Annotated in this window: 53 protein-coding genes, 3 pseudogenes and 1 CRISPR repeat array (2 of these 57 cut by a window edge); of the genes and pseudogenes, 14 read left to right on the top strand and 42 right to left on the bottom strand. The window is 33.8% G+C overall.

Going from position 1 to position 57,671, the window contains the following annotated elements:
* The 7 genes from DRZ96_RS04720 to DRZ96_RS04685 form a co-directional block, all read right to left on the bottom strand.
* Positions 1 to 153, bottom strand: the beginning of a protein-coding gene (locus DRZ96_RS04720; RefSeq protein WP_112889773.1) for an SDR family NAD(P)-dependent oxidoreductase. Its footprint begins 606 nt before the window's first position; 153 of the gene's 759 nt are visible here — the first part of the coding sequence; its start codon is at positions 151 to 153; its stop codon lies beyond the left edge, outside the window.
* Between the two features lie 451 nt (positions 154 to 604).
* Complete coding sequence (locus DRZ96_RS04710; protein WP_112889771.1) at positions 605 to 916, bottom strand: PadR family transcriptional regulator; 312 nt, start codon at positions 914 to 916, stop codon at positions 605 to 607.
* Between the two features lie 2 nt (positions 917 to 918).
* Entirely contained in the window at positions 919 to 1,392 is a 474-nt protein-coding gene (locus DRZ96_RS04705; RefSeq protein WP_146740966.1) for a hypothetical protein, read from the bottom strand.
* A complete protein-coding gene (locus DRZ96_RS04700) occupies positions 1,389 to 2,159 on the bottom strand; it encodes a DUF2812 domain-containing protein (protein WP_112889769.1) in 771 nt (256 codons plus the stop codon). The genes DRZ96_RS04705 and DRZ96_RS04700 overlap by 4 nt, the downstream gene beginning before the upstream one ends.
* A 291-nt stretch (positions 2,160 to 2,450) precedes the next feature.
* Positions 2,451 to 3,086 (bottom strand): MgtC/SapB family protein, encoded by a 636-nt coding sequence (locus tag DRZ96_RS04695; protein WP_236587161.1) that lies wholly within the window; start codon positions 3,084 to 3,086, stop codon positions 2,451 to 2,453.
* Between the two features lie 294 nt (positions 3,087 to 3,380).
* Complete coding sequence (locus DRZ96_RS04690; protein ID WP_070700207.1) at positions 3,381 to 3,842, bottom strand: hypothetical protein; 462 nt, start codon at positions 3,840 to 3,842, stop codon at positions 3,381 to 3,383.
* Positions 3,843 to 3,866: 24 nt separating this feature from the next.
* Positions 3,867 to 4,088 (bottom strand): DUF3784 domain-containing protein, encoded by a 222-nt coding sequence (locus DRZ96_RS04685; RefSeq protein WP_112889767.1) that lies wholly within the window; start codon positions 4,086 to 4,088, stop codon positions 3,867 to 3,869.
* 147 nt (positions 4,089 to 4,235) lie between these two features.
* Here DRZ96_RS04685 and DRZ96_RS04680 point away from each other — a divergent pair, with 147 nt between their 5' ends.
* Both DRZ96_RS04680 and DRZ96_RS04675 read left to right on the top strand, forming a co-directional pair.
* A complete protein-coding gene (locus tag DRZ96_RS04680) occupies positions 4,236 to 4,493 on the top strand; it encodes an AbrB/MazE/SpoVT family DNA-binding domain-containing protein (RefSeq protein WP_070700205.1) in 258 nt (85 codons plus the stop codon).
* The gene (locus DRZ96_RS04675; RefSeq protein ID WP_112889766.1) at positions 4,493 to 4,777 is read left to right on the top strand and encodes a type II toxin-antitoxin system RelE/ParE family toxin; all 285 of its coding nucleotides are present in this window, start codon (positions 4,493 to 4,495) and stop codon (positions 4,775 to 4,777) included. Before DRZ96_RS04680 ends, DRZ96_RS04675 begins: the two co-directional genes overlap by 1 nt.
* Here DRZ96_RS04675 and DRZ96_RS11680 read toward each other — a convergent pair.
* The 11 genes and pseudogenes from DRZ96_RS11680 to DRZ96_RS04610 all read right to left on the bottom strand — a co-directional run bounded on the left by DRZ96_RS11680 (position 4,693) and on the right by DRZ96_RS04610 (position 15,560).
* Entirely contained in the window at positions 4,693 to 4,944 is a 252-nt protein-coding gene (locus DRZ96_RS11680; protein WP_236587235.1) for an Abi family protein, read from the bottom strand. The two genes, DRZ96_RS04675 and DRZ96_RS11680, sit on opposite strands and share 85 nt — an antisense overlap.
* A 407-nt stretch (positions 4,945 to 5,351) precedes the next feature.
* The gene (locus tag DRZ96_RS04665) at positions 5,352 to 5,606 is read right to left on the bottom strand and encodes a hypothetical protein (RefSeq protein WP_112889765.1); all 255 of its coding nucleotides are present in this window, start codon (positions 5,604 to 5,606) and stop codon (positions 5,352 to 5,354) included.
* A 340-nt stretch (positions 5,607 to 5,946) separates the two neighbouring features.
* Complete coding sequence (locus DRZ96_RS04660) at positions 5,947 to 6,333, bottom strand: ferritin family protein (RefSeq protein ID WP_112889764.1); 387 nt, start codon at positions 6,331 to 6,333, stop codon at positions 5,947 to 5,949.
* A gap of 430 nt (positions 6,334 to 6,763) precedes the next feature.
* A complete protein-coding gene (locus DRZ96_RS04650; RefSeq protein WP_050150156.1) occupies positions 6,764 to 7,243 on the bottom strand; it encodes a Csac_0668 family 2Fe-2S cluster-binding (seleno)protein in 480 nt (159 codons plus the stop codon).
* Between the two features lie 398 nt (positions 7,244 to 7,641).
* Positions 7,642 to 8,590, bottom strand: a pseudogene (locus DRZ96_RS11675) (IS3 family transposase); the annotation flags it as partial.
* Between the two features lie 357 nt (positions 8,591 to 8,947).
* On the bottom strand, positions 8,948 to 9,238 hold the full coding sequence (locus DRZ96_RS04630; RefSeq protein WP_112889217.1) for an RNA methyltransferase: 291 nt from the start codon (positions 9,236 to 9,238) through the stop codon (positions 8,948 to 8,950).
* Positions 9,186 to 11,007: pseudogene (locus DRZ96_RS04625) on the bottom strand (recombinase family protein). Before DRZ96_RS04625 ends, DRZ96_RS04630 begins: the two are co-directional and overlap by 53 nt.
* A gap of 55 nt (positions 11,008 to 11,062) precedes the next feature.
* Positions 11,063 to 11,200 (bottom strand): hypothetical protein, encoded by a 138-nt coding sequence (locus tag DRZ96_RS10520; protein ID WP_009344898.1) that lies wholly within the window; start codon positions 11,198 to 11,200, stop codon positions 11,063 to 11,065.
* A 311-nt stretch (positions 11,201 to 11,511) separates the two neighbouring features.
* Positions 11,512 to 13,248: an ABC transporter ATP-binding protein gene (locus DRZ96_RS04620; protein ID WP_112889762.1), complete on the bottom strand. Its 1,737-nt coding sequence runs from the start codon at positions 13,246 to 13,248 to the stop codon at positions 11,512 to 11,514.
* Complete coding sequence (locus DRZ96_RS04615) at positions 13,241 to 14,959, bottom strand: ABC transporter ATP-binding protein (RefSeq protein ID WP_036755840.1); 1,719 nt, start codon at positions 14,957 to 14,959, stop codon at positions 13,241 to 13,243. The genes DRZ96_RS04620 and DRZ96_RS04615 overlap by 8 nt, the downstream gene beginning before the upstream one ends.
* A 4-nt stretch (positions 14,960 to 14,963) precedes the next feature.
* Positions 14,964 to 15,560 carry a TetR/AcrR family transcriptional regulator gene (locus DRZ96_RS04610; RefSeq protein WP_112889761.1) on the bottom strand — a complete coding sequence of 199 codons (597 nt, stop codon included), beginning with the start codon at positions 15,558 to 15,560 and terminating at the stop codon, positions 14,964 to 14,966.
* A 292-nt stretch (positions 15,561 to 15,852) separates the two neighbouring features.
* Here DRZ96_RS04610 and DRZ96_RS04605 point away from each other — a divergent pair, with 292 nt between their 5' ends.
* Positions 15,853 to 16,209 carry a plasmid mobilization protein gene (locus DRZ96_RS04605; protein ID WP_112889760.1) on the top strand — a complete coding sequence of 119 codons (357 nt, stop codon included), beginning with the start codon at positions 15,853 to 15,855 and terminating at the stop codon, positions 16,207 to 16,209.
* 1 nt (position 16,210) lies between these two features.
* Positions 16,211 to 17,542: pseudogene (locus DRZ96_RS04600) on the top strand (relaxase/mobilization nuclease domain-containing protein).
* 14 nt (positions 17,543 to 17,556) lie between these two features.
* Here the strand turns inward: DRZ96_RS04600 and DRZ96_RS04595 are convergent.
* The 4 genes from DRZ96_RS04595 to rlmD form a co-directional block, all read right to left on the bottom strand.
* Positions 17,557 to 18,381 carry a hypothetical protein gene (locus tag DRZ96_RS04595; RefSeq protein ID WP_112890571.1) on the bottom strand — a complete coding sequence of 275 codons (825 nt, stop codon included), beginning with the start codon at positions 18,379 to 18,381 and terminating at the stop codon, positions 17,557 to 17,559.
* A 427-nt stretch (positions 18,382 to 18,808) separates the two neighbouring features.
* Positions 18,809 to 21,043, bottom strand: coding sequence for a S8 family peptidase (locus DRZ96_RS04590; protein WP_112889759.1), 2,235 nt, complete (start codon positions 21,041 to 21,043; stop codon positions 18,809 to 18,811).
* Positions 21,036 to 22,103: an ATP-binding protein gene (locus DRZ96_RS04585; RefSeq protein WP_112889758.1), complete on the bottom strand. Its 1,068-nt coding sequence runs from the start codon at positions 22,101 to 22,103 to the stop codon at positions 21,036 to 21,038. Before DRZ96_RS04585 ends, DRZ96_RS04590 begins: the two co-directional genes overlap by 8 nt.
* Before the next feature lie 311 nt (positions 22,104 to 22,414).
* A complete protein-coding gene (rlmD, locus tag DRZ96_RS04580; RefSeq protein ID WP_112889757.1) occupies positions 22,415 to 23,743 on the bottom strand; it encodes a 23S rRNA (uracil(1939)-C(5))-methyltransferase RlmD in 1,329 nt (442 codons plus the stop codon).
* A gap of 185 nt (positions 23,744 to 23,928) precedes the next feature.
* Between rlmD and DRZ96_RS04575 the strand changes: the two genes are divergently transcribed.
* From DRZ96_RS04575 to DRZ96_RS04555, 6 genes are read left to right on the top strand one after another with little or no spacing between them, the layout of a single operon-like run.
* Positions 23,929 to 24,966 (top strand): phosphate/phosphite/phosphonate ABC transporter substrate-binding protein, encoded by a 1,038-nt coding sequence (locus DRZ96_RS04575; RefSeq protein WP_112889756.1) that lies wholly within the window; start codon positions 23,929 to 23,931, stop codon positions 24,964 to 24,966.
* A gap of 40 nt (positions 24,967 to 25,006) precedes the next feature.
* Entirely contained in the window at positions 25,007 to 25,771 is a 765-nt protein-coding gene (phnC, locus tag DRZ96_RS04570) for a phosphonate ABC transporter ATP-binding protein (protein WP_112889755.1), read from the top strand.
* Positions 25,768 to 26,403, top strand: a complete 636-nt coding sequence (locus DRZ96_RS04565; RefSeq protein WP_236587160.1) for a PhnE/PtxC family ABC transporter permease — start codon at positions 25,768 to 25,770, stop codon at positions 26,401 to 26,403. The genes phnC and DRZ96_RS04565 overlap by 4 nt, the downstream gene beginning before the upstream one ends.
* A gap of 13 nt (positions 26,404 to 26,416) precedes the next feature.
* On the top strand, positions 26,417 to 26,590 hold the full coding sequence (locus tag DRZ96_RS11670) for a PhnE/PtxC family ABC transporter permease (RefSeq protein ID WP_407673023.1): 174 nt from the start codon (positions 26,417 to 26,419) through the stop codon (positions 26,588 to 26,590).
* 1 nt (position 26,591) lies between these two features.
* On the top strand, positions 26,592 to 27,404 hold the full coding sequence (phnE, locus tag DRZ96_RS04560; protein ID WP_112889754.1) for a phosphonate ABC transporter, permease protein PhnE: 813 nt from the start codon (positions 26,592 to 26,594) through the stop codon (positions 27,402 to 27,404).
* Positions 27,401 to 28,840 (top strand): bifunctional metallophosphatase/5'-nucleotidase, encoded by a 1,440-nt coding sequence (locus DRZ96_RS04555; RefSeq protein WP_112889753.1) that lies wholly within the window; start codon positions 27,401 to 27,403, stop codon positions 28,838 to 28,840. Before phnE ends, DRZ96_RS04555 begins: the two co-directional genes overlap by 4 nt.
* Positions 28,841 to 29,039: 199 nt before the next feature.
* Here DRZ96_RS04555 and DRZ96_RS04550 read toward each other — a convergent pair whose 3' ends face one another.
* Positions 29,040 to 29,702: an S-layer homology domain-containing protein gene (locus tag DRZ96_RS04550; RefSeq protein WP_112889752.1), complete on the bottom strand. Its 663-nt coding sequence runs from the start codon at positions 29,700 to 29,702 to the stop codon at positions 29,040 to 29,042.
* A gap of 840 nt (positions 29,703 to 30,542) precedes the next feature.
* On the opposite strand from DRZ96_RS04550, the gene DRZ96_RS04545 reads away from it, so the two are divergent.
* Positions 30,543 to 31,061, top strand: a complete 519-nt coding sequence (locus DRZ96_RS04545; RefSeq protein ID WP_070702670.1) for a nitroreductase family protein — start codon at positions 30,543 to 30,545, stop codon at positions 31,059 to 31,061.
* A gap of 91 nt (positions 31,062 to 31,152) precedes the next feature.
* On the opposite strand, the gene DRZ96_RS04540 is transcribed toward DRZ96_RS04545, so the two are convergent.
* The 19 genes from DRZ96_RS04540 to DRZ96_RS04450 form a co-directional block, all read right to left on the bottom strand.
* Complete coding sequence (locus DRZ96_RS04540; protein ID WP_112889751.1) at positions 31,153 to 32,016, bottom strand: DUF1002 domain-containing protein; 864 nt, start codon at positions 32,014 to 32,016, stop codon at positions 31,153 to 31,155.
* A 192-nt stretch (positions 32,017 to 32,208) separates the two neighbouring features.
* Positions 32,209 to 32,805, bottom strand: a complete 597-nt coding sequence (gene yihA / locus DRZ96_RS04535; RefSeq protein WP_112889750.1) for a ribosome biogenesis GTP-binding protein YihA/YsxC — start codon at positions 32,803 to 32,805, stop codon at positions 32,209 to 32,211.
* The gene (lon, locus tag DRZ96_RS04530) at positions 32,792 to 35,125 is read right to left on the bottom strand and encodes an endopeptidase La (RefSeq protein WP_112889749.1); all 2,334 of its coding nucleotides are present in this window, start codon (positions 35,123 to 35,125) and stop codon (positions 32,792 to 32,794) included. The genes yihA and lon overlap by 14 nt, the downstream gene beginning before the upstream one ends.
* A 46-nt stretch (positions 35,126 to 35,171) precedes the next feature.
* Entirely contained in the window at positions 35,172 to 36,389 is a 1,218-nt protein-coding gene (gene clpX, locus DRZ96_RS04525; protein ID WP_070702678.1) for an ATP-dependent Clp protease ATP-binding subunit ClpX, read from the bottom strand.
* An 8-nt stretch (positions 36,390 to 36,397) separates the two neighbouring features.
* Entirely contained in the window at positions 36,398 to 36,982 is a 585-nt protein-coding gene (clpP, locus tag DRZ96_RS04520) for an ATP-dependent Clp endopeptidase proteolytic subunit ClpP (RefSeq protein WP_070702681.1), read from the bottom strand.
* Between the two features lie 16 nt (positions 36,983 to 36,998).
* Positions 36,999 to 38,348, bottom strand: a complete 1,350-nt coding sequence (tig, locus tag DRZ96_RS04515) for a trigger factor (RefSeq protein WP_112889748.1) — start codon at positions 38,346 to 38,348, stop codon at positions 36,999 to 37,001.
* A 70-nt stretch (positions 38,349 to 38,418) separates the two neighbouring features.
* A complete protein-coding gene (locus tag DRZ96_RS04510) occupies positions 38,419 to 38,640 on the bottom strand; it encodes a YdbC family protein (protein WP_112889747.1) in 222 nt (73 codons plus the stop codon).
* A gap of 1 nt (position 38,641) precedes the next feature.
* Positions 38,642 to 40,345 (bottom strand): proline--tRNA ligase, encoded by a 1,704-nt coding sequence (locus tag DRZ96_RS04505; protein WP_112889746.1) that lies wholly within the window; start codon positions 40,343 to 40,345, stop codon positions 38,642 to 38,644.
* A gap of 1,054 nt (positions 40,346 to 41,399) precedes the next feature.
* Entirely contained in the window at positions 41,400 to 41,594 is a 195-nt protein-coding gene (locus DRZ96_RS04495; RefSeq protein WP_112889744.1) for a hypothetical protein, read from the bottom strand.
* Between the two features lie 209 nt (positions 41,595 to 41,803).
* Positions 41,804 to 41,971, bottom strand: a complete 168-nt coding sequence (locus tag DRZ96_RS04490; protein WP_112889743.1) for a serine/threonine protein phosphatase — start codon at positions 41,969 to 41,971, stop codon at positions 41,804 to 41,806.
* Between the two features lie 98 nt (positions 41,972 to 42,069).
* Positions 42,070 to 45,377: direct repeats of the CRISPR family, unit length 32 nt; unit sequence ATTTCAATCCACGCACTCACGGGGAGTGCGAC.
* A gap of 122 nt (positions 45,378 to 45,499) precedes the next feature.
* Complete coding sequence (cas2, locus tag DRZ96_RS04485; RefSeq protein WP_112889742.1) at positions 45,500 to 45,793, bottom strand: CRISPR-associated endonuclease Cas2; 294 nt, start codon at positions 45,791 to 45,793, stop codon at positions 45,500 to 45,502.
* A gap of 1 nt (position 45,794) precedes the next feature.
* Positions 45,795 to 46,826: a type I-C CRISPR-associated endonuclease Cas1c gene (gene cas1c / locus DRZ96_RS04480; protein WP_112889741.1), complete on the bottom strand. Its 1,032-nt coding sequence runs from the start codon at positions 46,824 to 46,826 to the stop codon at positions 45,795 to 45,797.
* Positions 46,823 to 47,476, bottom strand: a complete 654-nt coding sequence (gene cas4 / locus DRZ96_RS04475) for a CRISPR-associated protein Cas4 (protein ID WP_112889740.1) — start codon at positions 47,474 to 47,476, stop codon at positions 46,823 to 46,825. The genes cas1c and cas4 overlap by 4 nt, the downstream gene beginning before the upstream one ends.
* Position 47,477: 1 nt before the next feature.
* Complete coding sequence (gene cas7c, locus DRZ96_RS04470) at positions 47,478 to 48,329, bottom strand: type I-C CRISPR-associated protein Cas7/Csd2 (protein WP_112889739.1); 852 nt, start codon at positions 48,327 to 48,329, stop codon at positions 47,478 to 47,480.
* The gene (locus DRZ96_RS11665) at positions 48,322 to 48,576 is read right to left on the bottom strand and encodes a hypothetical protein (RefSeq protein WP_236587158.1); all 255 of its coding nucleotides are present in this window, start codon (positions 48,574 to 48,576) and stop codon (positions 48,322 to 48,324) included. Before DRZ96_RS11665 ends, cas7c begins: the two co-directional genes overlap by 8 nt.
* Before the next feature lie 43 nt (positions 48,577 to 48,619).
* Complete coding sequence (locus DRZ96_RS04465; protein WP_236587157.1) at positions 48,620 to 50,299, bottom strand: type I-C CRISPR-associated protein Cas8c/Csd1; 1,680 nt, start codon at positions 50,297 to 50,299, stop codon at positions 48,620 to 48,622.
* 13 nt (positions 50,300 to 50,312) lie between these two features.
* On the bottom strand, positions 50,313 to 51,017 hold the full coding sequence (cas5c, locus tag DRZ96_RS04460; RefSeq protein ID WP_112889738.1) for a type I-C CRISPR-associated protein Cas5c: 705 nt from the start codon (positions 51,015 to 51,017) through the stop codon (positions 50,313 to 50,315).
* Positions 51,018 to 51,224: 207 nt separating this feature from the next.
* Positions 51,225 to 53,804, bottom strand: a complete 2,580-nt coding sequence (gene cas3, locus DRZ96_RS04455) for a CRISPR-associated helicase Cas3' (protein ID WP_112889737.1) — start codon at positions 53,802 to 53,804, stop codon at positions 51,225 to 51,227.
* A gap of 43 nt (positions 53,805 to 53,847) precedes the next feature.
* A complete protein-coding gene (locus tag DRZ96_RS04450) occupies positions 53,848 to 54,786 on the bottom strand; it encodes a phosphoglycerate dehydrogenase (protein ID WP_112889736.1) in 939 nt (312 codons plus the stop codon).
* 151 nt (positions 54,787 to 54,937) lie between these two features.
* On the opposite strand from DRZ96_RS04450, the gene DRZ96_RS04445 reads away from it, so the two are divergent.
* The 3 genes from DRZ96_RS04445 to DRZ96_RS04435 form a co-directional block, all read left to right on the top strand.
* Entirely contained in the window at positions 54,938 to 56,500 is a 1,563-nt protein-coding gene (locus DRZ96_RS04445; protein WP_112889735.1) for an SH3 domain-containing protein, read from the top strand.
* A gap of 109 nt (positions 56,501 to 56,609) precedes the next feature.
* The gene (locus tag DRZ96_RS04440; RefSeq protein ID WP_112889734.1) at positions 56,610 to 57,176 is read left to right on the top strand and encodes an RNA polymerase sigma factor; all 567 of its coding nucleotides are present in this window, start codon (positions 56,610 to 56,612) and stop codon (positions 57,174 to 57,176) included.
* Positions 57,173 to 57,671: the 5' portion of a hypothetical protein gene (locus DRZ96_RS04435; RefSeq protein WP_112889733.1), read on the top strand. The gene runs 263 nt beyond the window's last position; 499 of the gene's 762 nt are visible here — the first part of the coding sequence; it begins with the start codon at positions 57,173 to 57,175; its stop codon lies beyond the right edge, outside the window. Before DRZ96_RS04440 ends, DRZ96_RS04435 begins: the two co-directional genes overlap by 4 nt.

Here is a 57,671-nt window from a genome sequence, read left to right as displayed (position 1 = left end):
TGAGTTGGCGTCTTCAGCTAGAGCTTCTAGCTTTTCCTTTCTCCTTGCAAAGGCATAAACCTTTCCGCCTTCACCTGCCGCCATAAGGCTTGCAGACCTTCCTACACCAGATGAAGCACCAGTGATAACAAGAACTTTATTTTCAAATCTCATAAGATCCTCCTTTGTTTACTTCATTTTGATTTACTATAATATCATTGTAACAAATTATAGATGGGGTTTTTATATTATTTTACCTTCTAAATTTATTCCCTATCTTAAAAAATTAAAGGGAAATATTAAAAATTCTCTCCCTCTATAATAAGATTCGTCCGATTCCAATCTGTGGTAGATGGTGTAGGAATAAAGGATTGCCTTGTAAGAAACTGTTCCACCGTCCTTGTAGCGATATCTTATTGGAAAGCACAAGATTAAAATGATTAACAAAATAAGAAGCTTTTTCCTCATAAAATTTTATCCTCTCTCAAAAATTTTTATGAAATGTATTCTAAATAGAGTATATTATTAAGACCACTTTAATTCAAACAAAAAACAGCGGAGCTTTTGACCCCACTGTTTTACAACTTAAATTTATATAATTTATTTCACCTAATATTTATCTAAATCACTTTTCAAAATGATTCTCGTAGTTATCTATTAAAAGTCTAAGTCTCTTAACTTCTTCTTCAAGGAGTTCTCGCCCCTCGTCGGTAATTTTATAATACTTCCCCTTCTTATCTACTTCAACTCTTGTAATCAAATCATTTTCTAAAAACTGGGCCAAGAGGGCATAGAGGGTTCCTGGCCCTAAGTTTATTCTTCCTCCTGTGATTTCACTTACCCAAGCTCTTATTTCTGCCCCGTTTCTAACTTGTCCTAATGCCAAGATGGTAAAGTACATGGGCTCTGTTAGGGTTTGGAATTGATCTCTTGCCATGCTTACACCTCCAAGATTTTTGCAATCTCTTCTTGGACCTTTTCATCCTCTAGATTACCACTTACTTCTAAGACCACATTCTTATATAAAATCAAATAGTCTTCTTGATCTGATGTGATATAAGTCCTGTCATAAGGATAAGTTTCAGAAATGTCTTTAACAAATTCAGCTCTATAAGGGCGCTTCATAGAATTTTTTAGAATTCTTTCAAATAAATTACCTGCAAGGTCCTGTGACTTTACTACAGTCTTTTTTATACCAAGATCATTTTTTTCTGATGAATAATAATCGCAGCTTTCTGTCAAAAAGCTTCTATTTTCCTTAGTCTTTATAAAATCTCCCACCACTTGGCTTTCAATCTCATTAGAAGTAGAGAATTTGTCGATTAAAGTAAATATAGATACATTGGTAATTAAAGAAATTAAAATTACCATTGAGATTAGAATAAATTTTTTCTCACCTCTTTTTATGTTCATTGTTTTAATTTTTTGCGATAGAAATAAACAAAAGAAATCATAATAAAAGTTGAGAGAAGACTTATTAGATGAGTTCTGTCACTAGACCCATCATTAGGAAGTAAAAATTCTGATCCAAAGGCAAGAATCATTAAAATAATTGGAGTATAAAATAATAAGACAAAGGCCTTGGAAAAAGTAAGTCTTGAAAATTTTATATCACTTATGCTTTTCACATCCTTGTTCCTCTTTCTAAAAAGTATATGGTCTCCCAAGGCTAGAGTATTGAAAAGAAAAAATAAAATAACAGCCGGCCACATAAATATTAGGTAGTTTGAATAAAATATATCCCTAGAAAAAAATCTAGAAGTTATAGAGAAAACTATAAATACAAAGAATATAAAAGTTATGCTAAAGGAAATTAGTTCTCCTTTGGCACCCTTATTTAAAATTTCAATTTCTTCCTTTTCGTCGTTATAAAGAGAGTCTTGACTTCCTTCATCAAGCTTGTAGATGTTTATGTTGTAGGTCCTGTCTACAAGATGCCAACCAAGGTCTTTTGCCATCTCATCAAAGTCCCTTAGTTCATCCTTAGAGAAGGCAGAAAAAGATCCTTCGTTAGGTGCAATAGAAACTTTGTATCTGGCATCTTCTGGTTCAGCTTTTTTAAACTTGTGGATGAAGGACAAAATTATTTTTTCAATTTGCCAGCCCTCTTTAGCCATGTCCTCATACCACTTTTCAACAAGTCCAAAGTTTGTATAAGTTAAATGTCTTGCCTTTAACATAATCTATCCTCCTTTAGTATCGACTATCGATAATTAGATTGTATATCGAGACTCGATAGATTGCAATAATACTTGAAATTTTTTATTTATAAGAATTTGTATTTCATCTTCTATTTCAAATTTTATCTCTCAAAGGATTTTTATATAAAAAAGATCCTTAAGATTTAACATCCTAAGGACCTTTGATTTTTTCTATTAAATTCTTATAAGTAAGTTTTTGTTTGCTATAAAAATGATCTTCAATGTCTTAAGTTAATATTCATAATTTTTTTGGCTCTTAACAAAGTCTGATCATTCTTCCTTATTTAACTTTACTGATTCCAAATGATAGTCCGATTTTAATTCCTTGAAAAATTTACCAATATTATAATTCCTATGGAAGGATAGGGTTGAATTAATCATTAATTTATCATCTATATCTTCATCAATTATCTCTAATTTTCTTACTTCCACGCCCTCTTTTGAAGCAAAATCTAGAAAGCCTTCTTCATCGAAATTATCAGTATCAAATACCATAATGTAAGACTTGGATATCCTATCATTTATTAAATTACTGATACCCTTTAATGAAATCAAGGTCACTAGACATACTACAGTTGCTATTATTGCTCCTTCATGAAATCCAATTCCTACTGCAAGTCCTATTGCAGCAGATAGCCATAAGGTCGCAGCTGCGGTAAGGCCTGACACACCGTCTTTTGTCTGAAGTATAGTACCTGCGCCCAAAAATCCAATTCCACTTACAACTTGACCTGCAATTCTTGCCGTATCTCGTCCAACGTCATCAGATATTTCACCAATTCCTTCTATTCCAATGAGCATAATTAAGCATGCACCAACGCTTACTATTATATGGGTCCTAAAACCAGCCGCCCTATTTTTAATTTCCCTTTCTATTCCAATAATGGCACCTAAAAAAGCCGCCAAAATTATTCTAATTGTTACTAAAAATATATCTATTCCCTTCCCCTACCTTCGATAAATGTTTAAATGATTTTTTATAATTTATTTTTGAAGATATGATCTTTACCATATTAACACGTTTACTGTCCTGAAATTATGTTAGAAAGTTGAAATTTTATTAAAGAATCTAATTATTATGAATTTTAAATTACTATTCATTTGTTAAATAGTGATACACTTCACCTTGATTAATTTCTCAATAAATATAACAACTAACTCCTTCTATATTAAAAAATATAGAAGTATAAATTAGATTGTCTAATAGTTTCGCTGACTATTTGGATATATCTTTTTAAAAGTTTCCAACACTTCTTTTTTGTCCGTAACAATAAAAATAGATGAAGAATCTTCTGCTACTATTTCAATTTCAGCTAATGGATGTTGGATTATAGAAACACCATCTTCATAGAGTTGATTATTGTCCCTTGCATTAGGAAGCCTATAACTCAATATTTCTTCATCTGAAATATTATCTGGTATTGCAGAGAAAACGGCCCATATCCATTGAAAATTTTCTTCATTTAAAGAATCTATTAACTTATCTGTGGACAATATTATGTAGTCCTTTTCATTAATTAAATTAAACAAATCTCTAGACAAAGGATACGCCTCAATATCTGTTATTAACCATTTGTAATTAACAATATATTTACCTATTGCATCTAAAATCTCTAAAAGATAAGAATATTCTTTTCTATCTCTTGTGGATATATATCTCATAATGCCCTCATATTCAAACTTTAATTATTTTATTATAATCACAATAATCCCAATTAAAATAAAAATAATCCCAATAATAAGCTCTACTAAGCCTACCTTCTTAGCATAGACTTCAGTCTTTCTTCCTGATTTAAATTCCCCTTCAAATCCATTAATCAAATTATATTTTTCTTTAAAATAAATTAAATATCCGAAAGTAATAAAAGCTAATCCTACTAGTATAAGTATTATTTTTAATAAAGTCATAAAACACCTCTCTTAAAACTTCTTAGATGGACAAGTCTTTTGTAATAATTATACTACAATGAATTCCACTACTTCTATTGACTTTTTTCTTAGAAAAAAATATAATTTAGTTAGAAAGTATGATTTTCTAACTAGGGAGGTTTTATTATGTTAGTTGAACTAAAAGCTAAATCACAAGTCACTATCCCAAAAGATATAGTAAGGTCCATGGAATTAAATCAAGGAGACCAATTCGAAGTAACTGAAGATAATGGAAAAATTGTGCTTGTCCCAGTTGCAATCTACCCAGAACATGTAATAAAAAATTTAAAGGCTGAAGTAAAAGAAATTAAAGAATCTATAAAAAATGGTGATCAACCAATCTTTGATTCTATTGACTCCCTATTTGAGGAATTGGACAAGTAATGTCATATAAAATTACATATTCGAAGGCCTTCAAAAAACATTACAAAAAACTATCTGACACTGAAAAGAAACAGACTAAAAAGAAACTCAAGTTTTTTGTAGAAAATCCTACTCATCCATCTTTAAGAACCAGGAAAATACAAGGTGCAGATGGAATATGGGAGTCTTCTGTTAACATGGATATTAGAATTATTTGGTTCTATGAAAATAATGAATTGATATTTCTTTTAGACATTGGACACCACGATATCCTGGACAAGTTTTCAATTCGTGTTTTATTATAGTTATTTAAATCTTTATATCCAAAATTCCCATATTTTAATGAGAAGTAGTTGGTAATTACAGCTCTTAAATAAACTTCTATATACTCCATCAAAGAAAATAAAATATGTCTAAGTTCCATGTCAAATAAATATAGGTCAACTATATTTTCAAAGGTAGTTCCATCTATGTACTTACCATTTCCTTTTAAAGTTACACTATAGGCTTTAATAAGTCGATACTAAGATATTCTGTTAAGCACACTTTTTGCATAATTTTTATCTTCTATTTCTAAACCTAAAGATATTAAGTTTTCTATTTATTTGCTTATACTTATGGGAGTTTGGTGGGGCTTCTTCAAATTATTTCTCCTTATAATCAAAAGACCCGACTTACACCACTTTAAGAGGCATGTCGGGTACTGTTGTTTACAAAGTATAGCATTAATGATAATTTGTCAATTTATTAGTAGATCTCATTTTACATCTTTTCTTCTTTGATATTCTACTTAAGCTCGAATCTCAAATTTACTCTGATTGTTTTCGATTATTTCCTATACTATTTATAAAAATTTTTATCTTTATTTATTAATCAATTTTATACTTTTCCCTCAATTTTTTGATTAAAATCCTCATTAGTCCAGCTATAGTTGAAGAATTTAAATACGCTTGTCCAAAATTTTTTATTAAAGATTTTAAGATTTTTGTAATTTCGTTTTTTCTCAGCTTCAACAAATTTAAGATAGCTGTAGATAAGATCATTAACATTTAGCTTTCCTTTAGCTTGTCTATTTTTTTCTACGCTTACTTCTTTTTTTGCTGATCCGATTAGTTTTTTCCAGAAATCTTTCATTTATTCTCTTTAAGCTTTAGTTTTATTTGCATAATAATTAAATAAGTCTAGTTCTTCTCTGCTTAACCCTTAATTTTCTGCTATAAAATTTTTAGAATCTTTTTTGTAGAAGCTTTGCTACTTTTTTGATTTAATATTTTTCTTCCAGGATCTTTTCTGCATCTTTTCTCGTAGGTTCTAATTTATCCTTTACTTCTTCTTTTTTGACTTTCTTTAATGAATTTTTCCTTAAGACAAAGTAGCTACTATGGAGGTTTTTATAGGTATACTAATTAATGTTTTATTCATAATGATTCCTAAAGTAAAATTTAGCCAAGGTATTTCAAGATCCTAGGCTTTCTTATAACAAGCTTGCGACCATATCGCCGTGCCTTTTTTCATCCTCCCTAACGCTTTCGATTTCTGGAAACTTTTTTGCTACTGGAGCATAATTTTCAGAAGCTTTATACTCACCCTTTACAATTTTTGGATATAATCTTTTTTTACCCATTAGCTTATAAAGGATAGGCATAAAGAAAGCCAAGGTTTTCTTTGGTTTTAAATTTTTCCTTGTAAATTTATGAAAAACAGCAGCATGATGACCCTCCTCTGCTGCAAGCTTTTTAAAAGTAGCCGCATCATTTTTATCCTTAACTACATCAGCAAGGCTTTGGTACATCAAAACTACATCTAATTCTCCTTGTTGAGATTTTAATAATATTTTCATATCTTCTTTACTTATAGTCATATTCTCTCCCCTAGTTTTTTATTTTCATTTTATATTGTTAAAAATTTTGATTTATTTTCGCTCCATTTATTATATGAATTTTTAGATAAAATGACAATAAAAACCCGACTTAAAACACTTTATAACATACGTCGGGTAATTTTACTAGTTACTGTTTTTTATTAAATGGGCAACTGATTATACATGACTTGAGTGGTCAGTGTGGATAAAATTTTAATTCTTAAAAAAGCTCGCATGTGGAAATATATATTCTCAATTATTTCTAAATTCTACTAGCTTTTAAATTAAGAGTATATAAAATTATAATTTCTTACACTTTTTGCATCAACGCTACACTTTCAACCCCTATGGTTATGGGGAACATATCCACGCTCGTAGATGGAAACATATCAAAGATTGGCTCTCGTTTGTAGGAACATATCGACTGTAATTATTTCATTTTCAAGCCTTTATCGATAGCTTCCTGAATAATCTTATGACAACAAACTCCCAACGGATTGTTTTCTTTACAATTAGGATTTTTCATTGCCCCAGTGATGGCATTTACTTCTTTTACGGATTTCGCGCCATGCTTTACAACTGCTTCAATTACCTGATTTTCTGTGACTTCGCTACAATAACAAGCATACTTAGGATCTGCATCTTTCTTAAACCAGATAGGAACTCTAACTTGGTCTTTCAAGAATTTTATTTCATTATCTAAGTTATAGTAAACAACGTCGCAGTCCTCGTTCATGCAAATCTTATATTGATCTCCGTTAACAGCATTACGATAATCATCTACCACTAGATGTTCAACAGTTACTTTACTAACGGAAATCCCTTCATTATTACATACAGGACAATTGTCTTTAATTTGATCCGGCTTTTCTGTTTTGCATCCACAACAACATTCATTATTAATCTTCATATTCTTAGCCTCCATATTTTCATTATAATTTCTTTTTTAAACTAGGTAAAACCAATTTCATATACTTGTCATTTATTAATAGCGTCAAACATTTTAGCTGGTGTTAATTTACTTAGCTCCCTGTTGTCAGCCAACGCATGTGTAGCTTTTTTGTGTATAAACACATCAGCGTCATGTTACCCATTGCTCGGCATTCTTCTAATGAACCCAAATACATGGAATGGCAACCCTTTTTTAGACAATTTATAACCGAACATTATCAAGCTTGAAAGTTTCTTTAGATTATAAAATATATTCTCAGACAATCAAGGGTAAAGGCTTCGCCCAAATTTCGTTGAAATTTGCCCTTGACAGTCTGTTCATATATTTTATTTAATTTATGAAACTTCCAGAGCTTTTTATTCTGCTTTTCTATATTCTACTGGTGTTTTATATCCTAAAGATCCATGAATTCTTAGGTTATTATACCAATATACGTATTCTGCTAATTTTAGATTAAGTTCTTGGAAATTAGTAAAGTTCTCCTGATATATGAATTCTGTCTTCATTACTTTATTGACTGCTTCGCTTACTGCGTTATCATATGGGCTTCCTTTTTTACTTAGCGATCTTTTTATCCCAAATACCTTTAATATTTCTTCTATTTTTATATTTTAAAATTCTCTTCCTCTGTCTGTGTGAAATATTTTTATACGATTTAGTGGCTGCCTTATTGAGTAAAATGCTTCTGCTACTAGATTTGCATCTTTGTTTTTACCTGATGAGTATCCTATTATTTCACGGCTGTTTAAGTCTATTATTAAACATATATAATTCCATGTTTTTCCTACTCTTACATATGTTAGGTCGCTTACTATTGCTTCTAAATAGTCTCTATTGTCAAATTATCTATTTAAAAGGTTAGGGATGTCTTCTTCGTTGCATTTGGATCTTATTACTTTATATTGTGCTACTGTATAGTTTGAGACTAGGCCATTTTTCTTCATTATTCGGCCTATTTTTCTTCTCGATATTTTATATCCAATTTTCCCTAGTTTTTTTTTATTTTGCGTGTTCCATAGTTGTTTCTACTTCTTCTGAATATTTCTTTTATTTCTTCTATTAGTTTTTCATCTTCATCTAATTTCACATCTTTTTCTTTGTTCAAATGATAATAGACTAAACTTCTTGTGACCCCAAGTAGTCTACACATTGCACTAATGCTATATTTATCTCGGTTCGAGATAATGAGGTCTATTTTTTGCCTAACAGTAGTGCAGCTTGCTTTAAAATATCATTCTCCATTTCAACCTGTTTCAATTTTTTACGAAGTCTGATTATCTCTTTTTGTTTCGCATCCACATTATCAAAATGGTTACTCTAAGCAGCACACCAACTATTTATTTTTTGAGTTTTAAACTTTGGTAGAAGTCTTGAACTCTTTATATTTACATAACTATTTGCCTCTATCACTACTATGACACGAAACCCTGCACAATGATCTAAAATTTTCAATTCTAACAAGTCTTTTTCAGTATTTTTAACTTCATAAAAATCTCTTTGGCAATAATGCCTAATTCTTCTTTAGTTGTTAAAATTTTTTATTTTACCATCATCGTTCCCCTGATTTTCAATTAATCTTCTTAGGTTATATAAGAAGTACATATCTTTTTAATCTTAAAGTTTTTAAGTCTTAATTTTAAAATTTTCAATCTTAGATATTATTTAAATCATTCCAAAATGCTCTAAAGCATCTTCGATTGCTTTTTCTTTTTCTTCTGGGCAATTTGGCACTCTTTGATTTTCTTTCTTACTAAAATTATAATTTTCTCTCTCTATTAGACCACGTTTCCTTTTTATTTGGGCAATATATAGGCTTGAAATTTTTAGTCCGTATTTATCTAACACATACTTTTTAATTTCTCCATAAGTTGCGTCTTTTGAAAAGTCAATTTCAGATAATTCATCTTCCCCTATTTCTATATCTAAATGATGTTCTGTATTTAGTTTGGACAACAGAGCTACCGTCTCCGCGTGCGTTGTCTTTTGCTTGGGTACATAATTTTTTATCCTCGTCATTCATGTAGGAACACAATTTATTAATGTCATTGTCTTTGGCATTTTTTCTTTTATCTTTGAAATTATTAGAATCTTGACTATCTTTAACTCCTGTTTTGAAATAGAATGTTAAGTCATAAGGATGAACTTTTCCGTCTTTATCAATTCTTCCCACCACGACTTTATCAACTATGCTTTCAAATACTGTTCTATTAAATTCCTCTATAATTTCTTTGTTTTCTAAGACCTTTTTAAATTGCTTTAATCTTTCTTTAATAGAGTTTTCATCTTTGATAGTTAGCTCTAGTGTTTTCTTTTCATCAAGTAATTCTTCTTTTTGTTTTGTAAGTTTTTTATACTTTTTAGCATAAACTTCTTCGTCTATACTATCTTCTAAATGAAGATCAACTAACTTTCTTTCTTGACTAATGATTCTGTTTAATTGGTTTTCTAACTTTTTCAAATCTTTGACTAAAGTATTATCATTTATTTCTTCTTCTACAATTTTTAAAAAGTCATCTATTACTGTTGAATCTGCATGGCATAATTGCCTATAGCTTTCAACAAATGCTTTTTCTATTGCTGCTTCTTGTATTCCTTTTGAATGAGGACAATATTTTTTACCTTTTTTTGTTGACTTTACACATTGCCAGTTAATTTTTTTGTAAATTGAACTTGTGTGCCAAGTTCTTCTTGACAGTATTTCGCCACAAAATCCACATTCCAGCATACTTGAAAAAGCGTATTGTCTTGATAGTTTTTCTCTTTTTCTATCCTTGTTAGCTATGGTGTTTCTGTTTTGTGCTCTCCTGAGTCTAATCTCTTGTGCCTTTTCAAAATCTTCTCTTGATATAATTGGCTCGTGATGATTTTCAATGTGATATTTATCAGATTCACCAAAGTTTGCTAGTCTTCTTTTTGTTATGGGATCAACTGTGAAGGTCTTTCCCATTAGTATATCACCAATATACTTTTCATTTTTAATTACTCCTAACACTGTAGTGTCAGACCATTTTGTTTTACCTCTAGGAGTGAGATATCCTTGTTCTTCTAATTCCCTGCCAATGACTGAACCACCATTGCCCTCTAAATATCTTTTAAAAATATATCTAACAATTTTAGCTTCTTCTTCATTTATAGATATACTTTTTGTTGTGGGATCATAATCATATCCGAGGCAACCTTGAAAACCAATAAGTTCCCCTTTTTCCATTTTCATTTTCAGTCCTTTTTTTTACATGGGCTGAGGTATTTTCTACTTCTTGTTGAGCTACTGAACTTAATATTGTTAGTAATAGCTCTCCATCCATTGTCAAAGTATCTATATTTTCTTCTTCAAATACTACACCAACATTGTTTTCCTTTAATAGTCTTACATACTTTAAGGTATCTAATGTATTTCTAGCGAATCTTGATATAGATTTAGTAATTATCATGTCTATATCTCCATTTTGACAATCGCTAATTAGTCTCATGAAATCAGCTCTTTTGGTAGCAGTTGTTCCTGTGGTTGCTTCATCTGCGTATATGCCAGCCAAAGTCCAGTTTTTATTATTTTTTATTAGATTTGTATAATAATCAACTTGCGATTTATATGATTCAAGTTGGTCTTTACTATCTGTGCTTACTCGACAATATGCTGCAACACGTTTTAAATCTAAATGTAGTGCATTTCTATTTCTTGCTCCTGTATTTGAAGCTTTTATTACTTTTACTTTAGTATTCATTTTACCTCCTTCCCATTTTGTATCTTTCTACAGTGTTATTATATCACAAGAACAATTACTTTCTATCCATCTTCTTATAATCATTTTCTAACCTGTTCTTAATTTTTGTATATTCCTTATCATTAATTAATTTAAGATCATAAAGTCTACATAACATAGCAACTCTCATACTATAAATCTTTATTGATTGCATTTTAACCTCCTATATAAGTTGATTTTTTTTACCTTGATAAGTGGATTAAATCTGAAATGTGCTAATTCCACATAAGCAACTTCAAGAATATTGGCACTTCAAAGTATTTTTGTTTTTATAGCAAGATGACAAAATACCCCTCACTTTATAAAGTGAAATTTGCCCTCTTTGGTAACCAGAATTTTTATTTTTCTATAATATTTTTGAGTTTCAATGATTAATTTAAGCATAAAAAAATGAGGACTTATGCTACTAGACATAAATCCTCTAATCTAAATTTTCCTGTTCAAAGACTTTAATATTTCTTTCTATCAATTATTTAATTTCCATGATTCCGCCTTAGCTTTTGCATTTATAAGGTCAGAATAAAGTCCATCATTCTTAATCAGTTCTTCGTGATTTCCACGTTCTACTATCTCTCCATCTTTTAAGACTAAAATCTGGTCAGCATTTCTAATTGTCTTTAACCTATGAGCAATCATTATTACTGTCTTATTCTTTGTTAATGATTCTATTGCTTCTTTAAGTTTATCTTCATTTTCTGGGTCTATATTTGCAGTGGCTTCATCAAAGATAATTATATCTGCATCTTTTAGCATGGCTCTGGCTATGGAGATTATTTGTTTTTCTCCACCAGATAGGCTTGCTCCACCTTCCCCAATAATAGTGTCATATCCATCCGGGAGATTTTCTATAAATTCGTGACATCTTGCTTTTTTAGCAGCTTGAACTACTTCTTCATGGCTTGCATTTTGTTTTCCAAATTTTATATTGTTTTCAATAGTGTCTTCGAAGAGATATACATCTTGAAATACCATGGAAATAGAATTCATTAAGTTTTCTATCTTATAGTCCTTAATATTCTTTCCACCTATTAAAATTTCGCCAGAATTTACATCCCAAAATCTTGCAATAAGATTGCAAAATGTAGTCTTGCCAGATCCAGATGGTCCTACAATAGCAGTCATGGTATTTTCTTTTATCTCTGCTGATACATTTTTTAAAATTGGTCTATCATCATAAGAAAAAGAAACATTTTTAAAGACTATATTGTGATTTTTTATTGGCTCTGTAATACTTCCTTCTTTCATATCTTCCATATCATTTACATAAGAATATGAATCTATTGCATTCTCAACCATTCTTAGCATTGCAATAGCAGATCCAGATGTAATAAGTCCGTCAAATATTACAAAACTTGCTATAAGTATCATAATAGTATTGACTATTTGACCATTTTCAACAAAATATAATTTTATTGAAATAAACAACATCAAACAAATTGTTATAGCTATTATGATTTTAGCTAATAAACTATATGGCATTATAGTTTTTTCTAAATCAAAAGAATATTCACTAGCACTATCAAAGCTCTTGTCAAGTTTTTTATTATTACTTCCTCGTAGATTATATGATTTTATAATTTGCATTCCTTGCAATGTTGATAAGACTTCTTTGGTAAGTGATACCTGAATCTCATGAATCTTATCTGCATTTTTACTTGACCTTTTTTGCATACGAGCAATGATCATTAAAAATACAATAGAACCAACTATTGCTACAATACCTACCTTATAAGAAAACAAAAATAAGGATAAGATAAAAACAATAGCATTAAGCATGCCACCGAAAACCATAATACACAAAGTTGGAACCCAAGTCTCTACATTATCTAAGTTAGTAGTCGCAATAGTTGTTAAATTTCCTAAACTTAAACTTGAGAAGAATCCCATGGGAACTTTTTTTATTTTTTCACCTAATTCAATTCTCTTGTGTCCAGCCATAAAATATCCGGCATGTGTTTGTTTGAGCATAGAGGAATTTTTTGAAATAATTACTCCTGCTATACTAATTAATAAAAATAAACTTGATATTCCTATTGTTTTAAAGCTTATATCCTTGTTTACTATCCCAAAAATCGCATAATAAATGGCTGCAAATTGTAGAGCATTAAAAATAGAACCGAAAAAATTAGCAAAGATTGATTTTTTTAGATACACTTGTTCTTCAATAGAAAAATTCCATATTTTTTTAAAAACACTAAGCATTTTCTTCTCCTTTCAAGGCAGTTTCCCAAAGATTGTGATAATCTTTTGATTCCTTCAAAAGCTCTTCATGACTTCCTTTACATGCAAGTTCTCCATTTTTAATTACAAATATATTATCTACATCTGTTATTGTCTTTAAACGATGGGCAATTATAATTAGAGTTTTCCCTTTGACAAGCTCTGATATTGCATCTTGAATCAAAGCCTCATTTTCAGGATCGATATAAGAGGTAGCCTCGTCTAAAATAACTATTGGAGCATTCTTTATCATAGCTCTTGCAATTGATATTCTTTGCCTTTCTCCTCCAGACAAATGTTTACCAGCTTCTCCTACTCTTGTATCATATCCATCTGACAACTTCATTATAAAATCATGGCAGGCTGCTTTCTTGCATACTTCAATTATTTCCTCATCACTAGCATTTTTATTTCCTATTCTGATGTTATCTTTAATTGACATATCAAAAAGAAAATTATCTTGTGCTACATAGGAAATAACAGTAGATAACTTTTCAAGGGACATATCTTTAATATTTACATTTCCTATACTTATAGAACCACTATCTACATCCCAAAATCCTGAAATTAGTTTTGCAATAGTCGACTTTCCCGAACCCGATTCGCCTACTAAAGCATTCACACTTCCTTCTTCTATATTTATATTTATATTGTTTAGGACTTGCTTATCTTTTTCATAAGAAAAATCTACGTTTTTTATCTCTATATTATAATTTTTTATATCCAAATTTTCATTTTTATGAGATAATTCTCTCGCAGAAAGTATATTTTTAATCTCTTCGAAAATAGTTGACATTCTTCCAATATCATCTTCAAAAGTCATTACTCTCATAATATTTTGGATAGTCCCAAAAGAAAGGATTATCAATGTTAAAAATACACCACCATCTAGTGAACCATTCATACAGAAATATAAACCAAATGGTATAATTGTCAAAATACCAACTGGAGCAATAGACATACTTATCGCATAGTCTCTTGTATTTTCTCCCATCCAATCATAATAGTAATTTGCCTTTTTATACACATTGTCCCTGTATTTTCTATAAGATTTTTCGCCTTGATTAAATGTTTTAATAACCTCTATTCCATTTATATATTCAACCACGGAATTATTCATATCTTGGCCAATTTTAACTGCTTGTGGAAACTTTACCTTCATTCTTTTCATCGGCCCTGTCATAAAAAATCCACCAATAACTAATGGAATTAAAGATATTAAACTTAGTCTATAATCTAAAATTAACATGTAAACAAATAATATTATAGGTCCGATTAAATTAGCTGTCATCTCAGGTATCATATGAGCCAATGTTGTTTCAGTATTATCGACTTGATTTACAATTATGTCTTTTAACTTACCAGTAGATTCATTCAATATATCTCCTAATGGCATATTAAATAATTTTTCCATAAGGCTTTTTCTTATATCTCGTATTATTTTATAGGCTGTTTTATGAGAAATCATTGTTGACAAAAACATAAACACTTCTTTGATTATAAGACATGAAAGTATCAAGAAAATTTTATTTATATAGTAATAAAAATCTTGGCTACCATCAATTAATGATATAATCATCTTACTTAGAATAATATATACAAAAAGATTTGAAATTACTCCAAGTATTGCAAACAAGACAGAAATAAAATATGGTGCTTTATTTCTCTTAATGTATTTTTTTAATAGATCCATAAATTTAACTCCTTTCATCATCTTTTTTCATTACATTTATAAAATAAGTCTCTATCATTTCAGTTAGATATATCTTATTTTTTGTAAAATTCTCACGTGCATTCAAAATTTCGCAAGCCATCAATCCAGAATTCATAATATTAATCATAAATTCAAATGTTTCATCAGAAGGTAACACGTTAAACAAAGTAGAAAACAATTCTTTAAATACTTGTATGGACTCTTTTTTTATTTTCACATATAATTCTTTCAGATCATCATTTTCTTTTAACTCACATAAAAACATAACATAAAGCTTTACATAATCATTATCTGCAAGTATCTTGTCTATAATCATTCTTGAAAACAACTGTGGACTTAATATTAATCCTTCATCATAAATTGATTTTTGAATAATATCTTTTCTATTTATATTACCTTCCATCATAATGTCGTATAAGATTTCATGCGTAGAACCATAATGATGATACAAGCCACCTCTAGAAAGCCCAGTAGCTTCCATAATGTCATTCATAACTGTATTTCTAAATCCCTTATCCAAAAAGACTTTAATAGCTGCTTGTCTAATCTGCTTTTTTCTTTCATCAGCTTCCATTTTCATTTCATAAATAACCTCCAAACCGACACTCTTGTCGGTATTATTGTATCAACTCTGATAATCATTGTCAATAGCTTCGCTTATACTTCTTTATTAATTTCTTTAAATGCGGTATAATTAACAGAAATTAATAAACGCTTAACGCTTATAACTTTAATAGCAAGCACAGTAAGTGAGTACCCACTTACGAAAAATTGATGAAGCAGAACCTTTAAGGACTGCTTCTTTTTTTATCAATTTTACCTTGTTAGGGAGAACCCTAAGACCCCAATATTTTATAATAAGGAGATATACTATGGATAATAGAAAAAGAAAAAATCAACTTAAAATATATTTAACAGATGAAGAGAAAAAATTTTTTGAAAAGAAAATGAAACTTGCTAATTGCAAAACTATGTCCCATTTTCTTAGAAAATGTGTATTAGAGAAAGAAATTTATGTAGTAGATTTAGAACCATTTAGAAACCTACAATGGCTACTTTCAAATGCAACAAATAACATAAACCAGATTGCAAAAGCAACTAATACAACTGGTGTTATTTACAAGGATGAAATTGAATCAATGAATAAACAAATAGAAAAATTGTCAAGAGAGATATGGCATATCCATTCCCTACTTCTTAACAAATCAAAAGAAAGTTCTGGTGATTAGTATGGCAATTACAAAAATACATCCTATAAAATCAACTCTAAATTTGGCAATAGATTACATTACTAAGAGTGAAAAAACTGATGAAAAAATCTTGGTATCTTCATTCAAATGTCATCCATCTACTGCCCATATTCAATTTTTGAAAACTCGAGAAGATAATGATACTAAGGGTACAGTTTTGGCTAGGCATTTAATCCAATCTTTTCTACCAGGAGGGGTTGATCCTATAAAAGCTCACGAAATTGGAATGGAATTGTGTAAGAAAATTTTAAAAGAAGATTATGAGTTTGTTCTTGCAACTCATATAGATAGAGGGCATATCCATAACCATATTATTTTTAATAATGTTAATTACAAGACTGGTAAATGCTACCAATCTAACAAAAAATCTTACCACAAAATTAGGTATCAAAGTGATGAATTATGTAAAGAAAATAAGCTTTCAGTCATTGATAAATACTATGAATCTTACAAAAGAAAATATAAAACTGCTGGTAAATCTTGGTACGAAAATGAGCAATTTAATACATGTACTTCTTGGAAAAACAGAATTCAATTTGACATTTATCATTTGATAAAATAGTCTAAAGCTTGGGAAGAATTTCTAAAGAAAATGACTGAGCTTGGTTATGAAATAAAGTATGGAAAACATATAGCCTTTAAGCAAAAAGATAAGCAGAGATTTACAAGAATTAAGATGATTGGGGATGACTATATAGAGGAAAGACTAAAAGAGCGTCTTACAGAAAATCAAACTATTAAAACCCCATCTATCAAAAAACGAATCGGAAATGTCATCAATATGAATACTAATACAAAGGTTAAATATATCGAGGGCTATGAATACTGGGCAACAAAACACAACTTAAATACAATGGCTGAGTCAGTTGTTTTCATCAGAGAACATGGCATTAACTCCGTTAAGCAGCTTGATGAATACAACAAGAAAAGTGCTGAAGAAAGACAGAACTTACAAGATAAAACCAAAGAAATTGACAAGGAAATGCAGGAGCTTTCTGCAACTATGGAGCAAGTTTATACTATCAAAAAGCATCGAGAATACTACAAGGAACATAAAGCAAATCCATCTGACAAGGCATTTTTTTGAGAAATATAAATCTCAAATCATTCTATACGAAACTGCCCTTTCAGAGCTTAAAAAAACCATTCTAAGCCGCCAAATCCAAAAGATATTTTGTCTAAACTTTATAAATTGCAAGAAAAAAAGAATACCCTTATGCAAGAGTACTCTTCTACAAAATCTGCTATGAACGAGCTTTGTCAAATACGAAAGAACTACGGAATTTACATGGGCAGGGAGATGGAGCGATAGCCTTTTAAATCTTCCTATTGTTTTAATAGAAATTTATGAATAGCTTCTAATGTAAATGCGTATGATAAAATTGACAAAAATATTACTATAATGCTAAGGAACATAACCGATTCAAATTGTTTTGTTTTAGCGATGAAACGACGAACTGATTGTATCGGTTTTTTCTTTTTTCTATCAATATAAACACTTATTACTCTAAGCAATAATATATAAGATATTAACTGTTGAATTACTCCTATAAATACGCCAAAAATTTTATATACCGATGCAAAAAGATTTCTTCCGTCTGTTATTGTTGCACTCATTGTTGTCGCCATTTCTTTAAGATTAAGTCCATAATATAATGTCAATGCAGAAACAACTATTGAAACTGCGATGAATTTAACTGTAACTTTTTGAACTTCTTGACTAATAGATATAACAAATAAAAATAATATACATATCATCAGTGGGATAAGTCCAAACCACTTTAAAAACAAAGAAATATAATCTACATATTCTTTGAAAAAACTAACTACTATAGAAGCTACAAACACTCCTGCAATAATTAGCAAAAAAACATCATTGTCATTAGAATTTTCACTTCTAACATTTTCAGCTCGTCTTATTGTAGTGTAATGATAATCTGGAGATTCAATAAAAGTGGTTTTAGTAGATATTTCTATCTTCGTATTAAACAAATTTAATATGATATTTTTAATTTTAGAAGTTAAAAATTTAACTTTGTTAACAAGTTTTATTATAAGTAAAATTAAAAATGATGCTATTAGTCCTTTGATAATATCTTCAGGTATTGCTTTTACCAATCCCCATAACCAATATATAATTGTATCAGGCATAGTCATCACTCCCTCTAATCCTTTTCTAATATCATATCTAATAATTATATACTAATGCAGTAATCCTAAATTTTTCAATGCCTCCATTAGCTTGAATCGGTATGTTGCCAAAATACATTGCTGATGTTTCTTGATAAAATCCCTCACAACAATATAATCTAAATAAATTAAGCATTGCCAACTCATATTCTTCTTTAGACAAACAAAGATGTTCTCGTACAACATTGCTATCTACGTACGAATTTTTTTATACCTAAGATTATTTCTATTCTGTATCCTAAGCTTCCCTCCTATACCACAACTGTTAATTTCTATTTCATATATCTTATCTTGATTCTCCATATCTCTTCACCTCTTATACTTGCTATAATTTTTATAAATATTCCATACCATTCCATTTACTGTCGATAGTGCAAAAAAACAAATACTATTCCCACTTAATTTCTTCATTAACTTTTTGGTGAATATCTACTCTATTAACAACATCGATTTCATTTACTAACCAACCATTTAATGTACAACTTCTGATAAATTCATCAATTCTATTAACTCCATTCATTTCTTTGAGTGTTACAACAACACCAAACCTAACTCCTATACCATCTTGAGGAGCTAATCGGTTATTTGTCTTTACTTCCATACCCCAGTTTTTATTTCTATAAGAGTCTTTTGGTATCATTCTTTTTGTAGCACTCTCTGCGATATACTTTACATTATCCCATTTTCTAAACTGCTTTCTGGCTTCACCTTCCAAAAGATAATTTCTTTCTCCCTCTAAAGTATCTTCCGTATTCTGTTTATCCCCCTTAATATCCTTGATTTTTTTATCATCCCCTATTCGCCCAAAATGTAAATTTAATTCCGTATTTGTATAATCAACACCTTGCAATCTATCACACAATGGAAAATAACACATAGTAGCCTTTGCAATATATGGATACTTATTATCCTTTAGAGGCACTGGAAAATCATAGCTATAAGTATTCCATTTTTCACTAACGTCTGATACCACAAATTTTATTTCATCATCTTTTGTTTGAATAATATCGTTTATATGAATTGGTACAAGTCCATGCCCATATAAAGCAACTTCCTCAGGAGTCGGTTTTTCATCCCAACCTCTTGCAGCGTCAATAATAATGGCTTTTGCAACTTCTCTATTAAATCCTATCACATCAATTAAATAAGATAATTTTCTCGCAATCCACGGTGCAGCATAAGAAGTACCAGCAACACTCGCAGCCCCTAAAGGTTCACAAACCCTAATGTACTCTTCTTCACTGCCACCATAATAGCTCACATCAGGCTTTGCATAAAAAGATAATACCAATCCTTTACGAGCATATTTAGTAGACAGACCATTCTTACTAACTGAATTTACAACTATACTATTAACAGAATCTGCTGGAGATCCTATTTTTACTATATCTGCACTTGGTTTATTTGTCCCTGCCACAACAAATATTACATTGTTTTCAAACTGAATTTTATCTAATGTTGCAGCTTCAGCAGAAATAAAGTTGTCATTAATTTCCTGATTACTACCAAGTGAAATATTCCAGACTTTTATATCTGAATTATTTACCACAATACTCTTTATTTTCTTTATTATTGAAAATGAAGAAAATTCAGCACCTACCGCTACTCCAAAATGCCTAACTTTAAACCTTCCACAGCCATCATCCAGCCAAGGATTTAATCTTGCTCCATCAACAATAATGGAAGATACTGCTGTCCCATGATTATAATCTTTTGGATTTTTTGGTATATCTTCTGAGACCATATCATGATATTCAACCCAATCACTAAAATAAACACTTTCATCAAATAAGGTATCTATCACCCCAATTGTTGGTTCAATAGTTGGGGATGGTATAGTTATCATTTTTGTTTGATGCTCATTGGTAAAATCATCAGGTGATAAACTTGACAAATCAACGGTTGCCATTGAAACAAGATAAGGTGCTTTTACTAAAAGTAGTTCTACCTGCTTTTCGTCTAAGTAAACAGTTTGATTATCTAAAATTCGGCTACTTAAAATATCTATCCCTAATCTTTCAAATAATAATTTTGTATCTTTTCTTACATCATACAAAGTTATAATACTCTGTTTTATATCTATCGTAGGTAACTCTACCTCAAAAGAATCAATATACGATACATCTGCAATCACCTGTTTAAATGTAGACATACTTACAGAAAGTTTTTTAAAAACCTCCGAATTAACAATACTTTTGTCTTTAAATTCGCTCTTGCTGATATTTCCTCTAAATTTTTGAGATAATATATTTGAAGTATTTACAATTAACTCTATACTTTTAGTTAAATCATCTTCATCAAGAAAATATGTTATTATATGCTTACTCTGATTTGAATTAAATTTTGCTCCAACAATTGCTTCATTAGAATTTGTCCCTTTAAAAAGTCCAGCAATTCGATTACTTTTCGCAACAATCTTATTATAATAAACACTAACCAAAATACCCTCAAACGGTTTTGTTTCTTTATCCCAAAATTCTTTAATCTGGATTAGCTGAGCTTTTAATCTTAATAAATGCTCTGTACTGACTTCCATCCTCCCATTCATGGATACACCACCACGATTACCATTTTTACTGGCTTGTACAAAGCGTTTCCCTTTTAATTCCAAGACATTATTCACTATCTACTTCCTCCTTCTTTAACTTTCTTGAGACAGAACTTTTAGACTCTCCTTTTAATTTTTCTATTTCTCTTACAGTGAAGCCTTCCTCATGAAGCTGGTTTATATCCTTGTGATCCAGATCTCCTATCAAGCTATTATATAATCTCTTAAAATAATCATACTCAGAATCAACATCACTAAATGCAAGTGATGTTTTTATAATGTTTTTCAATTCTCCAGGATAAGGTATTTTTTTTGCTTTTTTCAATATCTTTTTAAATAATCTTGTGTCTTTTGATATTCCTTTAAAATTCTTGATAAAAGAAGAAAAGTAATATTCAGCAACTTCTATTAAATCCTCATCGCTATACCTATTGAAATTAATAACAGCATCAAATCTCCTAATTAATGCTTTATCAAAATTTGAATATATATTAGTTGTTGCAATAAGCACTATTTCTTTATTAAGATCTGTTAATCTATCTAATTCTCTTAAAATTGTAGATGTTACTCTTCCCATCTCCCTAATATCATTAGAATTAATCCTATCTAAAGCAATAACATCAATTTCATCAAATAAAACCACAACCTTATTTGCATTTGGAAGCATATTTATTTCTCTAAATACTTTTACTATATTTTTATTAGTCTGTCCCAACTTGCTATCTATCAAATTTTCAAAATCCACTCTAAAAAGAGAGCGATCCAACAATCTTGCAACATTTTTTGCTGCTTCTGTTTTTCCGCTTCCCGGTAATCCTTCAAATAAAAATTTATTAATACCAATATTATAATTTACAGCATTAATAATACCTTTTATATCCTCTGTTATTTCAAGCGGTAAATTTAAAGCCTCCAAATTTCTTATTTCAACTTGCTTTAAAAACTCACTTTCAAAATCACTACTTTGTGGTGAATATAAATTTGATTCAGATATTAACCCCATAATATATTCAGATAACTGATAATCTCCTATGCTATCAAAATATCTTGCTATTGCTATAGCCTCATTTCTAAAGGAATTTTCATTCCTTTCCACATGGTATTTTATTAAATTCAAAACATTTTGTTTTTTCATATTGCCATACCTCCTAATTTCTTTATCATTATATCGCAAATCGGGACGTATTTCTACGTTTATGGGACAAATATTTAGATTTATATGTCTAAAGTTATATTATCCTTTCTTCATAAAAAAAGAGCAGCCTTATAAGCTACTCTTGTAGAAAGTACAAAATGGGTTAATTATATTTTTTGTGTTTCCTCATACCAGTTGCAAAACTACTCTTACGTTCATGTAGTTTTTTTGAGTCTTTTTGACGTATCCTTCTTCATCTTTATCGAAGACAAAATGCTTATAAAACTGCTTAAAATGCAGGATTTCTAAATTTATATCTTTTGTATCAACGCTATGGTCTCGACGTGAGAGGTTTTTGGGAACTGGTCTACTATCTCTAGTTCTTCTATTTCATAGCCTCTTTCTTTAAAGACTCCAAGGTCTCTTACTAAGGTTACTGGGTTGCAAGATATATATAAAAACTTTTCTGGGTCAAAGTCTATTATCTTTTCTATGGCTCTTGGGTTTATTCCTTCTCTTGGTGGGTCAAGGACTATTAGGTCAGGGTTCTTGTCTAGGTCGTCTAAGACTTTTAAGACGTCTGATGCTATGAATTTCACGTTGTCTATGCCGTTTAATTTTGCATTTTCTCTTGCTGCTTCTACTGCTTCTTCTACTATTTCTACTCCTATAACTTTTTTGGCTGACTCTGCTAAGACTTGGGTGATTGTTCCTGTTCCTGAATACAAGTCAAAGACCAATTTGTCTTTGGCATCAATTTTTTCTCTAGCCATCTTGTAAAGGACTTCTGCTGATTTCGTGTTTGTTTGGAAGAAGGAGAAGGGGCTTATTTTAAATCTAAGTCCAAGGACTTCTTCTTCTATATGATCCTTGCCGTAAATTAGTTTCATTTCTTCTGGGACTATGGCATCTGATAGGGCATCATTTATCACATGATAGATTGATACTATTTGTCCTTCTAAGTCCAAGTCTAATAAGAATTTTATAAAGGCTTCTTCATCGAGCTTGCTTTGGCTTGATGTTGAAAGAAGTACCATTATCTCTCCAGTCTTTGTTGCCTTTCTTATTAGGAGGTGACGGAGGAATCCCTCGTGTCTTTTTCTGTTGTATTGGACTTCGCCCAGGTCTTCGAAGTAGTTTCTCACTTCCGTCCTTATTGTATTGAAGTCATGGTCAACTATATTGCAGTCTGTAGTGTTTATTATTTCGTGAAATCTATTCTTCACGTGAAGTCCAAGTGAAAGTGGCCCACCCTTGTACTCGTCGCCAAAGGTATATTCCATTTTGTTTCTATAATGTTTGTGGACTGGTGATGGAATGATTTCAATTTCTCTTTCTATTCCATTTTCTTTAAATAAATTTTTTATTAATCCTTTTTTGTATTTAAGTTCATCTTCATAAGTTAGGGTTTGGTAAGTACAACCGCCACACTTTTCAAAATGAGGACATTGGCTTTCTATTTCTATGTCTGATTTTTCTATTATGCTAAGAAGTTTTGCCTTTTTTGATTTTTTTCCTCTTGCTTTTATTTCTACTCTTTGGCCAACTATGCCGCCCTTAAAGTGGTACTCTCTATCTTCAAAGCTTCCCCTTGATAGGTTTGGGAATCTCGATTCATCTATTTTAACTATAATGCTCATTGTGTCACTCCTTTAGGAAAATTATATCAAATTAAATATGTCGTCTCAATTTAATAAATTAAGAATAATTGGTCATAATTTTTAATTTTTTTATAGTCTTTAATTTATATTTTTTGTTTATTTGGTATAATACATTTGACAAGATTTTGCTGTGGGATTACCCACGAATTTTTTGGAGGTATTATATGAAAAAAACATGGTTGGTATTGCTACTTGCAATGCTAATGACTCTTACTGCTTGTGGCGGTAACAAGAAAGAGGCAACAGCTGATGCAGATGGCAATGTAATCGAGGATTTAAAAATCCAATTCGTTCCTTCTAGGGAACCTGACGAAATAGTAACTAAGACTGAACCACTTAAAGAAGTTTTAAAGACTAAGCTTGCCGAAAAAGGTTACGATGTTAAAAACATTGACATCACAGTTGGTACAAACTATGAATCAACTGGTGAAGCCCTAAGTGCTGGTTCTGTTGATATTGGATTTATTCCTGGTGGAACTTATGCTATCTACGATGATGGTGCTGAAGTTCTTCTTACTGCAACAAGAAAGGGTCTTTCTGTTGATTCTGAAGATCCAAAGGAATGGAACGACAAGAAGCCTACAGAAAAGGCTGAAGAACAAGTTGACTATTATAGATCACTTGTAATTGCTGGTCCTTCTGAAAAGGGTCAAGAACTTGCTGCAAAAGTAAATAATGGAGAAAAGTTAACTTGGGAAGACCTTGCAAGTGCTAAATGGTCTGTAATGGGATCATCTTCATCTGCTGGTTACATCTACCCTTACCTATGGCTACAAAAGAACTATGACAAGGGTCTAACTGATCTTCCTTCAGTTGTTCAAGCTGACTCTTACCCATCTTCTATGGCAAGACTTGCTTCTGGCCAAGTTGATATTATGGTAGGTTTCGCTGATGTTAGAGTAGACAATGCTGAAAAATGGCAAAATGAATTTGGCAAGACTAAGTCTATCTGGGATGAAACTAATGTAATTGGTGTAACTGATAAAATTTACAACGATACAATTTCAGTTTCTAAAAACTCAGAAATTATGACAGATGACTTCAAAAAAGCCCTTCAAGAATCTTTCATAGAAATCGGTGAAAGCGAAGAAGGTAAAGAAATCATAGCAATCTACAGCCACGAAGGTTACAAAGCTGCTGATGACAAGAACTATGATGGCGAAAGAGAAGCACAAAAATTATTAAGAGAACTTAAAAATTAAGAAAGGGCTTCATTAGAAGCTCTTTTTTATGAGGAGAATTATGATTGAATTTAAGAATGTAGATAAAGTTTATCCTGGTGGATTTAAGGCCCTAAAAGATATAAACCTTACTATTGAGGATGGCGAGTTTGTTGCCATAATAGGAAGGTCTGGTGCCGGTAAATCTACCCTAATTAGGACTATAAATAAGATGCACGACATTAATGCAGGGACTCTTACTGTTGATGGAGTTGATGTTAAATCTCTAAAGGGAAAAGAACTTCGCAAGTTTAGGAGAAATATTGGGATGATTTTCCAATCCTTTAACCTTGTTGAAAGAATTTCTGTTATCAAGAATGTAATGTCTTCTTTTGTACCTGATTTAAATCCCATCCAGTCCCTATTTGGAATTTATCCAAAGGAATGTAAGATAAAGGCTCTTGAAGCTCTTGAGCAAGTTGACATCCTTGACAAGGCCTTTGAAAGAGCTGACAACCTATCTGGTGGACAACAACAAAGGGTTGCTCTTGCTAGGACCCTTGTCCAAAACCCAAGCATTATCCTTGCTGACGAACCTGTTGCAAGTCTTGACCCTGTCACAGCAAGACAGGTTATGGATTATTTTAAAAAGATTAACGAAAATCTTGGAATCACTATCCTCTTAAATATCCACCACGTTGAGCTTGCCCTTGAATATGCCACAACTGTTCTTGGAGTTCGTGACGGAGAGGTAATCTATTATGGACCAGCCAAGAATGTGGACGATAGCGTTTTAAAATCTATTTATGGAGATTCCTTTGAAGAAATAAAATTGGAGGAAGTATGAGCCTCTACTACAAAATCTTTAAACCAAAAAAACACACCCTAAAGTCTGGTAAGGAAGTCTATGAGAAGCCGACTTTGACTATACCTATCCTTATTCTCTTGCTTCTTTTTACCATGCTTTCTGTAAGAGTTACGAACTTTTCAATGGCAACTCTCTCGAAAAATATTCACAAGCTCTTTGCCATTTTATCTCCAATGTTTAAGCCAAACTTTTCCTACTTCCCTTCAATAGTGGGACCACTTTTTGACACAATAAAGATGTCCTTCTTGGGATCCTTCTTGGGAGCAGTTTTGGCTATGCCCTTTGCCTTCTTGGCATCAAACAACATGGTAAATAACAAGGTCATAAACTGGATTGTTAAGTTACTTTTCTCAATCCTTCGTACCATTCCAACACTTGTGTCTGCACTTATTGCAACTTATATTTTTGGACTTGGTGCCTTTGCTGGTACAGTTGCCATATTTTTATTTTCCTTCTCCTATGTTGGAAAGCTAACTTATGAGCAAATTGAAACAGTTAACATGGGAGCCTTTGAAGCAATGATCTCCATGGGCTTCACTAGGACTATGGCCTTTTTTCAAATCCATTGTGCCAGAAATCCTTCCCTTTTATTTATCAACTGCCCTTTATAACTTTGAAGGTAACGTGAGATACGCTGCCATCCTTGGTTATGTTGGTGCCGGTGGACTGGGACTTCTTATTAACGAAAACATTAACTGGAGAGACTACAACCGTGTGGGCATGATTCTCTTGATGCTACTTATAACAGTATTTGTCATCGAAAATATCAGTGCTCACTTTAGAAGAAAGTTGAATTAATATGTCAGAAAAAGTAATAGAAAAACTAAAATCAGAACCAAAAAATCATGGCTATATCATAATGATTGTAGCTGTAATTTTATTTATGATAGTTTGGTCATCTTCTGTAATTAATTTTGAATCTGCAACAAAAGATGGAATGGGAGTAGCCAAAAATATTATCAAGGGAATCTTTAATCCCAACAAGGACATGCTCTTTAACCTAACGACGAAGGGAGTTCCTTACCTTTTACTTGAAACTATTTGTATAGCCTTCCTAGGTACCCTTGTAGGGGCAATAATTGCCATGCCACTTAGCTTTTTGGCATCATCAAACATTGTTCCAGCGCCTGTGGCTTATCTTGTTAGGATGTTTATTATCCTAATAAGGACAATCCCAGCTATTGTTTATGGTCTAATGTTTATTAGGGTAACAGGACCTGGACCCTTTGCAGGCCTTATGACTATGTCCTTTACATCTATTGGTATGCTTACAAAATTATTTTCAGATAACATCATGAACCTAAACAAGGCAATACTTGAGTCCTTCTCTTCCATTGGGGCAACAACCTTCCAAAAGATTCGCTTTGGTATAATTCCTCAGCTTTTTGCAAACTTTGCCTCAACAACAATTTATCGTTTCGACATAAATTTAAGAGACGCATCAATCCTTGGACTTGTTGGAGCAGGTGGTATTGGTTCACCACTTATGTTCGCCATCACTTCCTACAAGTGGAGCGAAGTTGGAGCAATCCTCTTAGGACTAATCCTTCTTGTCTTATTTATTGAGTACTTCTCAACAAAAATAAGAGCAAGACTAGTAGGTGAAAAATGATTTTAAAAATAATTCACACATCAGACTTGCACGGATATTTTTTCCCAACAGATTATCTCGATAGGGAAGAAAAAAATACAGGCTACCTTTCACTTTTAAATAATATAAAAAAAGACGAGAGGACAATCTTAACTGACGGAGGAGACATCCTTCAGGGATCTTCCTTCGCCTACTATGTAAAAGAAAATTTAAACTCTAATGTAGTGGCAGACATGATGCAAAATGTTGACTACTACACTCTTGGTAACCACGACTTCAACTACGGCTACGATTACCTAAGGACTTACGTAGAAAACATGAAGGGAAAACTAGTTTGTGCCAATGTAAGAGACAAGACTGGTAAGATTAAATTTGACCCATATTATGTAAAAGAAATTGACGATTACAAGATTGGGATTACTGGGGTTGTTACCGATTGGGTAAATCTCTGGGAGAGAAAAGAAAATCTCGTGAACTTTGAAATCACAGATGCCTTTGAAGGAGCAAAGAGGGCCCTTGAAGGACTAAAAAAAGAAAAGACAGATTTTAATATTTTAATCTACCATGGAGGTTATGAAATCGACCTAGAAAGTGGCAAAAAACTTTCAGAAACCACAGAAAATATTGGAGGAAAAATTGCAAAAGAATTGGACTTCAATATAATCTTGGCAGGCCACCAACACATGGAGATCGCTGGTTATATTGGCAATACCCTTGCCATTGAGACGCCAGCCAATGGGTCTAAGGCTGCCCTTGTGGAAGTTGACCTTGCAAGAAAAGAAATGAAGGCTTCCTTTATTGAGCCAAGGCTTGGATCAAACTTCCTTATAGAAAAATATAGTGATGTTGAAGAAGAAGTCCAAGACTATCTCGACCAACCAATAGCAGAACTGAGCCGTGACTACATGCCAGAGAACAGGATTAAGATGGCCCTTCATGGCTCAGACCTTGCAAACCTAATAAACAAGATCCAATTGGACTACACAGGAGCAGATATTTCTATCACTTCCTTTGCCAATGTCATCTCAGGTCTAAAGAAGAACTTGACCACAAGAGACGTCCTAAACACATACAGGTTTCCTAACACAACAGTGGTGCTTGAAATCGACGGCAAGAGTCTTAGAGAAGCCCTAGAACAAAACTTTTCCTACATCGAGTATGATGGGTCCTATAAGATATCAAAGAAGTTTTTAGAGCCAAAGGAAGAGCATTACAACTTTGACTACTTCTATGGCATAGACTTTGAAAAGGACCTTACACAAAAAGTTGGCGAGAGAATTGGCAAGATTTTCTTTGATGGTAAAGAAGTAAAAGATTCCGACAAGTTTTCACTAGTAATGAATAACTACAGGGCCACAGGAGCCGGCGGCTTTGATATGTATAAGGACCTCAAAGTTATAAAAAATTACGACAAGGAAACTTCAGAAATATTATTAGACTATTTTAGAAACCTGTAAAATATTTTCAATCTATAAAATTTATAAAAAATTTATCATGATAGGATAAAGCTTAACTAAGTACCAGAGGGAATTTTTATTTCCTCTGGTATTTTTTATTATTTTTTACAAGTAAGAAATTATATCTTAATAAATTAATTTTTAGACTTTAAAATCCTTTCCAACAAATTTATACAAAAAAATAAGACAGTTGCCTGTCTTATTCGTAAAGATTTCTGCCCCCAAATTTAATTTTGCTATTATTTAGAGCTTTCTTTTGTGGATAGTTGTAATTAGAAATCATTGACCTAAAAAGCGTAGCAGCTTCTGATCTCCTAATTGATCTTGTGGGATAAAAGTTACCATCAGAGTAACCTCTCAAGATCCCTGCGTCCACAAGGGCGCCTACATAGCCCCTTGCCGATGGGCTTATCCTTGCCCTATCGCCAAACTCATTTGTTGAACCTTCCCTCGGTGATAGCGAATACACATAACCAAGAATTTCTGCAACTTCTTCTCGTGTAATTTCCCTATTTGGATTAAGCCTACCAGTAGTTGGCTTAATGTAACCTGCCTTAATGCCCTTAGCTACATCATTGTAAAACCAATCAGATGTACTTACATCAGAAAAAGTCACAGTATAAGTTTTATCATAGCCTGCTAAAGAATTAACAGTTGCATAAAACTCTGCTCTCGACATGTTTTCATTAGGTTTAAAAGTCCCATCTTGGTAACCAGACATAAGCTTTTTGTCAGTAATAAAGTCAATTGAAGCTTCTGCCCAGTGGCCTCTTGTGTCTCTAAAAGTTCTTGCAGATACAGTGCTTGTCAAAATCAATGCTGAGGAGATAATAATCAATGAAGTCTTTTTAAAAATCTTCATCTTTATCACCTTCATCCTTATTATATATCAAAGTCATCTATATAACAGGTTTTCTATTTTAAGTTTCTGTTACAAAGAATTTTTCCCTGTAACAATCTTGCAACATTCGTTCGATTTCATATAAGCACATAAGTTGATATATTAATTTAGATTTATAAAAATCATGAAAAATAGCAAAAATCCATGACTTTATAAAAAATCATTACTTTCTTATAGACTCATAAGCTAATAAAATTTTATGAAGTCCTTTGACTATATAAGTTTCTATTTTTTTTATAGAATAGAAAAATTTATAAGCTTACAATTAAAGATAGATTAGATTTCTTTTATAAGTTCATATTCAATTGTGATGGTACAAAATTATTTAAAATATGTTTTTTGTTGGATTAAACATAAAATTAAACTTTGTGGACTTGCAAAGCCTTAACTGAAGTTTTTGAAAAGTAAATTTTTGAAAAATATAGGAAAAGAAGTATATATACTAAAAATTTTCTATAGAGAGATCTTTTAAATTTCACTAAATTAAAAACCCCCCTCTACAAGTCTTAAGTAAATTTAAATTTAGACAAATAAAAAGAGAACAGCTTATGTATCCAATAACTGTTCTCTAAGGGAAGAAAAAAGATGATGAAGTTTTCACTTCATGTATATTGTACTTTAGATAAGTATATTTGTCAACGCTTTTATGAAAATATTTTCAGAATTTTTTATATTTTTCCCTTTGGCTTATTTTCAATCTTATTCCACTCTTTATTATAAGCTTTTAAGAATATTATGAATATATTTTCACACGCTTCTCTATAAGCTTTTTTGTGGTAAAATGATAGGAGAGGTGATATTTTGTTAAAAGAATTAATTTTAAAAAGAAGAACTGTTAGAAAATATAAAGACAAGGAAGTTGACAGAGAAAAGTTAGAAGAACTTTTAATGTACGCTTCCATGGGACCAAGCAACGGCAACTCCCATCCAGTAGAATTCATAGTAGTTGACGACAAGGAAAAAATCGAAGAACTTTCCAACATGGATTCCTTTGCAACTCTTTACCTAAAAGAAGCTCCAGTAGTAGTAATAGTTATTGCAAACACAGAAATTTGTAAGACTTGGGTGGAAGAAGCATCGCTAACAGCAGCTTACCTACAACTTCTACTTGAAGAGGAAGGCCTTTCATCTTCTTGGATCAACGTTAAAGAAGGAAACACTGCCGGCAAGATTTCTTATGAAGAATACTTTGCAGAAAACTTCGGAGTGAAAAAACCTTACAGGGCCCAATGCCTAATCCCAATTGGCTACAAAAAATCAGGCACAAAGGACCACGAAGAATTTGACGTTTCTTCAAAGGTTCACTACAACAAGTTTTAATTTATGAAAAATCCGATTAAGTCGGATTTTTTTATTTGGATTTTTGTAATAAAAAAAGATCCACCCTTGGGTGAATCTCCACTCATAATTCTTATTTAAACAAGCCAACTATAAAGTCTATTAACTTTTCCAAGAAGCTCTTCGTATTTTCTACAGCCTTTTCTCCTTCTGGAGAGTTTAAAAACTTTGAAGCCTTGTCCTTGTACTTAACTGCTGTGTCAGCCATCCTATTCCAGTCAACGTCAGCATTCTTCATGTTGTTAAATAGTCCAACAAGCTTATCCTCTTGGCTCTTTGTAAGGTTGATGTTGTAGTTGTTAACAACATTCTCGATTATGACTCTAACTTCCTTTTCGTCCTTTGGCATATTCTTTGCCATGGCGTCCTTAATTTCATAAATTATGTCGTTAGTCTTTTCATCGCCAAGCTCTTCAGATAATTTTGTTTGAACAACAAGCTCTTCATTGGCGACCTTTTTTAGATCCTCTGGTAATTCCTTGCCAGTGTTTTCTTCATAGGCCTTTAAAATTCCAGTTAAGGCTGCAGTACCACTTACCTTTCCCGGTGCAGTTACATAAATATCAGCATCTTCAATGCCTACAGTGTTTAGAGCATTGATAAAGGCATCTTCCTTTACAACCCTGATGTTGTCTGAGAGTTCAATAGTTAGTCCACTTCCTGCTTTTTCATATCTAACAATAGCAGAAGAAATTGCCCTCTTGCCAATTTCCTTCGATGACAAGACATCTCCAAGATACTTGTATTCCTCTGCATTAGTTACCTCGATGATCTTTGCATCATCACTTGCATTCATCTCACGAAGCATTTCACTTTTTTGACTTTCCTTTAAATCGGCACCAAGTGTTACAATCTCTTCGCCTTCCTTGGCAAAAACAAAGCCAGGTAGAAGGGCAAGAGAAAGTGCCGCTGTTAAAATTTTATTTCTTATCTTCATAACATCCTCCATTTTTTCTTATCATATCAATTATATATGAATAATACTTAAAAAGTATGTGAAATTTGTCTGTCACTTATTAAGAATTTCTTAATAACTTATTATTTATGAACTTTAAAAAATTCTTTTCTATTAATTTTAAAATTTTTCACAAGAAAAAAGAGCCAGTCTCCCAGCTCTTGATTTATAATTTTATTCTTCATGAAATCTAAGCATATCTTCGAAGATAAACCACATGTCCTTGACTTCGTCTCTCTTTGAGGAGGAGAAGGGAATTATATTTTCCCTGTGCTTGACGCCAAGTTTTTTGGCAATTATTGATATGTGTTTATCTACTTGAGATTTTTTTATTTTATCTTTTTTTGTCGCAATCACTATACCCGAGAATCCTGACTCAATGATGTAGTCATACATTTGCTTGTCAAGGGCTGTCGGTTCGTGTCTTATGTCCACAAGTAGGATTGTCTCAACTAGGTTTTCTCTATTTTCAAGATACCTGTTGATGATGCCTGCCCACTTTTCTTTTTCTGACTTGGCAACTTTTGCGTAGCCATAACCTGGCAAGTCCACAAGACGCAAATCATCATTGACCCTGTAAAAGTTGATAGTCCTAGTCTTTCCCGGTGTAGATGAAGTCCTTGCAAGATTTTTCCTATTTAACATTGCATTTATAAAGGATGACTTACCAACATTGGACCTGCCTGCAAAGGCAAACTCCTTGATATTCGGGTCAGGATATTGCTTTTCTTCTACTGCAACTTTTTCTAGTTCTGCCTTATTTATCTTCATTAAAATCACCTATGGCAATCTCTGCAACTTCTTCGAACTTGGAAACTGGTCTCACATCTAACTTCTTAATTGCTTCTTCTTCAATTTCCTTTAAGTCCCTCTTGTTTTCTTCTGGAATTATTACAGTCTTGACTCCATATCTTTCTGCTGCCAGAAGTTTTTCCTTTAGACCGCCAATTGGAAGGACTTTTCCACGAAGTGTTATCTCTCCTGTCATGGCCACGTCGTTGTTAACTGGCCTCTTTGTTAGAGCAGATAAGACTGATGTCGCAATTGTAATCCCTGCTGACGGGCCATCCTTTGGCACTGCTCCTTCAGGGACGTGGATGTGGATGTCTGTGTTGGACCTGAAGTTTGGATCGAGCTTAAAGTCATCTGCCTTTGATGCAATATAAGAGATGGCAGCCATGGCTGACTCCTTCATCACATCTCCCAGCGATCCTGTTAGAGTTAGCTTGCCCTTGCCTGGCATAACTATCGTTTCTATGACAAGGCTTGTGCCACCAACTTCTGTCCAAGCAAGTCCATTTACTGAACCAACTTCAGGAGATTTTTCTGCTTCAGAAATCCTGAAAATTTTTTCTCCAAGAAAGTCCTCAATATTTCTTGTGGAAACAGAAACCTTATCTAAGTCTTCTTCCACAATTTTTAGGGCAGCCTTTCTCACAATTTTTGAAATTTGTTTTTCAAGTCCCCTAACTCCTGATTCACGAGTGTAGTAGTCAATTATGTCCTTTATGGCTCTGTCAGAAATACTAATATTTTCTTTCTTAAGTCCATTTTCTTCAATTTGCTTTGAGATTAAATATTTTTTTGCAATATTGAATTTTTCATTTGGAGTGTAGCCTTCAAGTTGGATGACTTCCATCCTGTCAAGGAGGGGTCTTGGTATAGTTGCTGTCGTGTTAGCTGTTGCTATGAAAAAGACTTTTGATAGATCAAAGGGAAGTTCCAAGTACCTGTCTGTAAAGGAATTATTTTGTTCGGGGTCAAGAACTTCTAGAAGAGCTGATGCAGGGTCGCCCTTAAAGTCGTTGCCCACCTTGTCTATCTCGTCAAATAAAAATACTGGGTCATTTTTGCCAGCCTTCTTTAAGAGTGAAATAATTCTTCCAGGAAGAGCTCCAATATAAGTCTTCCTGTGACCTCTTATTTCTGCTTCGTCAGTTACTCCACCAAGGCTCATGCGGACAAATTCTTTGTTAAGAGAATTTGCAATTGACTGCGCAATGGAAGTTTTACCAACTCCAGGAGGTCCCACTAAGCAGAGGATTGGTCCCCTACCCTTGTCGCCTGATAAAATCCTAACGGCAATAAATTCTAGGATTCTCTCCTTAACTTTTTTAAGTCCATAGTGTTCGTCGTTTAAAATTTTTCTCGCATCAGAAATATTTCTCTTTTCATCTCCAGACTCAAGCCAAGGTAGGTCAAGGATCCAGTCAAGATAATTTATTAAAAGTGAATAGTCTGGCGATTGTGAATTTAAGTTGCCCAGCTTATTAACTTCTTTAAGGGCCTTGTCCTTGACTTCATCAGGAAGGGCCTTTTCTTCAATTTTTTTCTTGTAGGACTCTGTTATCTCGGCCTCGTCTTCTCCGTCACCAAGTTCCTTGTGGATTACCCTTAATTGTTCCTTTAGGTAATATTCCCTTTGGACCTCGTCCATTTTCTTTTTGACCTGGTCATTGATGTTCTTTTCTATAGAAAGAATTTCAATTTCCTTCTTCATGATTTCATGAAAGGCCACAAGTCTCTCATAGATATCTGTTGTTTCTAAAATCCTTTGATAGTCTTCCAATTTAAAATTCAAATATCCCACAACTGTATCAATAAACCTTGATGGGTCCTCAGTGTCTGCAATATTTGAAATAAGTCCTGGGAATAATTTATCATCTAAAGATGAATAGGCCTCCAAGTCGCTAAGGGCCAGCCTAAGGGCAGCTTCAATCTCTTCATCTTCTGTGAAGTCACTTTCCTTGTCTTCAAGGATTTCAATTTCTGCTTCAATCATCTCTTCTGTGATATCAAGTTCAGAAATTTTTGCCCTCTCTTCACCTTCAACAAGGACCCTGACAATTCCACCAGGCAGTTTTAAAATTTGTTTTATAGTAGCCACAGTCCCAATTCCAAAGAGGTCTTCCCTCTTTGGGTCTTCGATTTCAAGTTCTCTTTGGGCCACCAAAAATATTTTTGAATCTTTCATCTCTGCTGCATCAATTGCGTTGAGAGAAATTTTTCTACCGCAATCAAAATGCATAACCATGTGTGGAAAGATAACTAGGTCTCGAAGTGGGATAAGTGGTAATTTAATTTTATCCATTTTTCACCTTCTAAAAAAGCCGTGGCAACCACGGCTAATTATTTATTTATTTTTTTATTAATTCAGCAGGTGCAGTTCCTTCTACTGATTCCTTTGTTATTTTAACTGCTTTGATGTCATCTCTTGAAGGAATTTCATACATTACATTCATAATTGTATTTTCGATAACGCCTCTTAATCCTCTTGCTCCAGCCTTCTTTTCTATTGCCTTTCTTGCAATATAGCTTAGGGCTTCGTCGTCAAAGATTAGTTCAACGTCATCAAATTTTAGAAGTTCCTTGTATTGTTTTACAAGGGCATTCTTTGGCTTAGTTAAAATTTCAACTAGAGCCTCTTCGTCTAACTCTTCAAGAGTAATAGTAACAGGTAATCTACCAATAAGTTCTGGTATTAAACCAAACTTTAATAGGTCTTCAGTTTCAACCTTTTGTAAAATATTTTCTTTATTAGCTTTTTTATCTACAATTTCTGATCCAAAGCCCATAGAAGACTTGGCAGTCCTGTTTTCTATAATTTTGTCGATTCCGTCAAAGGCACCACCAACAATGAATAGGATGTTTGAAGTGTCAACTTGAATAAATTCTTGTGACGGATGCTTCCTTCCACCTTGTGGAGGAACATTGGCAACAGTTCCCTCGATAATTTTTAGGAGGGCTTGTTGAACACCTTCTCCACTTACGTCTCTTGTGATAGATACATTTTCAGATTTTCTGGCAATCTTATCTATCTCGTCAATATATATAATCCCTTTTTCTGCCCTTTCAATGTCGTAGTCAGCATTTTGAATAAGTTTCAAAATAATATTCTCAACATCTTCGCCGACATAGCCAGCCTCAGTTAGGGTTGTGGCATCAGCAATGGCAAAGGGAACATTTAAAAGTCTAGCAAGAGTTTGTGCAAGTAGGGTCTTACCAGAACCTGTAGGTCCAATCATAAGAATGTTGGACTTTTGAAGTTCAATGTCGCTGCTTACCTTCCTATTTGATGAAATCCTCTTGTAGTGGTTATATACTGCAACAGCAAGAGCGCGCTTGGCGTCTTCTTGCTTTACAACATATTGATCCAAGATTTCTTTTATTTCAGCAGGCTTTTTAAGGTCAAAGTCCTTGCTGATTTCGTGAGGAACTTCATTTTCTAGGATTGTGTGGCATCTCTCAATGCACTCGTCGCAGATATTGACATTAGGTCCGGCAATCAATCTATTCACTTGGTTTTGTGTTTTGCCACAGAATGAACATCTTAGAATTTCATCTGTATTAGACATATCTCACCTCAAACCCTTTTTTCAATAACTTTATCGATTAAACCATAATCTTTAGCTTCTTGAGAATTTAACCAGTAGTCCCTATCAGTATCTCTTTCGATTTTTTCTAGGTCTTGGCCAGTTCTTTCTGCAAGAATTTCATTTAATTTGTGTCTAATTTTTAAAATCTTTTCTGCATTGATTTGGATGTCACTTGCCTGACCTTGAGCTCCACCAGATGGTTGGTGAATCATGATGTCAGAGTTTGGAAGAGCAAATCTCTTACCCTTAGCACCAGATGCAAGTAAAAATGCACCCATTGATGCTGCCATCCCAATACAGATTGTTGATACGTCTGGTTTTATATAATTCATAGTGTCGTAAATTGCAAATCCTGCAGATACAGATCCACCAGGTGAATTAATATAAAGTTGAATATCCTTGTTTGGGTCTTCAGCTTCTAAGAACAAAAGTTGGGCAACAATTAAATCTGCCATAGTGTCATTTACTTCGCCACTTGCAAAGATAATCCTATCCTTTAAAAGTCTAGAGTAAATATCGTAAGATCTTTCGCCCCTATTAGTTTGTTCTACTACCATTGGCACTAGTGCCATTTAATCACATCCTTGATTATTTATCTTCTTTTACTTCTTCTATATCTTCTTCAGTAACTTCCTTTGGCTCAACAAATTTTGCTTTTTCAACAAGAGTTTCAATAGCTTTTCTCTTTTCAAGGTCGTCTCTTACAACATCCTTGTTGTCGTTAAGCATGTATTCTCTCATTTTTTCCATGTGGTCTTTGTCGTCCTTGAAGTATTCTTCTACAACCTTGTTAACTTCTTCTTCGATTTCTTCATCAGTGATTTCGATGTTCATGTCTTTAACAAGAGCTTCTAGAGCAAGGTCGTTTTTAACAGTCTTTTCTGCTTCAGGTCTCATAGTGTTCTTGAAGTCATCAAGACTTTGACCAATCATCTTAATATAGTCTTCAAAGCTAATACCTTGAGCTCTTAAGCTTTGGTCATAGTTTCTAATCATGTCATCGATTTGAGCGTTAATCATTCCTTCAGGAATGTCTGCTTCAATCATTTCACCGATTTTATCAATAGCTCTTCTTTGTTTTTCCATTTCAGAAGTTGTTTTGAATTCTTCTTCTTTTTTCTTTCTTAAGTCAGCCTTGAATTCATCAAGAGTGTCAAATTCAGAAATATCTTTTACAAATTCATCGTCAAGTTCTGGAAGTTCTTCATAAGAGATTCCGTTTAATTTGATTTCGAATTTAGCGTCCTTTCCAGCAAGATCTTTTTGGTGATAATCTTCTGGGAACTTAACAGTAATGTCAAATTCTTCGCCAATTTCGTGTCCAATTAGTTGTTCTTCAAAGCCTGGGATAAATGTGTTTGAACCAATCTTTAGGTCTTGGCTTTCAGCTTCTCCACCTTCGAAGTATTCTCCATCAACAGAACCCTTGAAGTCGATGTTTACAGTGTCGCCATCTTCTACAGCCCTGTCGTCAACATTGATAATTCTTGCGTTCATCGCTCTTTGATTTTCAACTTCAGAGTCAATAAGTTCGTCAGTTACTTCAATAGTTGGGTCTTCGATTTCAATTCCTTCGTAGTCTTTGATTTCAACTTCTGGTCTAACATCAACAGAAACTTTGATAACAAGATCTTCGCCCTTTTCAATGCTTTCTTCGTCAATGTCAATGTTTGGTTGGTCAACAACCTTAAGGTCTAATTCTTCAATAGCTTTTTCATATTCTTGTGGAAGAAGTTCGTTAATAGCATCTTCAAAGAATACGTCCTTGCCGTACATGTTTTCGATCATCTTCATAGGAACATGACCTTTTCTAAATCCAGGAATTTGGAAGTGTTTTTTGTTTTTCTTATACACTTCGTTTTCAGCTTTCTTTATATCTTCTCTTTTTAAAACAATGTCAAAAAAGACAGTGTTATTTTCTTTCTTATTAATTTCCATTTCAATTGCCTCCTCGCTTATCGCGTTTTTCACATCTCTATATTATAACATAAGTTATTTTAAAAACCTATTAAATACCCTTGTCCTTTAGTATCTTTGATAGAATTTCCATCTCTTCATCACTAAGAGTTACACCCTTAGACATCTTTTGGTGGTCTGGGTCCCATTCTCTTAGGTCATACTTAGCTGGTCTGTCGTTGAAGGAAACCTTGTTTAGTTCCTTAGTCCAGCCCCTAGCATTCTCAGATAGAGTTCCTAAGTGTTCAGTAATTTCAAATTTAAAATCGCTCATCTTACCTAACCTTTTCTATTTCACTTAAAATATTTTTGATTGCCTCGTCAGCTGAGATGTCAGAATTTTCCATTTCTCTTCTAGTAGAATATTCAACAATAGAATCTCCTGACTTCTTGCCGCAAGTAATTCTTAGAGGAATACCAATAAGGTCCCTGTCCTTAAACTTAACCCCAGGTCTTTCCTTCCTGTCATCAAGTAGGACTTCAACACCCTTAGCTTCAAGTTCCTTGTAAATTTTTTCTCCAAGAGCAACTTGATCTTCATCTTTAGTGTTTACTATAGTAACAATTGCTTCATAAGGAGCTACAGATATTGGCCAAATGATTCCATTGTCATCGTGGTTTTGTTCGATAACAGCTGTAACAGATCTTGTGATACCAACACCATAAGAACCCATGTAGAAGTAATTTGCCTTGCCATTTTCGTCAAGGAAAGTTGCATTAAGGGCTTCCGAATACTTTGTACCCAATTTAAAGATATTACCAACTTCAATACCTCTTGCAAACTTATATTCCTCATCAGTTCCCGGTACCTTGTCGCCTTCAGCAACAAGAAGAAGGTCATCGACAACTTCGCCTTCAAAGTCACGTCCGTAATTGGCATTGATATAGTGGTATTCATTTTCATTGGCACCAACAACAAGATTGTCCATTTCAGTAAGTCTCTTGTCAAAAATCATCCTTACATCAAGACCAAGAGGTCCAGTGTATCCTGGTTTAGACTTAATAGCTTCGATTTCGCTGTCTTCCATCATCCTAATGTCGTGTTCAGCAACACCTGTGTAAGAAACAAGCTTAGCAAGGTTGAGTTCCCTATCTCCAGGAATAAATACAAGAACAAGTTCATCGCCTAACATTAAATCAATTGCCTTGGCACATTTCTTTTGGTCAACCTTTAAGAAGTTAGCAACCTCTTCAATAGTGCTGGCATTTGGAGTGTGAACTTTTTCTAAGTCCAACTTGTCTTCAGCTTCAGGAAGAATATACTCAACAGGAGCCTTCTCTTCAGTTGCACCAAACTTACCAGACTCAGAATAAACAATTACACCTTCGCCTGTCTCAGAAAGAGCAATGAACTCGTGAGAACCAGTACCACCCATGGCACCATTGTCACCCTCAACAATCTTATAATCAAGCTCAAGTCTGTCAAAAATCTTTTCATAAGCATCGTACATATTCATGTAAGCAACATCAAGAGTCTCAGGTGAAGTATCAAAAGTGTAGGCATCCTTCATAGAGAACTCTCTTGCCCTATTAATACCAAACCTAGGTCTCTTTTCGTCCCTGTACTTAGTTTGAATTTGGTAAAGATTAAGAGGAAGGTCCTTGTAAGACTTGACTTCGTCTCTTACAAGAGTAGTAAAATATTCCTCAGCAGTAGGTCCAAGACAGAACTCCCTATCGTTTCTGTCCTTTAGCTTGAACATTTCAGGACCAAACTTTTCCCATCTTCCAGACTCTCTCCAGATTTCAGCAGGTTGGATGGCAGACATTAAAATCTCCATAGCACCAGCCTTATCCATTTCATCACGAACAATATTTTCAATTTTTTTAATAGATCTATAGCCAAGTGGCAAGTATGTATAGACACCACTAGCAGATTTTCTAATCATACCTGCCCTTAGAAGAAACTTGTGAGATGCAATCTCAGCATCTTGTGGATCCTCCCTAAGAGTTGGCATATAAAGTTTTGATAATCTCATATTACCTCCATAATAAAAGTATTATAATAAATAAAATAATATTCTACAAGTTTTTAGCTAAAATCTCATAGCACGCTATTTTCATTATACTATAAAGACTAGAAGACTTCACAAGATTGTTAGATTTATTTATAGGGTCTTGTAACTTTCTTCTATTATAAATTAATAATTTTTATAAAATGATAAAATTTTCTACATCTTATCCTTTAATGACTTCATAATAACTTTCCACTATATGTTTTTTTGCAACTTAATAAAATTTTTTAACTTCATAATTATTTACAACTTCATAAAATTTTTCTACTTCATAATTTTTTATAAATTCCTAATAATTTTCAACATCATAATAATTTTCCAAATCATATCTCCTAATGACTTAGTAAAAATCCTTAACTTTATACTAATTACTTGAATAATTTTAGCTTCTCCAGAATAAATTTCATAAGCTAATATTACTTAGCATTAACTAATTTCTATTTAATCTTTAAAATTTTTAACAACAAAAAACCTAACCTAAAAATTTTAGGTTAGGCATATTTTTAAAATATTTTAATTTCTTCATAATAAAGTTTGCGACAAAAATGGTGCTAAGGATGGGACTTGAACCCAAATTTCAATCCACGCACCCGTGAAGGGTGCGACTCCAGTGTCGCCTTGTACTGCAAAGAGTCGGCCATTGTTTCAATCCACGCACCCATGAAGGGTGCGACTCTCATTTTTATGGCGTCTTCCAACATATAGTTGGATTTCAATCCACGCACCCGTGTAGGGTGCGACTGTAAAATATTAAATCCTTCAGAATCTTCCCAATATTTCAATCCACGCACCCGTGAAGGGTGCGACTTGTTCAATCAAGAGGTGATTATACAGTATGAAAATTTCAATCCACGCACCCGCGAAGGGTGCGACCGTCAATATCGCATGTAGCTTTTTTTAAATCTTTATTTCAATCCACGCACCCGTGTAGGGTGCGACATGAGTCTAAAGATACTACTGTAGAAAAGGGACATATTTCAATCTACGCACTCACATGGAGTACGGCTAAATTTACCTTTTATTTTTTATAGTTAGGGTTTTCATTTTTGAAAATCTCTACCAACTCTTCTACTTCTTCCAAAGTCTTTGCATATTTCCTCGCAAATGTTCTCGCATTACCCTTATTACGACTATATCTTTTAGACTCCGGGTTATTCTGTTCCCACTTCTTCGTTGCTCGTCTTTGTGCCTCAGATGTTTTCAATTCTTTCAATATTATCATCTCCATTTCTTATATCAATTCATGCACCCGTGAAGAGTACGACAAACTACTATGAACTTAATTCTTGATGATACCAAAATTTCAATCCACACACACTTTTAAAGATTCGATCTAAAGAGATGATATCTTAAACGGTGCAATATCTCATATTCAGCACCAATTCCAATCACTACAACCCTAGAATAATTTACGTCATACTTTTAATAGCATTTTTCTAAATCAAAATATCCTAACCCATACGCATCTTTGTCCTTAGCTAAACAAATTAATATTATCTCTTTTTCATAATCTCTTGATATACCTATTGTTGGGAATAAATCTCCAAACCTCTCAATATAATCATCTTCTAAATCTTTGATATTTTTCATAATATTATTATATCTCCTTAAGAATATTGATCATTTAAAACCACACACCCGTGAAGGGTTCGACTAGTTTTGCTTTTGGGTGGGGTTCGGCTTCAGACATTTCAATCCACGCACTCACGGGGAGTGCGACTGGTCCCTTGGCCTCTTGGCGGTGCGGGGATCAAGCATTTCAATCCACGCACCCGTGTAGGGTGCGACTTACCAACCATAAGAAAACACGGAGCGTACATGACAATTTCAATCCACGCACCCGTGAGGGGTGCGACTGTACTTTATAGAGCAAACAAAAACCTCACACCTATTTCAATCCACGCACCCGTGAAGGGTGCGACATGAGTCCTATAATACTACACTAATGTATATTAGAATTTCAATCCACGCACCCGTATGGGGTGCGACAAATTACAAAAGATATTGATAATTTAATCTGTGAATTTCAATCCACGCACCCGTATGGGGTGCGACATCCTTATAAACTCTTCCCTACTGTGAGTTAGTTCATTTCAATCCACGCACCCGTATGGGGTGCGACGGGGCATCTTTGGAAATACCTTATGACCTACTTATATTTCAATCCACGCACCCGTATGGGGTGCGACGTCTTCATTATCTTTCAATTGATTTTCGACGATTTATTTCAATCCACGCACCCGTATGGGGTGCGACTTATTTTGATCTAATGTGCGTGATTTACGTGCATTAATTTCAATCCACGCACCCGTATGGAGTGCGACAGGTGCACAAGCGGCAATAATACCTGTTACTTGTACTATTTCAATCCACGCACCCGTATGGGGTGCGACTTATACCTCAAAAATATCTAGAACTTCAAGAGTAATTTCAATCCACGCACTCACGGGGAGTGCGACGGAATTGTATCTTATAAAAATTCCCATGGAAAATGATTTCAATCCACGCACTCACGGGGAGTGCGACGTTAATGCCAGTATATCTTTATCTTCAGTATCAAAATTTCAATCCACGCACTCACGGGGAGTGCGACTCCAAGTCTGGACTGATAGAGTCGGCAAGACTGATATTTCAATCCACGCACTCACGGGGAGTGCGACGTATGATAAATATATACACGTTTCTAATTGCGAAATTTCAATCCACGCACTCACGGGGAGTGCGACGGAATTGTATCTTATAAAAATTCCCATGGAAAATGATTTCAATCCACGCACTCACGGGGAGTGCGACGGGGATAGCTACATCAAGGCTATCTCCTCTAAAATTATTTCAATCCACGCACTCACGGGGAGTGCGACGCAAACCACGAGGACAAAAAAGTTTTAATTGACGATTTCAATCCACGCACTCACGGGGAGTGCGACAAATAGATTAAAAGATTCAGGTGAAATTTTATCAGATTTCAATCCACGCACTCACGGGGAGTGCGACGCCTTAAGCCACACATTACAGTTAGGACATAGAATAATTTCAATCCACGCACTCACGGGGAGTGCGACTTGGCAAGTTATAGCTAAGGCTTGTAGCCCTAATTGATTTCAATCCACGCACTCACGGGGAGTGCGACCACTTTGGAGAAAATACCTTGTAGCTTTCTGTTTATTTCAATCCACGCACTCACGGGGAGTGCGACTTTGGACTTTGACAACATAGCCGCAGGAGAAACCATTTCAATCCACGCACTCACGGGGAGTGCGACGAGATATTTTTGAGCAACAAGGTCAAATGTATTTATTTCAATCCACGCACTCACGGGGAGTGCGACGAGAACTTAGAAGAGCAGACCTCCCAGAGGTAAGAATTTCAATCCACGCACTCACGGGGAGTGCGACTAATTCTGCACTGAGGAATTTACGAAGGACGAAAATTTCAATCCACGCACTCACGGGGAGTGCGACATTGGTCCGAAGCTATAATTCTTATAATCTTTTTATTTCAATCCACGCACTCACGGGGAGTGCGACTATATCCATTTCCCACCACGTTTGGAAGATTTTTTATTTCAATCCACGCACTCACGGGGAGTGCGACATCGCTATTAATACATAACTCCATTGATAGAGAATTATTTCAATCCACGCACTCACGGGGAGTGCGACTCCAAGTTGTCAAGGTCGCTTTTAGTTCTTCTAAAATTTCAATCCACGCACTCACGGGGAGTGCGACCAGTAATGGCAGGTACAGTCGACCCTCCAACTCTTATTTCAATCCACGCACTCACGGGGAGTGCGACTTCAAGGTTTATAAATGTAAGATTATAACTTTTTAATTTCAATCCACGCACTCACGGGGAGTGCGACATGTAGATGATGTTTTAGAGTTTGCAAGTAAGACATTTCAATCCACGCACTCACGGGGAGTGCGACTTCTTACATTTAAAGGAATAATGGACGATGTTATGATTTCAATCCACGCACTCACGGGGAGTGCGACAACGGCGGTAGGATTGAGCCTTATTTTCAGATTTATTTCAATCCACGCACTCACGGGGAGTGCGACAAGCTATTGACCGAGCCTTTCCGCAGGATCAGGCATTTCAATCCACGCACTCACGGGGAGTGCGACCTTGACTATGCCAAACTTTTAAATGGGGAGCATAATTTCAATCCACGCACTCACGGGGAGTGCGACGAAAAAACTATCGAGGATAAATGGGCATGGGTAGAATTTCAATCCACGCACTCACGTGGAGTGCGACAGGGCAAAAAAGCCTATAAATACATTCTCTTGATAAATTTCAATCCACGCACTCACGGGGAGTGCGACCTTGACTATGCCAAACTTTTAAATGGGGAGCATAATTTCAATCCACGCACTCACGGGGAGTGCGACGAAAAAACTATCGAGGATAAATGGGCATGGGTAGAATTTCAATCCACGCACTCACGGGGAGTGCGACAAGTCTTTCAAAGCACCAGTCAGCACCTGAAAGGATTTCAATCCACGCACTCACGGGGAGTGCGACTCCATTTATTTTTTATTGTGAGGTCGTCATAAGAATTTCAATCCACGCACTCACGGGGAGTGCGACAAGGTTTGTGACATGAATAATTTAAACTATAACTTATTTCAATCCACGCACTCACGGGGAGTGCGACACTAAATGTAAAAGTCCAATATGCAAGAATAAAAAATTTCAATCCACGCACTCACGGGGAGTGCGACCTGGTCGCTGATAAGATTTGATAGGTATTGCTCCCAGATTTCAATCCACGCACTCACGGGGAGTGCGACGCTCCCAGGTATCCTGGCGGTGCGGGGATCAAGCATTTCAATCCACGCACTCACGGGGAGTGCGACGTTCTACAAAATACATATTGAGTAGTCTTAATATATTTCAATCCACGCACTCACGGGGAGTGCGACTTAAAGATGAGTCAGATACATGGTCTGATTATCAAATTTCAATCCACGCACTCACGGGGAGTGCGACTGTATTTTTTAGCCATTATCTCCTAGTAAAAAATACAGCTAATCATTTTTTGAAGAGTTTTGTCTCTTTTTTCTTTGTTTTTTGTGAGTTAGGTCTATACTTTTTATGTCCAGGTCCAAGTCTCATAATATTAACAAGTCTTTTTCTGGGTTATAGGTGTCATCTCTCCCTAGACTTTCCACTCTTCTTTCCCAATTTTTCCCTAAATTATAAATTCTTATGGAATCTTTTTGGGGATCTATTATTTTTTCTAATTTATTTTTTATTTCTACTAAGTCAGCTGGATATATGTTTAGTTCGAATACTGAGTTCTGTACTCTTTGTCCATAATCAAGGCATACTTTTGCAACTTGTCTCAATCTTTTCTTGCCAGCTGGCGTTATCGTCTCTACATCGTAAGTAATCAGCACTTGCATTTTATCCTCCTATCATAAAGGGTGGATAGGCTTCTATATCTCCTCTTAGGTAAGAGTTTAATAAAAGGGCCTGTACATGAGGGAGGAGTCCGATTTTTATATTTTCTTCTAGAAATGGATGGTAGATTTCTTCTTGTTCTCTCTTGTTCCAATTTTCTAAAACTACCTGTCTGCCCTTTTCGTTTAAGAGGGTTGCTCCATTTTCTTTCACTTCAAAATGATTCTTGTTTATTCTATTTAAGTTTATCATTGAAAGTGTGAACTTATCAACTAGAAAGGCGCGCATCTCCTCTATTATGTCAAGAGCCATACTGACCCTTCCTGGTCTATCTGTGTGGAAAAATCCTGCGTAAGAATCAATCCCAACTCCTTCAAGGGCTGCAGCAATGTTATTGGTAAGTAGAGAATAGAGAAAGGATATTAGGGCATTAAACCTATCCATTGGCGGTCTCTTGCTCCTGTCTATAAAGAAGAAGTCTTCTCTTTGTTTTATTATGAGTTCATCTAAGACAGAGAAGTATCCTCTTGCAATTATTCCCTCAATACCTCTCACACTATCTTTGTTTTCACAGTTTTTTATTTCTAGCATAAGCAGCTTTATTGCTTCTATTACTTCTTCTAATCTTTTGACATCTACCTTATCTTTATTGTCTAATTTTCCTCTTATTAAAATTTTTCTAGAGTTGTAGGCCTTAGCATAAATTATATTTTTTACAAAATCCAAGGATTCTTCTGATTCTTGCATCTTGTATTGTCTTTTTCTCGTGTAAATATTTCCATAAGAGGCTCCTATGACCCTTCCACAATATTTTCCATAGGGTGTGAAGAATGTTATTGCCACATTTTCTTCCATGCACATCTTCATGAGTTCTGGGCTGACTCCCATATAGTTGAAGCAAACTATTTGCTTTAAGATGTGTATGGGATACCTTGCGATTCTCTGTGAATCTTTGGTTATGGAAATATTTCTTCCTTCCTTTCTAAGATAGTAATCAGGATTTGTTACATATAAGGTGTTCAGTAATTTTTTCATAATTCTGCCCCATAAATATAATTTCCAACATTTTTCATCTTCTTTGTCAGCCTTGGATTGCACTCATTATACAGGGAACACATCCTGCAATTCTTATAATTTTCTGCCTTGGGGATAATCTTATTCTTGTAATAGTAGTGCATGTCTTGGGCTGCTTTTGTAGTTAAATCTCTAAGTTCTTCTGTAAATTCAACTTTTTCTCTCAAATCAGTTTCATTGTAGTAAAGATAACCGTAGTCTAACTTAATATTAAAGTTTTCTTCTATGCAGATTGCCTGAGCCATAAGCTGGGCATTGTCGTAGTTGTATTTTTTCTTCTTGCCTCTTTTATATTCTACGATTACGGGTAGCCACTTGCCCTTCCTATTTTTTAATTCCACTCCCTCATCTGATTTGTGAAATTCAATTGCATCTAGCCTGCCAGAAAGTCCCAAGTTTTTGGAACTCACTGACATGGCTCTTGATATTATAAGTTCCTTTCTCTTTTCTTTTATAAAAGGTTTATCTACCTTTGTATGGATGACTTGCCCCTCTGCTGTAAAGGAGTTTTCCGTCCAAATATTTTCAACATGGATAAGGGCCCACTGTCTCTTGCAAAATAAAAAATGTTGGACTCCACTTAACATTAAATATTCATCTTCAGGATACATTTTAAATTCCTTGAATGTGTTCTACTTTTAAGCCTTTTTCCTCATATTCCTTTAATTTTTCTTCATCAAGTCTAATATTATAGTCTTCATATTTTACCTTTAGGTCTTCTACATTTGGTAAATCATATTGTAATAGGTCTTTTATCTTTCCACTTGACACATCGCCAACCTTTGATGAGTGGTTAAACCAAAAGATATCTTTTACTTCCATGGATCCGTCTGGTCTTGCTGATGATACGTCATTTAAAAATAAAGTTTTTATACATTCTTTTATAGTTTCAACATCTTCTTCATCAAAGCCAGTTTTTTCTGCAAAGTAAGAGTTTATACTTCCATTAACTAAATATACTCCGTGGTCAACAAAGTGCTTTGTTCCCATAGTATCTGCACTTCTAGTTTTTCCTGCTCCTGGTTCCATTCCACTTATGGATTTAGTTATTTGCATCGTTGTGATTTCTATTGGATCAAGTGATTTTGCAATAGATATGGAAACTGGTCCCCTTATTCCAAGTGATCTTTTTTGATAAGTAAAGACTTGACCAAAGGACCTAATATCAAGCCATTTTTCATTGGCTCTTTTTTCAACTTCTTCATCAGATTCTTTGCTAAATTCATTCTCAAATCTTTTTTGAAGAGACCTAAAGCCATCGTCACTCCTGTCAAGAGACTTTACAAAGATATCGTGACCCATGTCCTGCATCCTATTTCTGATTTTTCTCTTTAAACAAACATCTGAGATTTCTCCAAAACCCCTGTTGTCAATTCTTGGCATATTTCCTGTTAGAGGATCTCCATTTGGGTTAGCTCCAGAAACTTCTATTGTAAAAATAAAATCCACCTTATTGTTAATCATTTTTTTCCTCGCTTTCTCTTGTAGTTTTTTTGTATAAGTAATCTAATTCTTTAATTTGTGCTTGATATCCAAATAAAAATCCCGAGTTCAAGGGTCTATTGGTTTCTAGGCCATTGAATTTGTAATTTTCCCCTATAAGATCAATTACATCTCCAGCTTCTCTTTTCAAAATATTTCTTATATCTCTAGTTCTTTCATTTGCATGCAACTTAAAATCATAGGGCTTGATTAAATCGCTAAGTCTCATGCTCATAGTAGCAGGTTTATTTAAATAACTTGACCAAAGTTTTTCAGCATTTGTTATTCTTTCGTCGTCTTTTTTTATAAGTAAAAGCTTCAGTTTTTTCGTATATAGCCAGAAGTCTACCAAATAAGTAAGACCTATCTGTTTCTTTTTTGTCTAACATATTGCTTTCAATCCCTTCCTTTTCTCTTAAAGCTGCCAAGGCACATAATTTAACTAAATTCCAATATTTTTCATAGTTCAGCCTATTTCTTATATTAATTTCTAAGGCATGAAGAATATTTTTAGGCATGTCCCTGCCTTCAACAATAGCCATTAAAATGTTTTTGTATTGATCTGTTGAAAAACTCTTTTTGGAAATTTCAAGACCTTTATCCCTCTCAACCCCATAAGCCGCTCTTATTAAAGTTATGGGACTAGGAGTATATTCACAATATTTTCTTTTTTCTTCATCATATCTAATCCAGCTATACTTATTTTGCCAGCTGATTAAATTTTCTTTTAATCTTGAAGCTTCCATCTCCCTAAAATATTTAAGAGCTACCCTACCATTGCTGACCTTATCAATTATTGCAATGTAGTACTTGGAAGTGTCGTCAAATAAAATTCTTCCACTAGTAAAGGACTTAACTATGTCCTCAGACCTTTTGTCTGCAATAGTCATAGAAATGTCTTTAGCTTCTTCTTTAGCTTTTTCCTTTAATTCTTCATTCGATGGGATAAGATTTTGTATATTTGTAAAATCAGTTTTGCCTGACCCTTCAATACTTGTTTCTGATTTTTTTGTTGGGTCCATTCCTGACTTATTTTGGATGTCATCAGAAAACCAACTCAAAACATAAGTAAATTCTCCAAGCCACCTAGAAGTATTTTCGCCATTTAAGAGGGCCTTTGCCATTTGTAAAATTTTTTGGCTCGAGTCCTTGCCAATTTTTATAGTTTCGTCAGGCTTATCAAACCTTCCAAGGAAGTTTTCATTGTTGGCAGTTATTTGAGAAATAAGTCTTGCTGAACCTATAAGGGGTTTGTGTTTTAGACACAAGAAGTCTTCTTTCCCCGATATGTTGCAAATTATTTTTTCAGAGTCCTTGTCCTTGGCAAAACTTTCTTCTGTGTATCTTATAAATTTTTCTTGTAAGTTTTTATTTTCAGACAAGCTTAGATTTTTCTTGCCCTCATAATCTTCTACTGCAAAAGTTAAAAATACTTTTGAAAAATCAATTTTTACAGTCTTGGCTTTCTTATCAGAATTGTCTACGTATTCAACATTTTTGTCTTTTGTGATTTTATAGTCCCTGTACAGTTTAGATAATATCTCTTCGAAAACCTTTTCTTTGACTATATAGTCATGGACAATCTCTACAAAGTCATCTCTGTCGTAATTAAGCCAAGATTCTTGCTGATTGATGTAAGCTTCGGACTTTTTTGTATTGTCTTGGATTACATAATCAAAGTTATCGAAAAGAGGATGGGGTGCAACCCCGCTGGACCTTGCTACAGAATCTTCTGTTACAGGAAAGATTACAAGGTCTCCATCACCTAAAAACTTTGCATCAACTAATTCACTTTTTTTATTAATAGTAATTTCTACAATATTCTTACCATTGGACTTCATGGAGTTGTGATAAATTGGCAGTATTAAATTCGATTTATCCTTTAAATCTCCTATTAAATTGTTTTCTAGTCCAAAGTTATATGAACTGTATAAGGCAGTTAAAAAACTCAATGTATCACCTCCATTAATAGTCTTCTAATTCTTGGTCTACTGTCCTAGTTAGGCCTGGCTCCTTAAAGGAATAGTTTGAAACTTCATTTATTATTGGGCAGTCTTCAGGTCTTTGAAAAATTATTCTTCCATTTTTCATATTGATTGGTCCATAGGCTGATCTCAACATTTCGCCAGACTTCTTAGGATAGATTAGTCCAACTAACATAAGACCAAAGCCTAAATTAGTATCATCGTAATAGCCTTCATCATTTTCATACTCTTCTTCTGTCAAGTATTCAATGTAGCCTTGGCATTCAGAAACTCCCAAAAAAATTGGTCTTCTGCCTCCTCTCTTAAGGGATCTTTCTGTTATGGCCTCATGCTTCATAAAGTTCCTATCATTTTTTAGGTCCTCCCTGTCTTCATTCCACTCAAAGTGAAATTTTACATAATAGCAGGGGTTAGAAAGATATGTGTAAGCAGATAAATCAGCGCTGTAGTCTCTTAAGAGAAGTCTCATTCCCTGAGTGTAGGATTCAATTTTATTCATTATCCTCACTTCGTCAATTACATTTGTGATTGTGGGTTTAAAATAATTTGCATCAATTATTCCCTTCAAACTTTCTCTAGTAGGAACGCTGTAAGAAATCTTCTCTCCCCCTGACTTACTTTCTGGTGAAGTGAATAGGGCCCTGTCACCATATACTTTTGCATAAAAGTATTTTGACTTATTCATAATTAACACCTCCTTTGATTTTTATTTACGAAAACGATATCATCTTTATCTAACTTCATGTTAATATGAAATATAAATTTTGTCAATGTTAATTTTATTTTTATTTTTTATTTTTTTTGATATAATTGTTTTATCAGCGAGAGCTGTGGATTGAAAAATGTTTATATGGAAGATAGACCCTATTATTAATAAGGGTCTTTTTTCTTTTTAATAACTCATAAATCCAAGCTCATCAAAACTTACCCCAAATTTTTCATTGTAATAAGAGTTTGGGAGAATATAAATGTATCCATCTAAAATATTGTCGCAGGAATTTAAATCTTTTTTATTAATAGAAACAGTGTGTCTCGAAAGTTTCTTTACTATTCTCTTTAACTCTTTCAAATTTTTTAGGTAATCTGGACCTTTTAATTCCTTTGCTAGATCCATCAACCTATTTAAATCCTCTTCAGTTTCCTCGTAATAGACGATGACACTTCTATTCTTGTCTTCGATTAAGTCAAAGTCCTTGTAGGCCTCTTTAAAGGATTGAAATAAGTCAAAGAAAATTCCCCTCTGTTCATCAAACAAGTATCCTGACTTATCTTCTAGTTCCTTTTTTGTCTTATTTAATTTTTTAAAATTACCTGAAACTTCTTTATTCTCAGCCAATAATTTTAAGACATCAGAATATTGGTCGTCCTTTAAATTGCTATAGAGTTTTTCAAAATATTCTTTTGTAAGTTTCTTTAAATCCAAGTCCCCCGATGACTTATTAATGGCAAATTTGCAGGCAGCCTTTCTTTCATCTACACCCTTTAACATAGAAGTTTTTTCTTCGTTTTTATCTAAGTTTATCAAGTAGGTGAAGGCAGACTTAAGATGTCCCTCTCTGTTGCACCTTCCCATGGCTTGAACTACTGAGTCCATGCCAGAAAGAGACCTTATGACAAGATCAAAGTCTACGTCCACTCCTGCCTCAATGAGTTGAGTAGACACGACGCAAATTTTGTCTCCATCTTTAAGTCTCTCTTTTATTTCTCTAATCTTTTTTAATCTGTCGCTGGCTGTCAAATTTGTTGTGAGATAATAGAGGTCCTTATCATCATAATTACTTTCAAGCAAGTCATATAACTTTCTCACAAGTTTTTTTGTGTTTAAAATAACTAGGTTAGACTTATCTAGGTTTTCCAAGACTAGGTCTCTTATGTCTTCTATACCGTACATCTTATTTATGTCACCATAAATTTTTAGCCTTGCCCTTTCAAAGGCTGAAAAATCATAATTTTTGTAGTCTATAATGTCTTCACACTGACCTCCAAAATTTCCATAAGAAAGTTTATGATCAAGATCTTCTAAGGCATTTGTAGGTTGAGTCGCTGTGGACAAAACAAAAGTCGCCTTCATTACAATTTTCATAAAGTTAAGGGCCAAGTTTGTCATGTATAAAAATTCTGTTGGGATAGACTGCCACTCGTCCAAAATAATTACAGAATTGATGAAGGACTTAAACCTCGTTAGGTTAGCTGACTTACCCTTAAATATGGAGTTATAAAATTGAACCATGGTTGTCAACACAACAGGCGAAGTCCAATCATCTAGGAGGAACTTCTTCCTTACTTGGTCTAATTCGTCGTCCCTATCATCAGTTTCGAGCTCATCTTTATCATCAACAACATTGGAGTGGTGTTCCAATACAAAATCATCATTGTTTAAGATTTCTCTCATTTCAGAGGCATTTTGCTCAAGGACTGACAAAAAAGAAGTAACATAAAAGAACCTCTCCTTGCCTTGATAGTTCATTTGATTTATTCCATAGCGAAGGGACAAGAGGGTCTTGCCTGCACCCGTTGGAAGGTCTAACTTATAAATTCCAAGCTCATCCTTCTTGGATCTCGTTAATATATCTCTGGAGATTTGATTTCTTAAAATATTTAATCTTCCCTCAGGCTCTCCAAAGGACTCGTACTTCCTATTGATTTTCTCTTCAAATTTCTTCTCAACTTGTCTTAACTTTTCTACATCTTCATCAAGTATGACCTTGTCGTAGGCATTTATTGTGTCTTTGATGTCTGCAGACTTTAGAATTGAAACTAAGAGCCTTATGAAAAGTGACTTATAAAAATACAGGGCCTCAGATTCTTTTTTATTTGAATATTCTTTGGCAGAGTCCTTTAATTTTTTTATTATTTCAAGATATTCTAAAAATCCCTTACAAAAAACATCTTTTATATAAAGACCTTGGGATTCATAAAATTTTTCAACTTCTTTATAAAAGTCATCAATAATAAGACTCTCTTCTTTATTCTCCCCAAACCTATAAGAAGAATTTTCAATTTTTTTAAGCCTATCAAGGCTAGTCAAGACATAGGCCATGTCTTCGTTCTTCCTCACCATGTCGTACTGGCCGTGGTGGGACATAATTGTGTAAATCAAAATATTTATATAGTCACTTAAGTCTAAAAATGCCAATCTATCTTTTTGCAAAACACTTCTCAAGTCTAAGATAGATTGTTCTTTACTATGGTGGATTTCTTCAAAAACAGAATGATAAACTTTCACGACAAATAGACCACCTAGGCTTGAGTGGTCTACTTTTTTATTTGAATTTTTTGTGATTTTATCTTGAAAATCAAGGCTGGCCTTGCCTATGTCGTGGAGAAGTCCTGTTAAGAAAGTAATATTTTCCATATCAACTTTCTTGCCAATTTTTTTTGCTTCATTTCCAGTTTCTAAAAGGTGGGCATAAAGTGTTTGTTTCTTTTCTCTCTCATCCCCACCTATGTGAGCGTACAACTTATCTAACATAAAACCACCTCAAATTTTTTTGTAATTGATCTTAAAAATATTCTTAATAACCCTTGTCGAAGTCTACTATATTTTTGAAGTCGCCGTCGTTTTTTAGGGCCTTGAGGTTTTGGTAGGCTGTGGCAAATTGTCTTGTGCTAAGGTCTTCGCAGGCAAAGGATATGTGGGGATAGATGTAGACATTTTCGAGATCCCAAAGTTCTGAGTCCTTGCTTAGGGGTTCTTCTTCGAAGACGTCTAGGGCTGCTCCCCTCACCTTACCTGCTTTTATTGCATCAACTAGGGCATCTTCGTCTATTGTTGATCCCCTTGAGATGTTCACAACTACAACTCCATCTTTTAATTTTGCAAATCTATCTGTATTTAAGATGTGGTGAGTTTTTTCTGTTCCTGGCAGGCACATGATGATGTAGTCCATGTCTTTTAAAATCTTATCTAGTTCTTCTAGTGAATAGACATTGTCAAAGGGCTCAACCTTTCTCCCGCTGGTGTTAAATCCATTTAATTCCATGTCGAAGCCCTTCAGTCTTTTGGCTCCTGCCACTGCAATAGTTCCTGTTCCCATAAAAAGTGCCTTCTTGCCATAGAGGTTGTAGGCAAAGGCCCTCTTCTTCCAGATCTTTTCCTTTTGGTTTTCTATATTTTTTCTGTCGTCCTTATTTATTTGTAGGAGTCCATAAACTATCCACTCTCCTATGGGGTCGTCGTAAGCTCCGTTGTTGTTGGAAAGAGTTATTTCCTTTTCCTTGATATAGTCCAAGTCAAGGAAGTCTATGCCAACTGAGGTTAAAAATATATATTTTAAATTTTTGTGGTCCTTGTAATTTATCTTTTTTAAATCTATGGCTCCAATCAAAATATCTTCGCCATAGTCAGCTTTTTCATTGGGATTTTTTTCATCATAGCTTAGGACTTTGTAGCCTAGTTTTTCTATTTTCTCTCCATACTTTCTTGCCAGACCCTGGCTCAATAAAACTTTCATTTCTACCTCCATTTATAATATTTATTCTTTAATAGATTAATTCGCATTCCAATTAAATTATAGGTCATGTGAGAATTTTAGTAAATAGGCGGCTTATTGTAAAAGTTTTTTAAATATAATATAATTAATTGGTAATTTGAAAGGAGTCTTTATGAGCTTTTTTAGAACCCTACCAACAAAGCTTAGCTTTAATACAAGTGAAAAAATTCAAATAGCAAATGCAGAGCTAACTTCAGGTGACTTTGCCCTGGCTATTGACGTCCTAAATGCTCAAGACTCTTTCGTAACTAATATTGAGTTTGCAGTAAAATTTAAGTCTATTGAAAGGTCTTACCTCTTTAATGGTCGTGAATTTTATTTTCAACAGGCCGTAAATATTGCTCCCTACACCCGTTACTTCTTAGATCCCTTTATTCTGGACGAGAGGTTTCACGACGCAAGGGCCATTGACATTTACATCTCAAAATATACTGCCGACGGAAAAAATATTACTTGTGATGACAAAAAATATGAAATAAACCTTCCCGTTATTCCTGAAAAGAAGAGGGCCCAAATAAAGGAAACCCTTGGCGAGGGAATAAAAACTTACGGGGAAAACCAAATGGATTTTTGGCGATGTGCCTGTGGTTTTATCAACGAAGATGAAACTAGTGAGTGTGAGTTTTGTGGAAGAAACAAGAGCTTTGTCCTAAACAATTTGACAGAGGCCCTTATTAATTCCAAGATTTTAAATGTAATCGAGAACACAAGGGCAACTGATGGTATAAATTTAAAAACTCTTGAGACCCACTTGACCCAAACCAATCTTTCAAAGATTGCTCCAACGACGGAAAGCTTAAAGATTGACAGGACCAATGAAGAGGCCCCAAAGAAACCTAAAAAAATTCCTTGGAAGAAAATATTTTTTGCCCTTATCTTTATTATCTTCTTGTCCTTAGTCTCTTTATTTTTAATTAATATTGCAAAGACATCGAGAAATAAAAGTAAAATTGAGGACGCAAGGAGTCTTGCCCTATCTGGCAGCTACCAAGAGGCCCTTGAAATATACAACGACGCAACAAGGGACAAGACTAGCCCAGAAATCTTAAACGAAATGGAAAAGATAAAGAAACTTGTGGCATCAGATGAATCTTATCAAAAGGCTTCCAGCTTCTTTGAAGAAGGCGACTACATTGACGCTGCCTACAACTTCAAAAAAGTTATCCAAGAAGATGAAAAAAATTATAAGCCTGCCCAAGACAAGCTTACATCTATAGAAAATATTATTTTAGACCAAGTTAAATCATCCTATGAAGAAAATAGGACTGAGGCTCTCTTACTCTTAAATTCTTATTTAAATGTTGTTCCTGAATCAGCAAGGGCTTCGAAACTAAAAAAAGAAATAGAGTCAGCTAATAAATTAAATGTAGACACAGAAGAAAGCCAAAAAGAAAACTTTGAAAAGGAAGAGAAAGATAAGGACTCAGCAGAAACTGCAAAAAAAGCTTCGGACCTCCTTCACACTTATAGGACCGTCTCAACAGAGAAAGCCAACCTAAGGGCCGAACCTAGCGTTGACTCTGATATCCTAAAAATTCTCGACAAGGGAACAGAACTTTACGTCCTTGAGACAAAAATCGAACAAGGACAAAGAATTTGGTGTCATGTCGAAGTTGAAAGCCCAATTTCACAAGAAACAATAAAGGGCTGGATCTCAAATAAAACACTAAACTAAGAATCTCCACAAGGCGTGGAGATTTTTTTATAAATTTTTTTAAAATAAATGAACCTTTTTAGGTCCTAAATAGTCTTATAAGTAGATGCATCTAAGAGAGGAGGATAAAATGAATCGTGAAATAAAATTTACAGAAGAAAATTTCGAAAAATTAAAAATTGGCGACAAGGATTCCTTTGACCTCCTTTACCAGGACTACTACCTAGTCTTATATAGGACTGCCCTCTTGATCTTGGGCAATAAGGAAGATGCAGAAGATGTCCTCCAAGACACCTTTGTTTCAATTTATAAAAATGCAAAAACTCTTTCTGATTTTGAAAAGCTAAGTCCTTGGATCTTCTCTATATTAAAGAACACTTCCTACACAAGATACAAGAAGAGAAAGAGGGAATTTCCCGATGAATTTGTCCTTGATAAGTCTGAAAATAGTCCCACCTATCTTGGAGAGGATGACTTTGCAGAAAAATCAGAAATTCAAGATGCCCTCATGACTTTAAAGGAAAAGGAAAGAGAAGTCCTGGTCCTCTATTACTACAACGACTTTTCCATAGAAGAAATCGCCAGCATTTGCAAGACCTTCCAGGGTACAGTGAAGTCTAGACTCTACAGGGCTAGAAGGAATTTAAAGAAAGAACTTTTAAAAACACAAGAAGAATATGAAGGAGAGTTATTATGAAAGATTTTGATAAGTATATAAAAAATGAACTCAATAAGTCTGTTGAAGATTCTTCTCCTTCTGATTATCTTAAAAATAAAATTGATTTGGAAATCAATTCACAAGGAGAAAAAGGAGAATTTAAAATGAAAAAAAGATTTGTATTAGTGGCAGCCGCTGCCCTTGTCCTTTCAGTGGGCGTATTTGCTGCAGGAAAAATTACTGGAACATTAGCATCTTCAACATCATTTTATAACTACACAAAATATACTGACATGGCTAAGGCAGAAAAGAAGGCTGGCTTTGAGGCCTATGCTCCAGAAAGTTTAGGGGACTATAAGTTTGACGGAATTAGAATGGTTGACATGGCAGACATGGACGACACTGGAGAAAAATTAAATAAGAGAAAGGCAATTGATGTAAATTACAAAAATGATGCTGGCGACATAGTAAGCCTTTCAATTGACAAGTATCCAGAAAATTCAATAGCTACTTCAGAACAAGCCCATCAAGAAA

The sequence above is a fragment of the Peptoniphilus harei genome (assembly GCF_900454685.1).
In the GTDB taxonomy this organism is placed as follows: domain Bacteria; phylum Bacillota; class Clostridia; order Tissierellales; family Peptoniphilaceae; genus Peptoniphilus_A; species Peptoniphilus_A harei.
Note: the sequence above shows the minus strand (reverse complement) of the source record. Positions and strands in the feature narration are given on the sequence as shown.

Excerpts from the sequence above, each read along its gene's own strand:
- yihA (WP_112889750.1), bottom strand. The coding sequence starts at position 32,805 with ATGAAGATAAATAAGGCAGAACTAGAAAAAGTTGCAGTAGAAGAAAAG.
- phnE (WP_112889754.1), top strand. The coding sequence starts at position 26,592 with ATGTCAGAAAAAGTAATAGAAAAACTAAAATCAGAACCAAAAAATCAT.
- DRZ96_RS04490 (WP_112889743.1), bottom strand. The coding sequence starts at position 41,971 with ATGAAAAATATCAAAGATTTAGAAGATGATTATATTGAGAGGTTTGGA.
- DRZ96_RS04665 (WP_112889765.1), bottom strand. The coding sequence starts at position 5,606 with ATGAAAGATTTCTGGAAAAAACTAATCGGATCAGCAAAAAAAGAAGTA.
- DRZ96_RS04505 (WP_112889746.1), bottom strand. The coding sequence starts at position 40,345 with ATGAGATTATCAAAACTTTATATGCCAACTCTTAGGGAGGATCCACAA.
- DRZ96_RS04615 (WP_036755840.1), bottom strand. The coding sequence starts at position 14,959 with ATGGATCTATTAAAAAAATACATTAAGAGAAATAAAGCACCATATTTT.
- DRZ96_RS04700 (WP_112889769.1), bottom strand. The coding sequence starts at position 2,159 with ATGTTAAAGGCAAGACATTTAACTTATACAAACTTTGGACTTGTTGAA.
- DRZ96_RS04565 (WP_236587160.1), top strand. The coding sequence starts at position 25,768 with ATGAGCCTCTACTACAAAATCTTTAAACCAAAAAAACACACCCTAAAG.
- DRZ96_RS04605 (WP_112889760.1), top strand. The coding sequence starts at position 15,853 with ATGGATAATAGAAAAAGAAAAAATCAACTTAAAATATATTTAACAGAT.
- DRZ96_RS04445 (WP_112889735.1), top strand. The coding sequence starts at position 54,938 with ATGAGCTTTTTTAGAACCCTACCAACAAAGCTTAGCTTTAATACAAGT.
- DRZ96_RS04585 (WP_112889758.1), bottom strand. The coding sequence starts at position 22,103 with ATGAAAAAACAAAATGTTTTGAATTTAATAAAATACCATGTGGAAAGG.
- DRZ96_RS04450 (WP_112889736.1), bottom strand. The coding sequence starts at position 54,786 with ATGAAAGTTTTATTGAGCCAGGGTCTGGCAAGAAAGTATGGAGAGAAA.
- DRZ96_RS11665 (WP_236587158.1), bottom strand. The coding sequence starts at position 48,576 with ATGAGACTTAGCGATTTAATCAAGCCCTATGATTTTAAGTTGCATGCA.
- DRZ96_RS04610 (WP_112889761.1), bottom strand. The coding sequence starts at position 15,560 with ATGAAAATGGAAGCTGATGAAAGAAAAAAGCAGATTAGACAAGCAGCT.
- DRZ96_RS04510 (WP_112889747.1), bottom strand. The coding sequence starts at position 38,640 with ATGAGCGATTTTAAATTTGAAATTACTGAACACTTAGGAACTCTATCT.
- DRZ96_RS04575 (WP_112889756.1), top strand. The coding sequence starts at position 23,929 with ATGAAAAAAACATGGTTGGTATTGCTACTTGCAATGCTAATGACTCTT.
- DRZ96_RS04675 (WP_112889766.1), top strand. The coding sequence starts at position 4,493 with ATGTCATATAAAATTACATATTCGAAGGCCTTCAAAAAACATTACAAA.
- tig (WP_112889748.1), bottom strand. The coding sequence starts at position 38,348 with ATGGAAATTAATAAGAAAGAAAATAACACTGTCTTTTTTGACATTGTT.
- cas4 (WP_112889740.1), bottom strand. The coding sequence starts at position 47,476 with ATGTATCCTGAAGATGAATATTTAATGTTAAGTGGAGTCCAACATTTT.
- cas5c (WP_112889738.1), bottom strand. The coding sequence starts at position 51,017 with ATGAATAAGTCAAAATACTTTTATGCAAAAGTATATGGTGACAGGGCC.
- DRZ96_RS04550 (WP_112889752.1), bottom strand. The coding sequence starts at position 29,702 with ATGAAGATTTTTAAAAAGACTTCATTGATTATTATCTCCTCAGCATTG.
- lon (WP_112889749.1), bottom strand. The coding sequence starts at position 35,125 with ATGGATAAAATTAAATTACCACTTATCCCACTTCGAGACCTAGTTATC.
- DRZ96_RS04595 (WP_112890571.1), bottom strand. The coding sequence starts at position 18,381 with ATGCCTGATACAATTATATATTGGTTATGGGGATTGGTAAAAGCAATA.
- DRZ96_RS04620 (WP_112889762.1), bottom strand. The coding sequence starts at position 13,248 with ATGCTTAGTGTTTTTAAAAAAATATGGAATTTTTCTATTGAAGAACAA.
- cas7c (WP_112889739.1), bottom strand. The coding sequence starts at position 48,329 with ATGATTAACAATAAGGTGGATTTTATTTTTACAATAGAAGTTTCTGGA.
- phnC (WP_112889755.1), top strand. The coding sequence starts at position 25,007 with ATGATTGAATTTAAGAATGTAGATAAAGTTTATCCTGGTGGATTTAAG.
- DRZ96_RS04690 (WP_070700207.1), bottom strand. The coding sequence starts at position 3,842 with ATGAGATATATATCCACAAGAGATAGAAAAGAATATTCTTATCTTTTA.
- DRZ96_RS04440 (WP_112889734.1), top strand. The coding sequence starts at position 56,610 with ATGAATCGTGAAATAAAATTTACAGAAGAAAATTTCGAAAAATTAAAA.
- DRZ96_RS10520 (WP_009344898.1), bottom strand. The coding sequence starts at position 11,200 with ATGCAATCAATAAAGATTTATAGTATGAGAGTTGCTATGTTATGTAGA.
- DRZ96_RS04685 (WP_112889767.1), bottom strand. The coding sequence starts at position 4,088 with ATGACTTTATTAAAAATAATACTTATACTAGTAGGATTAGCTTTTATT.
- cas2 (WP_112889742.1), bottom strand. The coding sequence starts at position 45,793 with ATGCAAGTGCTGATTACTTACGATGTAGAGACGATAACGCCAGCTGGC.
- DRZ96_RS04705 (WP_146740966.1), bottom strand. The coding sequence starts at position 1,392 with ATGAACATAAAAAGAGGTGAGAAAAAATTTATTCTAATCTCAATGGTA.
- DRZ96_RS04540 (WP_112889751.1), bottom strand. The coding sequence starts at position 32,016 with ATGAAGATAAGAAATAAAATTTTAACAGCGGCACTTTCTCTTGCCCTT.
- DRZ96_RS04680 (WP_070700205.1), top strand. The coding sequence starts at position 4,236 with ATGTTAGTTGAACTAAAAGCTAAATCACAAGTCACTATCCCAAAAGAT.
- clpX (WP_070702678.1), bottom strand. The coding sequence starts at position 36,389 with ATGTCTAATACAGATGAAATTCTAAGATGTTCATTCTGTGGCAAAACA.
- DRZ96_RS04555 (WP_112889753.1), top strand. The coding sequence starts at position 27,401 with ATGATTTTAAAAATAATTCACACATCAGACTTGCACGGATATTTTTTC.
- clpP (WP_070702681.1), bottom strand. The coding sequence starts at position 36,982 with ATGGCACTAGTGCCAATGGTAGTAGAACAAACTAATAGGGGCGAAAGA.
- rlmD (WP_112889757.1), bottom strand. The coding sequence starts at position 23,743 with ATGAGCATTATAGTTAAAATAGATGAATCGAGATTCCCAAACCTATCA.
- DRZ96_RS04660 (WP_112889764.1), bottom strand. The coding sequence starts at position 6,333 with ATGACTATAAGTAAAGAAGATATGAAAATATTATTAAAATCTCAACAA.
- DRZ96_RS04650 (WP_050150156.1), bottom strand. The coding sequence starts at position 7,243 with ATGAAGATTAATAATGAATGTTGTTGTGGATGCAAAACAGAAAAGCCG.
- cas1c (WP_112889741.1), bottom strand. The coding sequence starts at position 46,826 with ATGAAAAAATTACTGAACACCTTATATGTAACAAATCCTGATTACTAT.
- cas3 (WP_112889737.1), bottom strand. The coding sequence starts at position 53,804 with ATGTTAGATAAGTTGTACGCTCACATAGGTGGGGATGAGAGAGAAAAG.
- DRZ96_RS04710 (WP_112889771.1), bottom strand. The coding sequence starts at position 916 with ATGGCAAGAGATCAATTCCAAACCCTAACAGAGCCCATGTACTTTACC.